Source organism: Pedobacter sp. GW460-11-11-14-TSB4 (genome assembly GCF_059423705.1).
The window spans coordinates 1-57671 of the sequence record NZ_JBWKYI010000024.1 but is presented as its reverse complement, the minus strand read 5'-3'; the positions used below and the strand labels follow the sequence as shown (position 1 = coordinate 57671).

At 40.6% G+C, this 57671-nt stretch carries 39 protein-coding genes and 1 tRNA gene (1 of these 40 running past the window's edge); 19 read left to right on the top strand and 21 right to left on the bottom strand.

The window, feature by feature from the left end; genetic code table 11:
- The 3 genes from AC07YT_RS19505 to AC07YT_RS19495 form a co-directional block, all read left to right on the top strand.
- A protein-coding gene (locus AC07YT_RS19505; RefSeq protein ID WP_086544923.1) for a mechanosensitive ion channel family protein crosses the window boundary here: on the top strand, positions 1–1656 show its 3' portion. The gene continues 693 nt to the left of window position 1, outside the view; 1656 of the gene's 2349 nt are visible here — the last part of the coding sequence; the start codon falls outside the window, past its left edge; the stop codon is at positions 1654–1656.
- Between the two features lie 229 nt (positions 1657–1885).
- Positions 1886–2998 (top strand): Fic family protein, encoded by a 1113-nt coding sequence (locus AC07YT_RS19500; RefSeq protein WP_086544922.1) that lies wholly within the window; start codon positions 1886–1888, stop codon positions 2996–2998.
- Positions 2999–3087: 89 nt separating this feature from the next.
- A complete protein-coding gene (locus AC07YT_RS19495; RefSeq protein ID WP_086544921.1) occupies positions 3088–3909 on the top strand; it encodes an MOSC domain-containing protein in 822 nt (273 codons plus the stop codon).
- 57 nt (positions 3910–3966) lie between these two features.
- Here the strand turns inward: AC07YT_RS19495 and AC07YT_RS19490 are convergent, their stop codons facing one another.
- Positions 3967–7074 carry a DUF5107 domain-containing protein gene (locus AC07YT_RS19490; RefSeq protein ID WP_086544920.1) on the bottom strand — a complete coding sequence of 1036 codons (3108 nt, stop codon included), beginning with the start codon at positions 7072–7074 and terminating at the stop codon, positions 3967–3969.
- Positions 7075–7610: 536 nt separating this feature from the next.
- Here AC07YT_RS19490 and AC07YT_RS19485 point away from each other — a divergent pair.
- Complete coding sequence (locus AC07YT_RS19485) at positions 7611–8057, top strand: hypothetical protein (protein ID WP_086544919.1); 447 nt, start codon at positions 7611–7613, stop codon at positions 8055–8057.
- Positions 8058–8209: 152 nt separating this feature from the next.
- On the opposite strand, the gene AC07YT_RS19480 is transcribed toward AC07YT_RS19485, so the two are convergent.
- The 7 genes from AC07YT_RS19480 to AC07YT_RS19450 form a co-directional block, all read right to left on the bottom strand.
- The gene (locus tag AC07YT_RS19480; RefSeq protein ID WP_086549229.1) at positions 8210–10060 is read right to left on the bottom strand and encodes a glycoside hydrolase family 2 protein; all 1851 of its coding nucleotides are present in this window, start codon (positions 10058–10060) and stop codon (positions 8210–8212) included.
- Between the two features lie 364 nt (positions 10061–10424).
- The gene (locus AC07YT_RS19475) at positions 10425–11504 is read right to left on the bottom strand and encodes a glycoside hydrolase family protein (RefSeq protein WP_145954192.1); all 1080 of its coding nucleotides are present in this window, start codon (positions 11502–11504) and stop codon (positions 10425–10427) included.
- A 19-nt stretch (positions 11505–11523) separates the two neighbouring features.
- A complete protein-coding gene (locus tag AC07YT_RS19470; protein WP_086549227.1) occupies positions 11524–12561 on the bottom strand; it encodes a glycoside hydrolase family 43 protein in 1038 nt (345 codons plus the stop codon).
- Positions 12562–12688: 127 nt separating this feature from the next.
- Positions 12689–13666, bottom strand: a complete 978-nt coding sequence (locus AC07YT_RS19465; protein ID WP_086544918.1) for a glycoside hydrolase family 43 protein — start codon at positions 13664–13666, stop codon at positions 12689–12691.
- 246 nt (positions 13667–13912) lie between these two features.
- Entirely contained in the window at positions 13913–14614 is a 702-nt protein-coding gene (locus AC07YT_RS19460; RefSeq protein WP_086544917.1) for a DUF3823 domain-containing protein, read from the bottom strand.
- 11 nt (positions 14615–14625) lie between these two features.
- Positions 14626–16530 (bottom strand): RagB/SusD family nutrient uptake outer membrane protein, encoded by a 1905-nt coding sequence (locus tag AC07YT_RS19455; RefSeq protein WP_086549226.1) that lies wholly within the window; start codon positions 16528–16530, stop codon positions 14626–14628.
- Between the two features lie 19 nt (positions 16531–16549).
- The gene (locus tag AC07YT_RS19450) at positions 16550–19753 is read right to left on the bottom strand and encodes a SusC/RagA family TonB-linked outer membrane protein (protein WP_494945482.1); all 3204 of its coding nucleotides are present in this window, start codon (positions 19751–19753) and stop codon (positions 16550–16552) included.
- 715 nt (positions 19754–20468) lie between these two features.
- On the opposite strand from AC07YT_RS19450, the gene AC07YT_RS19445 reads away from it, so the two are divergent.
- The 5 genes from AC07YT_RS19445 (at position 20469) to AC07YT_RS19425 (ending at position 25693) form a co-directional block, all read left to right on the top strand.
- On the top strand, positions 20469–23639 hold the full coding sequence (locus AC07YT_RS19445) for a sensor histidine kinase (RefSeq protein ID WP_145954191.1): 3171 nt from the start codon (positions 20469–20471) through the stop codon (positions 23637–23639).
- Entirely contained in the window at positions 23624–24448 is an 825-nt protein-coding gene (locus AC07YT_RS19440; RefSeq protein ID WP_086544915.1) for a response regulator transcription factor, read from the top strand. The genes AC07YT_RS19445 and AC07YT_RS19440 overlap by 16 nt, the downstream gene beginning before the upstream one ends.
- A 69-nt stretch (positions 24449–24517) precedes the next feature.
- Entirely contained in the window at positions 24518–24964 is a 447-nt protein-coding gene (locus tag AC07YT_RS19435) for a DoxX family protein (protein ID WP_086544914.1), read from the top strand.
- 172 nt (positions 24965–25136) lie between these two features.
- Positions 25137–25221: transfer RNA gene (locus AC07YT_RS19430), tRNA-Ser, on the top strand.
- A gap of 265 nt (positions 25222–25486) precedes the next feature.
- Positions 25487–25693 carry a hypothetical protein gene (locus tag AC07YT_RS19425; protein WP_086544913.1) on the top strand — a complete coding sequence of 69 codons (207 nt, stop codon included), beginning with the start codon at positions 25487–25489 and terminating at the stop codon, positions 25691–25693.
- 338 nt (positions 25694–26031) lie between these two features.
- Here the strand turns inward: AC07YT_RS19425 and AC07YT_RS19420 are convergent, their stop codons facing one another.
- The 3 genes from AC07YT_RS19420 to AC07YT_RS19410 are packed head-to-tail and all read right to left on the bottom strand — an operon-like array spanning position 26032 to position 30076.
- The gene (locus AC07YT_RS19420) at positions 26032–26400 is read right to left on the bottom strand and encodes a hypothetical protein (RefSeq protein ID WP_086544912.1); all 369 of its coding nucleotides are present in this window, start codon (positions 26398–26400) and stop codon (positions 26032–26034) included.
- A 54-nt stretch (positions 26401–26454) separates the two neighbouring features.
- The gene (locus AC07YT_RS19415; protein ID WP_086544911.1) at positions 26455–27696 is read right to left on the bottom strand and encodes an MFS transporter; all 1242 of its coding nucleotides are present in this window, start codon (positions 27694–27696) and stop codon (positions 26455–26457) included.
- A gap of 4 nt (positions 27697–27700) precedes the next feature.
- Positions 27701–30076 carry a hypothetical protein gene (locus AC07YT_RS19410; protein WP_086544910.1) on the bottom strand — a complete coding sequence of 792 codons (2376 nt, stop codon included), beginning with the start codon at positions 30074–30076 and terminating at the stop codon, positions 27701–27703.
- Positions 30077–30253: 177 nt separating this feature from the next.
- Between AC07YT_RS19410 and AC07YT_RS19405 the strand changes: the two genes are divergently transcribed.
- From AC07YT_RS19405 to AC07YT_RS19360, 10 genes are all read left to right on the top strand, one after another.
- Complete coding sequence (locus tag AC07YT_RS19405) at positions 30254–31570, top strand: hypothetical protein (RefSeq protein ID WP_086544909.1); 1317 nt, start codon at positions 30254–30256, stop codon at positions 31568–31570.
- Between the two features lie 369 nt (positions 31571–31939).
- Entirely contained in the window at positions 31940–33157 is a 1218-nt protein-coding gene (locus tag AC07YT_RS19400) for an alpha-L-fucosidase (protein WP_494945481.1), read from the top strand.
- A gap of 29 nt (positions 33158–33186) precedes the next feature.
- Positions 33187–36309, top strand: coding sequence for a SusC/RagA family TonB-linked outer membrane protein (locus tag AC07YT_RS19395; RefSeq protein WP_086544908.1), 3123 nt, complete (start codon positions 33187–33189; stop codon positions 36307–36309).
- 18 nt (positions 36310–36327) lie between these two features.
- Positions 36328–38025: a RagB/SusD family nutrient uptake outer membrane protein gene (locus AC07YT_RS19390; protein ID WP_086544907.1), complete on the top strand. Its 1698-nt coding sequence runs from the start codon at positions 36328–36330 to the stop codon at positions 38023–38025.
- A 21-nt stretch (positions 38026–38046) separates the two neighbouring features.
- Positions 38047–41085, top strand: a complete 3039-nt coding sequence (locus AC07YT_RS19385; protein ID WP_086544906.1) for a SusC/RagA family TonB-linked outer membrane protein — start codon at positions 38047–38049, stop codon at positions 41083–41085.
- A gap of 22 nt (positions 41086–41107) precedes the next feature.
- Positions 41108–42811, top strand: coding sequence for a RagB/SusD family nutrient uptake outer membrane protein (locus AC07YT_RS19380; RefSeq protein ID WP_086544905.1), 1704 nt, complete (start codon positions 41108–41110; stop codon positions 42809–42811).
- Between the two features lie 33 nt (positions 42812–42844).
- Positions 42845–44443 (top strand): discoidin domain-containing protein, encoded by a 1599-nt coding sequence (locus AC07YT_RS19375; protein WP_086544904.1) that lies wholly within the window; start codon positions 42845–42847, stop codon positions 44441–44443.
- A 715-nt stretch (positions 44444–45158) separates the two neighbouring features.
- Positions 45159–45293 (top strand): hypothetical protein, encoded by a 135-nt coding sequence (locus AC07YT_RS19370; protein ID WP_494945480.1) that lies wholly within the window; start codon positions 45159–45161, stop codon positions 45291–45293.
- A gap of 588 nt (positions 45294–45881) precedes the next feature.
- On the top strand, positions 45882–46274 hold the full coding sequence (locus AC07YT_RS19365; protein WP_145954190.1) for a hypothetical protein: 393 nt from the start codon (positions 45882–45884) through the stop codon (positions 46272–46274).
- A gap of 7 nt (positions 46275–46281) precedes the next feature.
- The gene (locus tag AC07YT_RS19360; protein WP_145954189.1) at positions 46282–46863 is read left to right on the top strand and encodes a UCP032817 domain-containing protein; all 582 of its coding nucleotides are present in this window, start codon (positions 46282–46284) and stop codon (positions 46861–46863) included.
- A 42-nt stretch (positions 46864–46905) separates the two neighbouring features.
- On the opposite strand, the gene AC07YT_RS19355 is transcribed toward AC07YT_RS19360, so the two are convergent.
- From AC07YT_RS19355 to AC07YT_RS19310, 10 genes are all read right to left on the bottom strand, one after another.
- The gene (locus tag AC07YT_RS19355; RefSeq protein WP_086544901.1) at positions 46906–47607 is read right to left on the bottom strand and encodes a sulfite exporter TauE/SafE family protein; all 702 of its coding nucleotides are present in this window, start codon (positions 47605–47607) and stop codon (positions 46906–46908) included.
- Positions 47604–48077: a FixH family protein gene (locus tag AC07YT_RS19350; protein ID WP_086544900.1), complete on the bottom strand. Its 474-nt coding sequence runs from the start codon at positions 48075–48077 to the stop codon at positions 47604–47606. The genes AC07YT_RS19355 and AC07YT_RS19350 overlap by 4 nt, the downstream gene beginning before the upstream one ends.
- Positions 48078–48116: 39 nt before the next feature.
- Positions 48117–49496, bottom strand: a complete 1380-nt coding sequence (gene ccoG, locus AC07YT_RS19345) for a cytochrome c oxidase accessory protein CcoG (protein WP_086544899.1) — start codon at positions 49494–49496, stop codon at positions 48117–48119.
- Positions 49480–50448 carry a cbb3-type cytochrome c oxidase N-terminal domain-containing protein gene (locus tag AC07YT_RS19340; RefSeq protein WP_494945479.1) on the bottom strand — a complete coding sequence of 323 codons (969 nt, stop codon included), beginning with the start codon at positions 50446–50448 and terminating at the stop codon, positions 49480–49482. The genes ccoG and AC07YT_RS19340 overlap by 17 nt, the downstream gene beginning before the upstream one ends.
- A complete protein-coding gene (locus tag AC07YT_RS19335) occupies positions 50435–50617 on the bottom strand; it encodes a hypothetical protein (RefSeq protein ID WP_086544898.1) in 183 nt (60 codons plus the stop codon). The genes AC07YT_RS19340 and AC07YT_RS19335 overlap by 14 nt, the downstream gene beginning before the upstream one ends.
- Positions 50618–50620: 3 nt before the next feature.
- Entirely contained in the window at positions 50621–52762 is a 2142-nt protein-coding gene (gene ccoN / locus AC07YT_RS19330) for a cytochrome-c oxidase, cbb3-type subunit I (RefSeq protein WP_086544897.1), read from the bottom strand.
- Between the two features lie 73 nt (positions 52763–52835).
- Positions 52836–53015, bottom strand: a complete 180-nt coding sequence (ccoS, locus tag AC07YT_RS19325; RefSeq protein WP_086544896.1) for a cbb3-type cytochrome oxidase assembly protein CcoS — start codon at positions 53013–53015, stop codon at positions 52836–52838.
- The gene (locus AC07YT_RS19320) at positions 53012–55396 is read right to left on the bottom strand and encodes a heavy metal translocating P-type ATPase (RefSeq protein WP_086544895.1); all 2385 of its coding nucleotides are present in this window, start codon (positions 55394–55396) and stop codon (positions 53012–53014) included. Before AC07YT_RS19320 ends, ccoS begins: the two co-directional genes overlap by 4 nt.
- Positions 55397–55407: 11 nt before the next feature.
- The gene (hemN, locus tag AC07YT_RS19315; RefSeq protein WP_086544894.1) at positions 55408–56754 is read right to left on the bottom strand and encodes an oxygen-independent coproporphyrinogen III oxidase; all 1347 of its coding nucleotides are present in this window, start codon (positions 56752–56754) and stop codon (positions 55408–55410) included.
- Positions 56754–57182: a Rossmann-fold NAD(P)-binding domain-containing protein gene (locus AC07YT_RS19310; protein ID WP_086544893.1), complete on the bottom strand. Its 429-nt coding sequence runs from the start codon at positions 57180–57182 to the stop codon at positions 56754–56756. The genes hemN and AC07YT_RS19310 overlap by 1 nt, the downstream gene beginning before the upstream one ends.
- Positions 57183–57671 lie beyond the last annotated feature (489 nt).

Genomic DNA, 57671 nt, shown 5'->3' with positions numbered 1-57671 from the left:
GAATCGGTAAACAAACGGGCCAATAAAAGCATGGGCTTTCGCAGGTTTATCAAAGGAGAGCAGGAAATATCAGGCTATTATTTTGTATATACCCGAAGCAGCCGGCTCTTATTGCTGTTCACCTGTACCATATTTTTCTTTTGGGTATTCTTCAATTTCAGAAGTGTAAAACAGCGTGGCCGTTTAGAAACCCTTGATGGTTTTTCGCTGATCAGTCCGCAGCCTTACCTCATCACCTTTATTATGCTCTTTGCACTGGCGCCAATCTTTGATCTGCGGGCGCCTGCACTTTACATAGAAGCGGTGGAGATTATACTGGCTATTTTGCTCACGGTATTTTTCCGCAAAAAGCTAAGCGCAAAGTTATTTTACTATTGGTGCATATTTGTGGTACTCCTTCTTGCCCCGGTTTTTTTACGCCTTTTGGGTATGCCACCAAGATACCAGCGCTGGCTCCTGCTGTTCCTCACGACCAGTTCGGTGGCCTATGGCATTATGGTATGGAAAATGCTCGATGAGCAAACCAAACGATATAAAATGATCCTGACCACGGGTTTTATTTATGTTGTCTTTGCCATCATAGCTACCTTTTGTAATCTATTTGGCCGCTTTACCCTCACGCAGATTTTTTATTCTGCCGGGGTAAGCTCGCTTTTAAACGCCATATCGTTAACCATCCTGGCCAAAGTATTGGTAGAAGCCTTTTTGCTACAGATGAAAAGCAGCAGGATCAGAAAGGGATTTCCGGAATATTTCGACTGGCAGCCAGTAATTGCCGGACTTAAAAGGCTCACGGGTATTGGCGCTACCCTAATCTGGTTTGTCATCTTTACTACCAACCTGAATATTTTTAACGGGCTGTATGAATCGGTAATGGAAATCCTGACTGAGAAAAGAACGATAGGCAGTTTCTCTTTTACTTTTGGTGGCATTGTATTGTTTTTGGGTATTATCTGGATTGCCAACTTTTTGCAGAAATACATTGCTTATTTCTTTGGCGATACCGGCGATGATAGCTTTGATGATAACAAAGGAGAGCGATCTAAATTACTGGTTACCCGTTTGGTGTTATTAATTGGCGGCTTTTTAATCGCCGTTGCAGCCTCCGGACTGCCAATCGATAAAATAACGGTGATCCTGGGTGCATTAGGTGTGGGAATTGGTTTGGGTTTACAGAATATCGTAAGCAATTTTGTATCGGGCATTATCCTTATTTTTGATAAGACGATCCGAATAGGTGACATTGTAGAACTGAGCAATAAAAAAGGAAGGGTAAAGGAAATCGGCGTACGCGCCAGTACCCTACTTAGCGACGAAGGCGCCGAAATTATTATTCCTAACGGCTCCATTTTATCGAACAACATCATCAACTGGACACTGAGTAATAACCAGATGCGGGTAGATATTTCTTTATCAATTGCCAAACCCTTTAATTCAACTGAAGTGGTAAACCTGATCAGAGAAATTATTGTAGAGAACAGCAATGTTTTTATCAGCAAAGAACCGATCATTATGATCAGCCCGATAAGTAAGCTCAACAGCAATATCAACATTTATTTCTGGTGTAAGGATATTTCTAAAGCTGATCTCACAAGAAGCATGATCAATGCGCAGATATTTGAGGTGTTTGAGCAGAACAACATCGACATTTTATAATCCAAATATTATAGACTAAAAGAATTATAAAGTCAGTAATCTACACCAAATGGCATAATATGTTCATTATTTTTAAAAAAATGAACATATTATGCTTTTCTGTTCAAAATATTACATATTTTTGTGATATGTTCAATATTTCGTAAAATATGAACACATGCCTAAAGTCTGTCCATTAATAATTAATATTATACACATACGCTTAAGGATATAATAAAAATGAACATTTATGGTATATGATAGAACACGTCCTTTCAATGATCTCCCACTCTTACCTCCTTTAGAAAGTATTGAGGAGGATATAGATATTTTAAAAAAATTAGTAACAGCTTCAAGAGCATTGGCTACAACAAATAGCAGCCTTTATCGCCTGCCCAATCCAACAATGTTAGTCAACACTATTGCACTACAGGAGGCACAAACCTCAACCGCGATTGAAAATATATTCACCACAGAAGATGAATTATATAAGGCCGTTTCAGATACGCTTAGAGAAGATAACATTAAGCCCGCAACGAAAGAGGTATTAAGGTACCGGGAGGCACTTTGGGAAGGGTATAAACTGATTGTAATAAACGGAAAAATAGATAAGGATTGTATCATCAGTACATTCAGACAGATTAAAAATACAACGGCAGGTTTCAGGCCCCAACAAAGTTTAACAGTGATCAGAAGAGGGCAAAGTCAATTTAGATCAGGCGAGATTGTATATACCCCACCTAGAGGAGAGGGCATAATTGAAGCAAAAATGGACAATTTGATTGAATATCTAAACGATGATAATAAGTACCCATCAGACCCACTGATAAAAATGTGCATCGCCCACTATCAATTTGAAGCAATACATCCATTCACCGATGGAAATGGAAGAACTGGAAGAATTCTAAACCTTTTATATTTAGTCAACAAAGATTTATTACAACAACCTATATTATATCTGTCCAAATACATTATCCTAAACAAAGATGATTATTACTATCACCTAGGGGTAGTTACCCAGAGAGGTTCATGGAAACCCTGGCTCCTATATATGCTTGATGCTGTAGAAAAAACTGCTGTATTAACTAACCAGTTGATCATAAGTATTCTGAATCAGATGGAAGCTACCCTATCTTATGGAAAATCCAAGATCAAATGGTATAATAAAGAAATTAATGAAGCTATTTTCAGCCAGCCCTATATTAGACCTAAATTTATTGGAGATCTGCTTGGTGTTAGCTCAAGAACGACACTTACTAAATACTTCAGAGAACTTGAAGATGCAAAAATAGTGAGTGCAGCTAAAGATGGTAGAGAAGTATTTTATATTAATGATGATCTTATTCAAATTTTGAAGGGATAAAAGACACTTTAGGCCGTACTGAAGAACAATGACTTTTCATTTGTCCAAACCAGTAGGATAAATCAAAAAAGTGTATTTATCTTTAAAGCATGAACAAGTTTATCCTTTCTGAAATCAATATTTATCCCATCAAATCGCTGGGTGGAATACGCCTTGAAAAAGCGCAACTCGAAGAAAGGGGCCTGCAATATGATAGAAGATGGATGCTTGTTGACGAGGAAGGTATCTTTATTACCCAAAGGAAACACTTTGAACTGGCACTATTGCAGGTAAATATTAGCGATGGTAAATTAACAGTTTCCCATAAAAAATTACCTGAGCAAAGTATATTCTTTTCTTTGGATGAAGATACCGGGGAGCAAATTTCAGTTGTAATCTGGAACGATACCGCTACAGCACTTGAAGTAAATAAAACGGTAAGCGACTGGTTTTCTGATTTCCTGAACTTTAAGGTTAGACTGGTAAAAATGCCTTTAACTGAAAAACGATGGGTAGACCGTGATTATGCTTTGAATGATGAAATAGTGAGTTTTGCCGATGGTTATCCCTGTTTGCTTATCGGTCAGTCTTCGCTTGATGGCCTTAACAACAAGCTAGACCAACCCATTCTGATGGACCGTTTCCGTCCAAATTTTGTTTTTACGGGTGGCGAGCCTCATGTGGAGGACGGTTTTCAAAGTTTTCATATTGGCGAGGTACTGTTTTCTGCGGTAAAACCTTGTGCAAGATGTGTATTAATCACGATCGATCAGCAAACCGGCGAAAAAGGCCAGGAACCATTGAGAACGCTGGCCGGTTACCGTACAGCAGGCAAAAAAATCATGTTCGGACAAAACCTGCTTCATCATCATTTAGGTACAATACGTGTTGGTGATGAATTAAAAGTTAAAGATTGGAAGGAAGCGCATTAACACGCTTCCCTATTCCATAAGCAAATGCAGACCTATTTCATTTGCATTGTGGTAACTTTATTTAAACGGTTTTAGCTTTTCCAGTAAGCGTATTCCCGCATCATCTATGTCGGTTTTCGGCAATTGTTCATTTTCGAATACCTGCAAACACCAATTTATTATTTTATTGTCGGGATATTGTTTAACCTGCCCCTTCAGCCATTTGCTGGCTTCTGCTCTTTTTCCAAGTTTTTCAAGTGCCCAGGCCGTTGCCAGATGATTGGAAGCGATAAAATTATTCACGGTATTCTCAATTTTAGATTTGAACTGAATAATCTTTTGTAAAGAGGCTTTTGCGGCTGCTCGTTTTCCCATTTGTTTATAGCACAGATAACTCATCCAATCTTCTAAACGTTCATCCAGATTTTCCGGATAGGGTTTACCCACCCCTAAGTTCAACGGCCACTTCTTTGCCTCATCAATGAAAGTAATTGCGGTGTTATAATCGTGATGTTGTATCCTTTCAATGGCTTGCATCAGCTCTGCCTCCCGATATAGTTCGCGCCCGATTGTAGCCCCCTCGAACGGCAGGATATTGATTTTTGATAAAAGTTCAGTGCATTTTCGGTAATCCTTATTAAGCAACAGCGCTTTTGCATACAACATACCGATGATATAATTGTCCTGGTGTGCATTGTAATAAGGTTCAATTACCGTCAGCGCATTCTGCTTATGGCTAATGTAATAATCGCCCAATAGTTTAATGTAACGCCAGTCATTTTTATCTAATGCAATTGCCTTTTTAAGATCAGCAAGATCTGAGTTCCCCATTAGCATTGCGGCACGGGCGGCATAAAAAGCTGCAAAGTCTGGCTGATCGCCACATGCGGTAAACAACTTTTTGCTTTCAGTGATGTTATTCCGGTCTTTATATAAAAGGGCAAGGTAATATTTTGGTTTCCAGCTTTTGCTGTTTTGTGTTGCCCATAACAATACTTCGAGGTCTTCTGATCGGAACGGAAATACAAATGCGGGAGAGGTAGCATCGGCCTGTTCTAATAGTAGAGAGGAAGACAATCCTTTTTTATACTGCAAAAATGCCAGCCAATAATTTACCAAAGCATTTGTAGGCGCCAGGTTCAATACTTTTTCACATTCCTCATAACACCCGCTTTTGTAATAACTAACAGCCAATTCTAAAAAGGTTTCGGTTGGCTGCTCATCGCGGATCATTGAAGTGAATGCTGTTTTGTTTTCTGCTGAAGGCTTTGCCAGATATTTTTCGAAACGTGCGAAATGATTAAGTGGATCAAATGACAAAATCGTATCCAATACCGGTTTAGCATTTTTATCTTGATAGCGAAGGGCAATAGCCTGTACTTGTAGTGCAGCAATATCAAAACGGTTATAATCAATCGCTTTGCCTGCATACTCCATTGCCTTGTTCCAGTTTTTTTCTACCAGATATAATTTACCTAAACCATTATAAGCTGCACTTCTGTACTCAATGGACAAACTTGCAATATCAAAACCGTCTTTAGCATCAATTACATTGCCCATTTCTGCATTGATGATGCCATAATAATAATTAGCTGCACCATCATTCGTATCCATACTTAATGCTTTTTTTATCACTTTTAAAGCTTCGGCATACTGCATATTGCGGTACATTAATTCGGCCATTTTAACCAATGCGGGTAAAAAATTAGGTTCTTTAGCTAACGATGATTTTAATTTTTCTGCTGCAGCGGCGTACATTTTCTGATCCATCAGCGCCTTACCCTGCAAATAAAGGCCATAGCCCGAATTCCAGTTAAAATCTTTGGGCGATTCAAGCGGGCGGCTCAGGTTATAGGCATCCGGTTTAGACTCGTAAATCAGCTTATTATCGCCTAAAGTAACAACCAGATCTCCAGGATTCACATCCATTTTTATAGAATCAGTAAAAGTTTTGGATGGGGCGATTGCTATTTTTTTATCATAAATATTTTTCCCTCCCTGCGTCACCTTTAGTGTTTCTGAAATCTGCTGTACAGCACTCAAATAAATTTTAAACCAGCCATTTTCATGTTTCACATTCAATGCGCCATACTCATTGGCTTTTACAAAACCTTTCGTTTTTAAAACAGGATACCAGTATTCTGTCCATAAATCAGCCGCGCCAGGTGAAAAACTTTTATGTTTGAATGGCGTAAAGGTACTCTTATCAGCAGTTTGATTGAATAATCTTCCGGATTGGATTTCGGAGTATTGACCATCTGTATCGGTCAACAGCTTTTCCCATATCATGCCCTGATCTGAGAGTCCCCAGATCCATATCTTTTTACCTGCCTTATCATCGTGACCAGAATATCTTGCAATTCCGAAATCGTCATCATGCCAGTAAGCCCCAAAAAAATCAGTGTATTTGCCAAATACATGGTAAGATTTATACCCACCAAAATTATTGTTATCATAAAAAGAAATGTCTTTACCATTCTCCTTATTTATCGGCCAGTCGCTGTGCTCGCCTTCATGCCCCAGATAATGGGTGCCCGGATAAATGTATTCTAAATTTCCACTCACCTTTATCCCCGTGTTCATCCAATGGTAATAGGGCTGCTCAACAGGTGTTGAATTAAACCAGAAACATTTGGTGGTAAAATATGATTTATCCCGGGGCAGATTAATTTCCATTGTCCAGTTTGTCCGGGTTAGCAGATCCAGTACCCCAATAAAACAGCTTACACTGCCGTCGTCATTTTTTCTGGTCAAATAGTTTACCGGCGTTACCGTGTTAGGTGTATGCCCCATAATGCCATAGTTCGGCTCAATTCCACCACTGGTCCAGGGGCCGCGCATGGCTATATCCCTAAATTTCACCACATGGTTATCGTAAACGAAAGATTTTCCTGTCGATTTTTCAATGGCCGACCATATCTTTCCTCCTATCTCTGGTAAGATGGTCAGTTTTAAATAGGCATTTTCCAGCTCAATAACTTTCCATTCTTTTTGTACGGGTTTATCGGTAAATCCATCGTAGCGGAAATAAGGATAAATGTGGGTAAACGAAGGAATTGGATTAGGATCAGAAAAGGGATAAGTTTTAAATGCCTTCTTATATTCGCGGATACGGGCAGCCTCCTGACCAAAAGCATTGACTGTAACGACACAGATTAAAAATGCGAAGCATAAATATTTTTTCATTGTAACCTTTATGTGATGAAATAACCTGAACCACTATTGAAACATTTCCTGGCTAGCATATAACTAGATCGACTATTTCAAATCGTTAATTCTGACTTGTTTTAAGCCTTTTTAGTTGAACTTAACTAAGATAGAATTTCCTGTTCATTTTATCGTATCAGCAATGAACCGTAGGGATGGTTTTTAGTAATGATAATCTGTAAGGCCAATAGCCAAAATTTAGTCCTTTGAAGTAAGAATATAGCAGCGCATACCTGGAACATCCATATGTGTATTTTGATAATCGCTTGATTAAAGAAAAGAATTCTTCCAAATTGCCATTTTAATAAAAAGTGTAATTTATTTTAGCAATATTTATTTTTTGATTCTATTTACTGTAATCAAGATTAATAAGCATTTGAAAACAAGATTTTGAAAAAATTAAAAGATAATAAGCGCTCTTTTCCTGATTCATCAGAATCTTTAACAGTACGCTACAAAGATGCACAACCCTCAATACTTGACGGAATCGATTTTAAGCAACTTAAAACTACCAAATGAAAAAGATCATCATTATAGCTATTATTTGTATTGGTCTTGCGATGATATCATGGCCTTTCGGCATAGCCATTTATAATAAATCAAACCAAAACTTGAAGACTGCCGAAATAAGATCCCTGCTAATTGGAAGATGGAAATTTTCACACGGAAATTTTAATGGTTCGCAGAAACATAAAGAAATCGATTTGATGCAAGGACAAATATTCGATTTTTCAAGTATTTCGTATCGCACAAATAAAAGCAAGTGGTATTGCTTACCAAACGCTTATTTAATAAACCAAAGTCAGGTTGGTGGTCAGTTTTTTTATTCGTTTGTAGGTGCACAATCGAATCGAAATAGTTTTCGAATACTTTTATTAAATGATAAAGAACTATCAGGAGGTTGGGTTTCACAGCCAGATGAAATGCCAAAACCTGTTTTTTATTTTAAAAAGATGAATTAAATTTTTATCGTTTAACTTATCTGAATTAAGATTTATCTCTAATATTTATAGTCAGAGGAGTTATTTAGTAGGGCCTATTACATATAAGACCGCAGAAAGTTAATGCTGCGGTCTTTTTATTAGCGCTAAATACAAATTGCATTTATAGGAATCTACTTTTTAATTGGAATCCTAATATTGTACAATTTATCATGTAATGCTTTCATCTGTGTTTCCGAAAACTTAATGTCTTTTCGATCATAGGTCATTAATCCATTGGTTTCTACTTCCACATCGGTCGTTTGCGTGTACACGCCGGCAGAAAGTCCTAAGGGGATTAATTCTTCCAAACGTTTCATAAACTGGGCGTATTTGTTAAACAGATCGGTTTTGTTTTTAAAACTCTGATAACCCCAGTTGTTTTTCTGTTGCCAAACATGGCCATCAATAGGCAGGCCAAGTCCGCCAAACTCACCAAGCACAAGCACATAATCTTTCCCAAAATAATCAGGGCTCGGCATAGCCGGATGTGGATAATTATGCAGATCGATAATATCGCCTACCGGATGAAAATTACCTCCACTAGCCGTATTTACAAGCCTTGAAGGATCTTTCTCTTTCGTCCATTTGGCAATTTCTACCGTCTTAAACTGGCCCCAGGCCTCGTTAAAAGGTGTCCATACGACGATTGAAGGCACATTGTAAAGCGCATCGATAATCGCATTCCACTCTTTTTTATAATAGCCTTCAGATTCTGCACTTCTGTTTTGATCTGAGCCATGGTCTAAAATACCCGGACGGTTCTCCCAGCCATTACCCAAATCGCCACTTGGCATATCCTGCCAAACCAGCATACCCGCTTTATCGCAATGGTAGTACCAACGTGCGGGCTCTACCTTAATGTGTTTTCTGATCATATTAAAACCCATTTCTTTGGTTTTATCGACATCAAATTTTAAGGCTGCATCCGTTGGTGCAGTGTAAAGACCATCTGGCCACCAGCCCTGATCTAGCGGACCGTACTGAAAAACAAATTCATTGTTTAACAGCATACGCTGAATACCATTCTCATCTTTGCCCATTGAGGTTTTGCGCATGGCAAAATAACTTTTCACCTCATCTACCTTTTTATTTTTAGCAATCAGTTCAACTTTTAAATCGTATAAAAACGGATTTTTAGGGCTCCAAAGTTTAGGGTTCGCAATTTTTAAATTGATTGCACCGTTACCATCAGCAATCTGCTCAGCGACTTTCGTAGTGCCATCCCATGCCGAAACCTTAACCTGATCGCCAGTACCAGCGCCTGTTAAAAATGGGGTAACCGCTACCGTTTGCTGATCGATATCTGGTGTTATTTTAAGGTGATCGATGTGTACTTTATTTACCGCTTCAATCCAAACGGTTTGCCAGATACCGGTTACCGGGGTATACCAGATGCCTTCAGGCTTTTTCACCTGCTTTCCTCTTGGCTGAGGGCCTTCATCTGTAGGGTCCCAGACCTCTACAGTTAAAGTCTGGTTTCCACTCTTGTTCAGAAACGGCGTAATATTGAAACTGAAAGGATCGAAACCGCCTTCATGTTTACCTACCACTTTACCGTTGATGCTCACGGTACTTCTCCAGTCAACCGCGCCAAAATGAAGCAAAATTTCTTTACCCTTCATATTGGCCGGTACGGTAAAGCTGGTTTTGTACCAGAGCAGGCTATCCTTACCAACGGTTTTGCCCACACCCGAAAGTGAAGATTCTACCGCGAAAGGAACCAGAATTTTACCCTGATTGATTGCCGGTTGTTGCGATTTTCCGGAAATGGCATAATCCCAAAGTCCGTTTAAGTTTTTCCAGTTACCAGCACGCTCGAACTGTGGGCGTGGATATTCTGGCAAAACATTTTTAGGATTAACTTCCTGTGCCCATGGTGAAGAGATTTTCCCTTTTACCATCGACCACGATTTGTCCTGTTGCGCGGAAAGGGATAACGAGAGCCCCAGCAGCGAGATAAGGATGGATACTTTTTTGTTCATTGGTTTAAATTTGTGTGTTAAGGTTGGGTTTGGCAATGTTTTTAATTTAAGCAAAGAATAGTTTCATCCTGAGGGCTTATTTGTTTCATAAAAGTCAATATGAATGACAGCAATTAATTTACGCTTAAAATCCCCATAGTTACCGTCATTTCGAGCGAAGTGCAACGCAGTCGAGAAATCTGTCTAGATAGATCTCTCCATTTCGCTGTGCTACAGTCGAGATGACGACTATTCTATTGGGGTTTATCAATGATAGCCTCTGGAAAGACAAATATTTCAATTTTCAACTAAGGGTCTTCGACTCCGCTCAGACTGACAATAATTTTTATGAATCCATTCTTCGGATCTTCCTACTGAAAAAAATTTATTTGTTATTGAGTTTTTTAATCAGGTTTACCTCATCCAGGCGGTATGGGGTGCCATCGGGCTGAAAGATTTCGTGGAACCACTCAATCGGATCAGATCCATCGGCAAGCGGGGTATCCCAGGCATATTTGGTATTGGTTTTACCCGCAGCAAATCCCCAGTTAATGGCGCCAACATTTTCATTTTTTAGCATAGGCAAAATGTTTGAAAAGCGGCTGTTGCGTGATCGGGCCATATATTCGGTACAGATCAGTGGCCGGCCGCTGGCTTTTAACAGATCAATGGTTCTTTGGTGCCAGTCTGGTGCCTCATAGTTATGGTAGGTTACAATATCTGAGTTGGCCAGCTGTATTTCGTTAAGCTTTTCGAAACCCCAGCTCCACAATCCGATAGAAATCGGCTGATCGGGATTGACTGCTCTTGCCCAGCTGATGGTTTTGGTTAACAAGGGAATGGTAGCCTCTAACTTTCCACTATTTCCGGGTTCATTGTACAAATCCCAAAGTAAAATTCTTTTATCGTGTGCAAAATGGCTAAGTACATCCTTTACATATTTTTCGAGTTCAGGGAAATTGGCTTCTTCTTTAAAAGCAGGATCACCGGGATCTTGCAACCAGCCCGAATTGTGAACACCTGTTTTAGGTGCCGGCTGTTTACCAATGGCTGAAGTTTTATTCCAGCAATCGTCGAAAAAGACAAACATCGGTTTAATACCATGTTTTTGGGTAATGGTTAAAAACTGATCCATTCTCTTTTTAAAACCCTCAGGATCCTGACTCCAGGCCTTACTGAACAAGAATACACGCAGCGTGTTAAAACCAATTCCTTCGGCCCAGCCCAGTTCTTTATCAATCAGATCGGGTGAAAAAGTATCGGCCTGCCACATTTCCAGCTGATTGATGGCATTGGAAGGAATGTAGTTTGCACCTGTTAACCATTTATGTTCCTTGTACCAGGCATTGGCTTTTTCTACTGACCAAACTTTTGCAGGCTCAGTACTTTTTTTTGTTTTTTGCGCGAAACCCAGGCTGATGTTCAAACTCAGTACAGCAAGAAGCGCATAGTTTTTTAAATTCATATCGGTATTTATCTGATTATTATTTATTTCGGTTTGATGGTGAGGTGATGCTCAGTCCTGCTTTTACCGGAGTTCCAAAATTTGGTGTACCATCGGTATTCCAGTTGAATTTTTGGGCACGGGGTGAGCGGAAACCTCCGCAACCCTGACCCGGTTTATCGTTGGCATGATATAGGATCCAGTCTTCTTTTCCGTCTGGCGATTTAAAAAATGAGTTATGACCCAGCGCGTAGATGCTGTCTTTTGGCGACTGCTGGAAAACAGGCTGATCAGATTTTGCCCAGGAAGCAGGATCGAGCAGATTGCTTTTAGCCGACGCGGAAAGCATACCCAGGGCATAAAAATCTGTCCAACAGCCACTGGCTGAATAAATGACAAATATTTTATCTCCATGCGGCAAAAACTGAGGCCCTTCGTTTACATCCACATGGGCTCCTCCACCCAAATCCCCTATTTTTTCCCAGTTAAATTTTGGTGTAGAAATCTTCACTCTTTTTCCTTCTACCGTCCATGGATTTTTAAGCCTGGCGATGAAAATTTCCTGTTTGCCGTTTTCATCACCCTCCCATCCAGACCAGATCATATATAACTGGCCTTTAAAATCGATTACATCCCCATCAATGGCCCATTTATCAGTTGGATCGGCAATTTTACCTTTAAATACCCACTCGCCTTTCATGGGGTCGGCTGAAGCATTTTCTAAAACATACATGCGGTGGTTTTCATTTCTTCCATCATCGGCAGCGAAGTAAGCGTACCATTTGCCTCTTAAAAACATGACTTCCGGTGCCCAGATTTCTTTACTATACATGGTGCCTGCAGGTGCATGCCAGATGGTTTTCCGCTCTGCATCTTTTAAGCCATCTAAGGTTTTGGTTTTCCAAAGATCTACCCGGTTGCCAGTGGTATGGGTATAATAGTAATAACCATCTTTATAATAACTATAAGGATCGGCCCCGGATGGCAATAAAGGGTTGGTAAATGTTTGTGCAGGCAAGCCCACTGCCCATAACAGGCATAAAGTACTCAGCAAATATCTTATTTTCAAAGCGTTCATTTTTAAAGCTTTACATCTTTTATGTTTTTCGATTAGTGGCATTCGCCAATCCTTAAAAAAAGCAATTTCTTCTCTTAAACCGATTCATTTTCATCTCAATATTTCTACAAATGCAATCAATTTAACCCTAGAATGTTTTTGCAACACTTTGCCTTAAAAACCGAAAACTTTCAGCGTCGATTTGCATATGGTAGCGATCATTTTTATCTTTTACAAAAGCCGCTTTGACAACAGCGGTTGCCCTCGGCGATACCTTGTGGTTCGTGTAATGGGTATGAAATACATACTGCAGCTGACCACTTTTATCCGTAAAAAAATCTCCGTGACCGGTTCCGTTTAGCTGTAAGGTCTTTTTGCTGATGATCGGATTGCCTGTATATTTTAACCAAGGTCCTGTAGCTGAGCCTGAAGTAGCATAACCCACGGCATAATCCGGATTCCTGAAATCATTTGCGGAGTAAAAAAGATAATAAAGATTGTTCTTTTTTAGAACCGTTGGGCCTTCGGTTACCGGCCAATCGGTTTTTGCCGTATTTTCCCAGGGCTCAGTTCCTGATAAACAAAATTTTGTTGTTTCAGGGATTACATCTGAAAAATCATGCTTCAGTTCTGCTACAAAAATCCGGTTACCCTGATCAAGCTTTACATGATAGAGGTAGTTTTTTCCATCGGTATCGGTAAATACAAATGGATCGATCTGTTTCCCTATACCTGATATTGCTTTTAATTCTTTCTGAACAAAAGGACCTGTTGGGCTATTACTATGGGCAATAGCAATCTGTTCATCAGCGGTATAAGCCATGAAATAGGTTTTACCCTTTTTAAATACCTGTGGTGCCCAAAACCCTTTAGTTCCAAAGGCATCGCCCTTTTTTAAGGCAAATCCCTTATTTTTTCCGGCCGGTTTAGTCCAGTTTTTAAGATCGCGGGAAGCATAAACCATAAAGCCTTCATCGCCGCTGGTACCATATAAATAGTATATACCCTTGTCTAAAAAAATAGTTGGATCGGCCAGGTAAATGGTATCGTTTAATTGCTTGGCAAATGCGTTTTTACCAATAGAAAATACGAAGCAGTATAAAAAAAAGGCAAAAAGATATTTCATTTAATCATGATTAATTAAAGGTAAGATATTGATATCAATAATATTTCGATTGATCGTCATTCCCAACCTGCGCGGGAATGACGAAACTTTAAAGTATAAATATCAACTTAAGAGATCGTCATTTCGAGCGGAGTGCAACGTAGCCGAGAACCACGTAGTGCTCAGCGAAGCTAAATCTATTAGATCTCTCCATTTCGCTGCGCTACAGTCGAGATGACGATTTTTTTTTGTGGATACTGTCATTAACTAAAAATTTATTTTAGTAACAGGCGTAAAAATAAGGTCGTCTACTCCTGCAATTTTAACCCCTATTCTGGCAAAAACATAATTTTGTGCCGGTACAATCGTAGGGATATTTACACTCATATTTAAGTTATTCAGGTCGGCAATTGCCGTTCCGGTGAGTTGTTGTATTGCCAAGTTATTGCCTCCGTCTACAAACTGTGTTTTATTGATATACAGCGATACACTTTCTATATCCTTTGCATTGGCATCGGTGATGATTTTTTCCAGTTTGCAGAATCCATTCACTTTGCCGGAAGCGGCAGTTAAGCTAGCACCGCGGATCATGTAATAAGGCATGACTTCAATATCCATTACCTTGTTCCCGCTAATGTTTACCGCCAGGGTATCCTGTTTACCTGCGGCATTCTTTTTCCATAAAAACGGACCCTGGTTGGGTGAGAAAACTAGTTTATAGTTCCCATCGAATAATTTAGCTGAATAATTACCATCCTGACTTACATTTACGTTAAGTGCGGAGTAGTTACCAAAGCCTGACTGCCAAAGTTCGAAGTTTACCTGGCCGTACTGAACATTAATGGCTTCGCCCTTGTATACGATCCTGCCTGTGAAATCGGCTGCAGGTGCCTCGTAATTATCCTTTTTACAAGAGGAAAAAAACATGGCTATAATTGCCCCTATGATGAAATAAAATCTATTTTTCATGTTATATATGATTATTGATTAGGGTTTCTGATAATTTTCGGATTGCCGTTAAGTACATCCTGCCCGATAGATGAGTAGTAATTACCGATGCGGAAGCGGTGTGCCGCGGTAACACGGCTGGGTTTAATGACCTTAAAAATATACTTCAGGTGATTGGCATTACCCGGGTTGTAGTATTTATATGGCCACAAGCCAAACACCTGTGTACTGGTGCGCGTTGCGCTTCCAATATTGGCTGCATTGATAAAATCGGCGGCCGACATGTTGTTGCCGTTCCATACCTTGTCGGCCAGCCTCCAGCGTTTCATATCCCAAAGCTGATGTCCTTCAAAAGCAAATTCTACTTTTCGTTCGTGTACGATACGGTCGAAAGTAATATTTGCCGGACTTAATGCAACGGTTAATCCTGCACGGTCTCTTACCGGTTTGATATAATTGGCTGCTGTAGCGGCATCACCCAGTTCAAAAGCGGCTTCGGCAGCATTTAACAATACTTCTGCATAACGGTAGCGGATCCACCATACATCGCTCCGGGTCCCAATCTGGCCCGAACCTGTAGCAGGATCTAAATATTTACGCACGTAAAAGCCTGATTGCGCACTGAATTCTAAACCATCAACAGGGCCATCTCTTCCCACCACCTGTACCGATGCCGGATTATCTGGCAGTACCTCTTTTTTGCTCTGCCCGAAATTATCTCCGGTAATGATGGTACCATTGGCTAATTGGTAGCCCGCCCAGATGTCTACCGTTTTCCCTTTAAACTGTGTTCCAGGGAGAATTACCGTTCCGGCTAAACGCGCATCGCGGTCAGCAAAAATATCTGTGATGTTAGTATAATAAACCGGATTTCCACTGCCATCAACCGAAGCCAAAGAGGCATAGGTATTATCCAGTTTTTCGAAAGACTGAACCAGATTTAATGATGGGTTTAATCTTCCACCTTGTGCTTCTTCGGCAGAAGAACGCGGCTGGTTATCGATGGTAAAACCATGAACCTTATTGGTTTTCAATTTAAAATCTTTAGCAAAGATCACCTCCGGATTACTGCCTTTATCGGTAAAAAGGGCCGCAAAATTATCGGATAGGTTTGGGTTCTTTTTGTAAAGTGAATATTTACCGCCATCGATAATTTCTTTTGCCGCATTTAAGGCTTTGGTAAAATAACCATTAGCCATTGCCGCAGGAATGCCAACCTCTCCACCCGGAAGGCTTAATTGAGCATTGCTGTATTTGGCAATCGAACCAGCGTATAAAGCAGCTCTGGATTCCATGGCCAGCGCCGCAGCTTTTGTAGCCCTGCTCTGGATGGTCGCATTATCAGGAAGTATGGTTTTAATGGCTTCCAATTCTGAAATCACAAAATCATAAATTTCTGATTCCTTAGCCCTTGGATATTGCAGGTAACTTGGATCGCCGCTATAATCGTAGGCCAGGGGAACTGTAATCAAAGGAACACCGCCCATTCTTTTTACCATCTCGAAGTATACACCAGCCCTGATAAAACGCGCTTCGGCTAAAAAACGGTCGCGGTCTTCAGCTTTTAAAGCGGTCGCTTCCTGCCCGCGTTTAATAAACAGGTTCAGGTCATTTATGAGCCTGTAAACGCCCATATCCCAGTATCTCCAGGCATCATATCCGTATTCCAAATTCTGGTGGCGACCATAGTCACCACTTGCTGAAGCAAAACCCTCATCAAAATCGGCAAAAAGCCACCACGATTCGATGCGCTGAAAATCAGGGTAACGATCGTACAGATCACCAACTACGGTAAGCACCAGATTGGGGTCTTTCCATACCGCATCAATGGGTAAGGTACTGGTGGGTTGTTTATCTAAAAACTCAGAATCTTTTTTACATGACTGCGCAAAACTTAAACATGCAATGGCAGCAAATGTGTATATATATTTTTTCATTTGATTAGTCGTTTTCATGTTATAGCGATAATTTAAGACCGATGTTAAAAAACTTATTCTGTGGATATTGCAATCCATTATCGTCTGCAATTTCAGGATCTACACCATAATCTTTCAGGTTATCGATCGAGAAGAGGTTGTATCCGTTTACATATACCCTTGCATTCTGGATCTTGATTTTTTCTGCCCATCTTTTTGGCAGGGTATAACCAATCTCAAGTGTACGCGCCCTCAGGTACCTCACGTTGTGCAACCAGAAAGTCGAATTTCTGGTGTTGTTACTATGATCGCGGTCATTAAAACGGATTGCAGGATATTTACCAGCCACCCAGGGACTGTTCAGGTCATAGAGATTAGTACGATGCCAGCTGTCGTCAGCAAAATTCTGCAGCAAAGCCCCTCCATTCTGGAATGCCCAGCGCTGTTCCCAGTTCTGGTTCCAGGAATACATGGCACCGCCAGAAAAATCGGCCGTAAAATCGAAGTTTTTATAAGAACCGCCAATGGTAAATCCAAAACCTACATTTGGTTGCCCTGCTGTGGTATATCCTATTGGTCTCTCATCTAAAGGATCAATAATTCCATCGCCATTCTGATCTTTGTAAATTAAATCGCCCGGCAATAAAGAACGGTTGCCTTTTCCATCAATATTCACATTGTAGTTATTGATCTCATCGATACTCTGGAATTGACCGGTTACTTCATAGCCCCAAAAAATATCGGCATATCTATCGGTACCATTACTTCTGTAATTTTCCCATGAGTTGCCAAAACGTGGTTTATATCTTTCTAAAAGTTTCTTTCTGCTAATGGAAATGTTTCCACCAACATTGTAATTAAACTCACCGATTTTATCTCTGTAGTTTAAAGAGAATTCACCTCCAAACTGTGCATCGCTCTCCAGGTTTTCAACATTTAAAGGATATCCTAGTTCTATTGGAACAATGACGTCGTTTTTAATGGCCGGTAAACCAGAACGTTTTCTATAAAAATAATCTGCAGTTCCGGAAAGTTTACTGCCGAACATCGTAAAATCCAGACCGATGTCGGTAATTTTGCTTTTAAACCAGCTCAGGTTATTGATAATAGGACCTTTATCCCTTGAAGTGGTAATGTTTTTTCCATCCAATATCACACTGCCCTGGTTGTAGTTATAACCTGGGATATAGGCAAAAGGATCGATACCCACATCATCATCCCCAAGCTGTCCGTAAGAAGCACGGAGTTTCAAATCGTTTAAGATATTGCTTTCACCCAAAAGCGATTTCATAAATTTCTCTTGCGTAATTCTCCAACCAATTGATGCTGAAGGGAAATAACCTACACGTCTATCTGGCGCAAACTTCCATGAAGCATCTCTACGACCGGAAAGCTCCAGGTAATATTTATTGTCGTAATTGTAGTTTAACCTGCCCACATAACCAATACGGGCCTGCTCTTCCTGTATATCAGCAAAATCCTGCCCATCCATATCGGCAAACTGCAGCACAGGCAAAATATTAGTCTGTGGTACCGCATGTTGAAAGGTATAGGTTCTAAAACGGTCTAAACGCTCGGCCACCAATACAGCGCCTACCGTATGTTTGCCAAAAGTGCGGTTATAATTCGCCTGTAGCTGATAGGTATTGGTATATACTTTTTCGTTTCTGCGCTCTCTGTAAGGATTTGAACTGCCTACTTTTTCTTCGTAAATGCCTGTTTCCGGATGATAGGTATATACATTATAAGTGTACTCATGTCCATTGATTACGTTATCGGCAATGTAATAGGAATATAAACCTTTTATTTCCAAACCTTTTATTGGCGTTTCATAAGAGGCCGATAAATTGGTTTGCAAAACTCTCCAGTCTGATTTCCAGTAACCGCTTAGAGCTTTGCTCTGTACAGCAAACTGCTCGGTATTGTGACCGATATCGTTCGGGTAATTTGGATTGCCATTGGCGTAAGCCTGTTCAGTAGGTCTGTTTCTCAACAAAGCAAAACGGGCGGCCCAGTAATCATCTCCACCCGGTACGCCTGGCTGGTCGCGGCTTTCGATACGCCCGTTGATGAGCATACCCACCTTAAAACGGTCGGTTATTTTAGCCTCGATATTACTTTGGATATTGGTCCGGTTAAAATCGAATTCTCTTGCTTTTCCATATACACCTTTCTGATCTAAACGGGTAGCCGAAAAGTAATAGTTTACCCGGTCACTTCCACCCGAAGCACTTAAGTTTACTGAAGTTTGTGGTGCGTTTGGCGCAATAATAATATCTTTCCAGTTCTGACTCTGGTAACCATATTCTGTACCTGCTTTCCATTTATCCAGTTCGGCCTGGGTAATACTGGTTGATCCGTTCTGATTCATTTCTGCAGTAGCCTGCCCTACTTTCCACTGGTAAGCATCAGTCGTTTCCGGAAAACGTACCCAGTTCTGCCAGCCAGTATAAGCATCAACACTAAAGGTATTTCGTGTACTATTTTTTCCCCTTTTGGTGGTTACCAAAATTACACCATTTGATGCCCTGCTACCGTAAATCGCAGCCGATGCATCTTTAAGCACACTGATACTTTCGATATCGTTAGGTGAAATATTATTAAACTGGCCGGCATCTTGCTGAATACCGTCGATAACATAAAGTGGATTACCCATGTTACGGATCTGGATATTGGCGCTCGAACCCGGCCTTCCGTCAGGCATCCTGAAAGATACACCAGGTAACTTTCCTGCCAAACCTGTGCTCACGGTAGAACCGCCATGCACTTTTTCAAGGTCTTTGCTGCTGATTGATGAAATAGCACCTGTAATGGCCTCCTTTTTCTGTGTATTGTAGCCCACCACAATAACTTCCGTCAGGTCATTATTAGATGGCTTAAGCTGAACGCTGATTTGCGTACGGCCAGCCAATGCAACTTCCTGATTAACATAACCCACGTAAATAAAGATCAGTGTGGCATTTTTATCGGCTACCTGAATCCTGAATTTTCCATTGCCATCAGTAGTTACGCCCGTGCTGGTACCTTTAACTTTAATACTGGCGCCAACAACCGTTTCGCCCTTTTCATCAGTTACTGTTCCGGTAACGGCTGTCTGCTCCTGAGCCCTGAGCTGAAAGGAAAGTAAAATTAAGGTGATGGAAGTAAAAATAACGGAGAGGACTTTGCGTTTCAAAAACATTTTTTGAAGCAGGTACCCATCCAGGCGGACAAAGCCGCCATAAGAGAATAAACTTCTTTTCATATTAGGTTAGGGATTTGGTTAGTTATAGAAGTAAATGGATTTAGTTCTATTTAATTCTTATCCAAAGATTCGGTTTTTAGCTTTTCAGAGGGATACGCATTTGTATCAATCTTTCTTCATTTTGTCTCGATTTGTATTACAGCTGTTACTTTAAGGTGGTCGTCAACGCTGAGTATCGTCATCTCGACCGTAGTGGAGAGATCTTTTAATATAGTCCAAAGATTTCTCCATTCCACTGTGTTCCAGTCGAAATGACGACCTTTCTATGAAATCGACCTTTCGAGGAAGCCCTGCTATCTCTTCTCCCGACTTTTTACGTCGGGATCGTTCTATCAGGTTTATTTAACAAAGGCCAGTAGCAATATTGAAATCAGACTTACAGATTTGTACACGGTTTTTTTGCGTTAGGGATTGTAAGGGTTCAGTACCGATCCTTCATCGGTACCGGAGCGAAGCGCAGCCCTGAAAAGCCCGACCCTTTCCCGTATTTCACGGGATTGGGGAACGCCCATATCAGTTAACAGTTCGCAGTTTTCAGGTCTATAAAAATGGATAGCGTTCAAATCAGTCTGCAGTGGGCAGTTTGCAGTTTAGAAAAAGTATTCTTTACCCATACAACGATCTGTCTCAATCTTTCTACTAATCTGCTCAAATTCAATTTAGCCTGAAAGCAAAGCATTTCTTTAATATATTTGATGCAGCTGACCAAGATATCTTGAAAAAACTCTTCGCCCTTTTATTCCTATTGTTTACGGTACACCTGCTTTGGGCGCAACCCTATTATTTCAGGCATTATCAGGTAGAAAACGGGCTTTCTAACAATACAGCGTTTTGCAGTGTACAGGATGGAAAGGGCTTTATGTGGTTTGGCACAAAAGATGGCTTAAACCGTTTAGACGGTTATTCTTTTAAAACCTACCGACACGATCCGGATCAGGCTGGCAGTTTAGGCAACGATTTAATTTATGCGCTGCACCATGATCAGGAACAAAGCCTTTGGGTAGGCACAAATAATGGCGTATACCAATACAATGCTGCAAAAGAAAGCTTCGCCATCATCAAAGAAACCAAAGGCATGCGGATTATCGATCTGGCCAGCGATCAGCGTGGAAATTTATGGATCTTATCTTCATTCAAAATATACCTATATCAAAAGCGTACCAGGAAAATACAGGCTTTTACCCATAATGCACCTTTCGATGCCTCGCTGGTAACGGTTTTAAAGGATGGTAGTGTATGGATCAGTACCGGAAAAGGAACGCTCGAAAAATACAATCCCAGGGAAAATAATTTTCAACAGTTTAATATCAATGGAAAAAATGCCAAAACCGAATATGGCTGGGTATCGAGAATTGCTGAAACCGAAAATGGCAATTTATTGGTCGGCACCACCAATCAAGGGGTTAAACTCTTTAATCCGGTTACCTTAGCCTCAAAAAATATACTCAGCTTAAATGACGACCAAACGCCAATTTTTGTACGGGACATCAAAAAAACAGGAGCTCATGAGTTTTGGATTGCCACAGAATCGGGCATATACATTTATAATGATGAAAACGAAACGATTATCCACATCAAAAAGCAATATAACAATGATTATTCTTTAAGTGATAATGCCGTTTATACCATTTGCCTTGACCGTGAAGGCGGGGTTTGGACAGGCACCTATTTTGGAGGGGTGAATTATTATTCGAGTCGCACATCTTTGTTCACTAAATACTTTCCGCAAAAAGGCACCAATTCGATTAGCGGAAGTGATGTAAGGGAAATTACCAGAGATGCTAACGGGAATTTCTGGATCGGTACGGAAGATGCCGGACTGAATAAACTCGACATCAAAACAGGGTTATTTAAACACTTTTTACCGGACGGAAAACCCGGGAGCATTGCTTATTCCAACATCCACGGTTTATTGGTTGACTGCGACAAACTCTGGGTTGGCACTTTCGAACATGGGTTGGATGTTTTAGACCTGAAAACAGAAAAGGTAATTAAACATTATCAGGCAGGTGCCGGAAATGCTTTACGCACCAATTTTATTGTTACTTTTTGTAAAACTCGGTCGGGCGAAATTTTAGTTGGAACCATTAACGGGATTTATCGTTACAACCGCAAACGCGACGATTTTGAACCCATTGCCGGCCTCCCCTTTATTTTTTACGATTCGGTTATTGAAGATAGCAAGGGCAATATCTGGGCAGGCAGCTTTAACGATGGTTTATTTCAGTTTAACTTATCCAAACCCGGTTATGTGAACTATCGGAATAATCCAACAGTTATTAAAAGTTTAAGCCATAACACTGTAAATAGTATTTTTGAAGATCGCAAACAACAAATTTGGGTAACCACCGATGGTGGCGGACTTTGCAGGTTTGATCAGAAAACACAGCAGTTTAAGCGTTACGGCATCAAGAATGGTTTTCCAAGCAATTACCTGTTCCGTATTGAAGAAGATGCGGCAAATAAGTTCTGGATAAGCAGCACCAGGGGACTTATCCATTTCGATCCCACCACTGGTTTGAGCAAAACCTATTCTAAAGCCAACGGATTGCTTACCGATCAGTTCAACTACAGTTCTGCCTATCAGGACGAAACTGGCCGAACCTATTTTGGGAGCGTAAAAGGGCTGGTGAGCTTTAATCCGGCCAATTTAAAGGCAACGACCTATGAAACCCCGGTATTTTTAACCGGATTTCAGATTAACAGTTCTGAAATAGGTTTAAACGGGACTGATTCTGTTGCCAACAAATCGATTGTTTATGCCGATACCATCGAATTGAACTATAACCAATCGTCTTTTAGTATCGATTTTGCCGCCTTAAGTTACCTGTCGCCCGAAATGACAGAGTATGCTTATAAAATGACCGGGCTTTATAAAAACTGGGAATATTTAAAAACCAACCGGAAGGTTTATTTCACCAAACTTGCCCCGGGGAATTATATTTTTGAAGTGAAAGCATTGGTTGAAGGAAGCAGTACCTGGAGCACCAAAAATGCCAAACTCCTGATTAAAATACATCCTCCTTTTTACCTCAGCCCGTTGGCTTACCTGCTTTATCTGATCGCTGCCGGCGGAATTATTTTCTTCCTGGTGCGAAGGTACCACCGAAAAATTGCGCTAAAAAACAGCAGGCGGATGGAAGTTTTTGAGCATGAAAAACAAAAAGAAGTTTATCAGGCTAAAATTGAATTTTTCACTAATGTTGCGCACGAAATCAGAACGCCACTCACCCTGATTATCGGTCCGATGGAGAAACTGATTAAGCAGGCCGATGCCGTACCTGCGATAGAAAAGAATTTACGGATTATGGGGCGAAATACCGATCGGTTGCTCAAACTGACCAATCAGTTATTGGATTTCAGAAAAACCGAAACCAGCGAATTTTCATTAAACTTTGTAAAAGCCGATATTTCTGAAATCCTGAAAGATGTATTTCTTCAGTTTCAACCCGCTGCCGAACAGCACGACATTAAGTATAACCTGCATTTACCCGAAAAAAAGCTCCATGCTTATATCGATGTAGAGGCGTTTTACAAAATGATCAGCAATTTGATCGACAATGCCATTAAATATGGAAAAACCACGGTACAAATTAACTTATCCTTACAGGAAGGTGATCAGTTTGCGGTGATGGTAAAAAACGATGGGCATAGAATCCCTATTGAAATTAAGGATAAAATATTCGAGCCTTTTTTCAGGGGCAAAGAAACAGAAATAAAGGCAGGAACCGGAATAGGTTTATCGATTTCAAAATCGCTTGCGCAGTTGCATAGAGGAGAGCTTTATTTAGATTTTAATGACCGTGATTTTAATATATTTGTATTAGAACTGCCTATCCATCAACTTATAGAATTTAACCTGAACGGAAAATGGAAGAAATTGTAGGCACATATACCATAAAAGATACTGAAGATATGGAAAGGTCTGTAGTGTTATTGGTTGATGATAACGAAGATATCCTGGATTTCATTTCAGATGATCTGGAAGAAAAATACCAGGTGTTACAGGCCAGAAATGGATTAGAAGCATTAGCCATATTACAGCGTGAAATTGTTCAGCTCATCATCAGTGATGTAATGATGCCCGAAATGGACGGGTTCGAATTTTGCGCAAAAGTAAAATCCACCTTAGAATTCAGCCACATCCCCGTGATCCTGCTTACTGCAAAAAATTCATTGCAATCTAAAATTGAAGGTTTAGAGCTGGGTGCCGATGCTTATGTGGAAAAACCCTTTTCGCCAGAATTTCTGCAGGTACAGATTTCCAGTCTGATTAAAAACAGGAATAAGATTAAGGAATATTTCTCCAGCTCTCCCCTCCTTCACCTTAAAAGCATTGCTTATTCTAAGGCCGATGAATTGTTTTTAGAAAAATTACAGGATACCATTAACAAAAACATCAGCAATCAGGACCTTGATGTAGAACATCTGGCTGAGAAGATGAACATGAGCCGGCCAACCTTATACCGGAAAATCAAATCTATTTCTAACCTGAGTCCGAATGAACTGATTAATTTGGCCAGGTTAAAAAAAGCTGCCGAACTTCTAAATGAAGGGGTACTAAAAATTTATGAAATCTCCGAGATGGTAGGTTACAGCTCTCAATCGCACTTTGGAAGAAACTTTGCCAAGCAGTTCGGCATGTCGCCTACCGACTATGTAAACAGTAAAACCGCCGATAAAAAAAAGCCTTAAAATCAAAGAGTTAAGCATTGTTATTTTCTTTATTTTTCCGTAAATTGTCATAACCAAAATATAGAAGTTATGAACATGCTTAAGAAAATCCAGCACTGGGGCGATCACCATCACCCAAAATGGTTAGACTATTTTAGAATCTTATTAGGCCTTATTTTAATCTGGAAGGGCATTGATTTTTACATCAATATGCAAGCCTTTAGTAATTTAATGAGGGGCGCTTTCTTAGGCACAGCGGTGAGCATAAGTTTGCTGGCTCACCTGATTATCATGCTACATATTATCGGGGGTTTAGCCATTACACTGGGCACCCATACCCGCATATTTTGCCTGGTTAATTTACCCATACTCATCGGGGCGGTATTCTTTGTGAATATTTCCGGTGGTATTTTTAAACCCTATTCAGAATTTTGGTTTTCGGTCTCGGTATTAATCGGACTCGTTTGTTTTGCAATTGAGGGAAATGGCGTTTTATCGGTAGATCGGGAAAAAATTTACCCTAAACAGGCGCTTTAGCTTAAAGCTGAAGTCCAAAATTTCGCTTAAAAAGGCCAATATTGGCCCTTTATTTATTTTTTTGAACGTTTTTACGCGAGCTAACTAAATGATTAGCAACGCTTAAAATATTTATGCAAATATTTGATTCGAAATCATTTGCAGATTTGCGCCAAGTTCGTACTTTTGCAGCGGAGAGCTGGCAGAGTGGTCGAATGCGGCAGTCTTGAAAACTGTTGACTGTAACAGGTCCGGGGGTTCGAATCCCTCGCTCTCCGCCGAAAAAATTGAAGCCTGAAATAGAGATATTTCAGGCTTTTTTAGTTTCCGGTATACTCAAATATGCATGAATTTGCATGGTTCAGATGAGTGATTCGGTGAGTAATTGAAAAGCCATCTACATGCAGATTTATGCTGATGCAAATAGATCCGAAATCACTGCAGAAAGATCATGTGAACTAAGAAATGGATCATTTTTGCAGGTAGAGTAAACGGAAAAAGGAAGATCTAAAGTCGTTAAATGACTATTTGACAGACCTTCAAATGAAAATTTTTGAGATCAATAGGCAATTGACCCTTCGGAAAGAAACAATTACAGCTGGCTTCATACGTGGTAAGTTTCTAGGAAAAGAAGAAAAACAGATTTTGGATACAGACATGTCTTCTGCCGGCTTTGCTCGTATATATTTACCGATCAGCATTATTATCTACCGAAATAACTTTAAATACGTCAGCGGAAGAGAAGATTAGGTTCGTAATGTTCATAAACTTCTAACGAACATTCACCTTCAATCCTTGTAATTACTACCAAAAGTGGGGAAGAACCACTTTTGCCGAAATACGCAAGTTCGACTCCCTTTTGCTCCAACATTTTGGTCGACTAATCTGTACAAATTCATCGTATATTTATATTTTCGGCTTTCAGTCGATTTAAAAGGCACACCTACCCATTCTGAAACATAGTACCCATCTCATTTTGGTTCCATATACACTCTTCTCCTATTTGATGTTGTTAAAAGACTACCGACTACCCTCAACCCTTATCACATACTATCCGGCGTTGGCGATAACTAAAATTATCGCTGTTGCTAAAATTCCCTCAGGGTACTGTATCCGGCATTTCTTAAAATGCTGTTGAGCAACACTAGGGTACTGTTACCCAAGTTTCGAACAGGTTTTAACTGTTTTATGGTATATTCCTCTGTAAAAAAAATCACTGGAACATCTTCTGCAGATGGGTAGGGTATTTTACGATAGGAGGTTTCAAGCTCTAAAAAATACTTCACTGCATGAAATAACCGATTACTCGCATTCTGCGCTAAAAGTTCTAAAATCCCTTTTCCTGCTGCATTGCTATCAGTAATTTTCACTTTTACTATTTCCTTTTCCAATTGGAGGTGAAAAAGCTTCACTTTTTTGAGTGCCTCCAGATATTCCTCATGGCTAATCATATCCATTGCAGATTATTCTCTCTAATTTCTTTGAATTTAAAAGGCTGCTGGTATTTGGATTTATTCTGGCTCAGTAAAGTCGAGATCTTTATCATGTGTTTCAGGTATGGTCAGAATGCAATAAAACCCTATCCCAAAACAGATCAATCCCAATATAGCAGCAGCATGCAGCTCAAGTACCTCAGGTTTGAGATAGGCATAAAAAGTCGTCATTAGCACTACAGTACCACGTACCATATTTGGAATTGTGGTAGCTGCTGTAGCGCGTACATTGGTGCCAAATTGTTCTGCGCCAATGGTTACAAACATGGCCCAGTAGCCAATTCCAAAGCCTAACCATAGACACATCAGATACAACGCTTTGGCACTTTCAATCCCCGCATACAGATAAATTACAGTGCCTGCCAGGGTAAAAAGCATCATGATAGCTACAGCTTTTTTACGCGATGAAAGGTAATAACTGATTACTCCGCTCAATAAATCGCCTACAGCTAAGCCGATATAACACCACATTACGGCCAGGCCAGGTTTTACGGCCTCGGTAATACCTAAAGCTAAAGCAAACTCATTGCTAAAGGTTGCCAGAATACCAATCACGTACCAGGTCGGAAGTCCAATCCCTATACATTTAGCATAAAGTTTTAAACGTCTTTTATTGGTAAAAAACGATAAGAAGTCGCCCTTTTTCAGGTGGCTTTTTTCTGCCATATGCTTAAACATCCCCGACTCAAAAACCCCTATCCTTAAAAACAATAATAATACCCCCAGTCCGCCCCCAGTAAAGTAGGCATACCTCCAGCTAAAAAGTTCTACGGTAAAATAGGCAGCTACGGCACCCAGAAGCCCCACACCTGCCACCACCGAAGTACCAATAGCCCTTAATTTTTTCGGTAAACTTTCTGACACCAATGTAATGCCTGCGCCGAGTTCGCCAGCCAAACCAATCCCCGCCACAAAACGAAGTGCTTTATACAAGGTCACATCCTGAACAAAACCACAGGCAAAATTGGCTATCGAATAAGTAATAATAGAACCGAATAAAACAGAAAGTCTTCCCTTCTTATCACCTAAAATACCCCACAGGATACCGCCTAACAGCAAACCGCTCATTTGCCAGTTTAAAATACTGGCGCCTTCTATGGATCTTTGTGCCTCATTCAAACCCAGGTCGGTTAAACTGGGTATCCTTACAATTCCAAAGAGTAAGAGATCATAGATATCTACAAAATAACCCAGTGCGGCAACAATCACGGCAGCACTAAACAAGTACTGCCATGTTTTTTTATTCTCGTTAATGCTCATTTCGCTACAGATAGGTAAACATTACAGTCGATTGGCAATCCTGATCAGCTATAGCCCTTACCCAATGCGCGCTAAAGCCTTTTGGAAATTCATAATTAATGCTTTGGCCGGCTTTTATAGCAAAGGTTTTATATTGATGAAAACCTGTTAAGTCGAAGTCGATCTCTAAAGTGATGTTCACGTCCTTATCAGAAGTAATCGATACCTTTTTCTGGTCATAACCAGTCATCAAATACGGTAAAGATGCTTCATTGGCCTTTACTGCAGTATTTTTCCAAACACCGCCCTCACCTACAGGTTTACCCATCTTCCATAAATCATCAATACCGCCATACCATAAGCCATTGGTGCCCGTGCCAAAATAATTACCATCGGCTTTAGCATCTTTTTTTGTACCACTCAATACCAATAAACCTCTCCAGGTACAAAAATCAATTATCTTTTTATGGTGGGTAGTAACCGGGCGAACAGCAATAAATCCAGATTCACGTCCAACTTCATAAAAAGTACCCTGAATATTTAACATAAAGCGCTCTGATTCCGTTTCACGTTTATCGCGTGAAGCAAATGTTTCGTAAGCAGCAGCATTTTTAGGTATACGGAACGTACCTGTTTTATCCTTTATAATTACCGATGCTTCATCAATGGTATAGTTTTTCTTTAAGGTTAATAATTTTTCCACCTGAGCGGTACTATCTGGCGCATTGGCGACAAACGCTAGTTTCTCATCAACTTCACTGTATTTTTTGCCGTTTGAAATATTTAATACCTGCAGGTTCTTATTATATCCAGAAGGACGGATCAGGTTTTCGTTAACAGCGGTTTGATCGTTAATCCCGGCAATACTGCTAAACATTGAGGGCTGGCTTTGTTGTGCTTTGCTTGTAAGATGAAAAAATGCTGAAGCTGTACAATCTTTATTGGTTTTAAAACGTACCCAATTGGCGTTAAAACCCGCCGGAAATATGGCATACTGATAACCATTTGCCGGAACAGCAATGGTTTTGAAATCTTCCCATTTGTTGTTACCCAATTTATCAATCTGGATGGTAAAATTGACAGCTTGAGCTGATTTCTGTGTGAGATGGAGCACTTTCTCTTCAAAACCTTTGGTAAAAAAAGGATCGGATGCAACTCCTGCTTTAACCTGATCGTTCTCCCAGGGGCCGCCCCAACCTGTCGCGGCACCCCATGTTTTTAAATCATTCCATTGCCCAAACCAAAGGTTGGATTGAGCACGCCCAGCCATTGGGTTTTCCAAAACGGTAGTCTCATCTGTGGAAATGACGATTTGGTTATTCCAACTGCAGAAATCAGGTATGTAGCGCAAATGACTATTTACAGGCGCAATGCCACCACTATTGTTTCTCGAAAAGGTTTTTGGAAAATCATACATCATACCATGCATATCCATAATCATTTTACCATTGCCAACTTCTCTTATGCGCGGCCATTCGGTATACCAGCCTCCTCTATGGTCGTAGGTATGCGCTGCTTTTGGCAGGCGGTAAGTATACCACTGGCCGTTATCTAATAATTTTAACATTACCGAACGTTTATCCCAGCCCATCGTCCACAGCGGACTTTTATCATTTGGCGATCCATAGATGCCACCAGGACCTGTTACGTCGGTAAACTGGCGGCGTTCAATAATTTTCCATGCCTTTCCATCCCAACTGGCCAACACACCTTTTTCTTCTGCGTTCTGGGGTAAATCGCCTGCCTCAAGATTTTCTTTTTTCAGCTTAAAAACAGCATCTTCCCCATTATTGGCTACCACCAATTGTTTTTGAGCTGTGTAGGCACCTTTACCATGCCATCCGGGTACTGGCTTATTAAAAAGTTTTTTTACCGCAAGTGTATGCACGTTAGTTTCATAGAGCATGCCTTCCATATCGTAAAAGTAAACCATGTTTCCCGGATCTGTTAAATGGCGTGCTGTTGCCGTCATTCTACCCGGCATCACTGAAAATGGAATTACCCTAACCTTGCCCTTGTTATCTATAAAATAATTACTGGTGATAAGCTGATTAGATTCTTTATGGATCATCCGGTTTGCGGGTGTCCCGCCAATGCTTTCCGGATGAATGGTTACATTTAGCTTATCATCAATACTATATAATTTGTCTGAGCTCCCTTTTGGATCGTGCGGTGAGTAAGTGACCATCCATAACTGTCCTGCCCAGGGTGTAATGGCACCAATACCATTTTCGAAACCATCATCTCTGGTTTTTTTGCTACCCGATGTCCATCCTTCGTTAAAAGTGGCTAAATGTGGGTAAATACCACTCACTTGTAGTGGTTTAGGGTTCTGCGCCTTAATATGAGCTGATACAAACAATGTTACCGCAAATAGCAGGGATGTTTTTTTGATCTTCATTAATTGTTATTGGTTTGTTGATAAAGTTTTATTTGATTAGTTTCTCAATCATTTTGAAATATTGAGCAATTATGTAAATTTAGCAGGTGCCGCTTCTAAAGTTGATTAAGGAACTATGCAATTCTGAACCAATGTTATGTACAAGATATCTTACTCAAAAACAAACTGTTATATTGTATGAAAAATGATTCTGTACAAGGGGAGAATTCAGTCTTTTTTCAGCAGTTGGATATCTGTTGTAAAAAAGTAGCGGTTAAGGTCGGCAAGAAGGATATTTCGGAGTGGAAAAATAGCGATTTCATCAAACTAAGTGAGCTATTACACGATCAAACCAAGGTTACTTTAAGCGATCATACCCTAAAAAGAATCTTTGGAAAACTAAAAACCTCTACCCGTTATTTCCCTCAAAAAGCAACAAGAGATGCGCTGGCTCAATTTATAGGTTACCGCGATTGGCATGAATTTGAATTATTAAATCCCTTACAGATCGAAAAAATAGATTCGGTCCAAAAGCAGCCAATGGCGGAACCAGAAACCGAGCCCGTAACTAAATCACCTGCAACAAAGATGGCTTATTTATTTGGGACATTATTTCTGCTTATTCTATCGCTTGGTTTTGGCTTTTATTTTTTCTATCCAAACTTTAATAAAATTGAACAGATTAAACTCATCTGTATAAATCCCGAAGGTGGAACACCACATTCGGCCATATTCAATTTAGCTATAAAGGGAAAAGGAACTGATATCCCCTCAGATTTTACCATAGATTTTGGAGACAGAAAGCGCAAAAAAAATATCGCGCCCAATCAGGCAGTCAATCATTATTATGAGTTGCCAGGACGCTTTTATCCCACCCTTCATGCTAAGGATGTAGTAGTGGATACTGCAGTAGTTTATCTTAAAACAAAAGGTTGGTCAATATTAACGAGCCTACCTGCAGATACGTCAAGATTTTATTCCGTTTACTCCAAAATTAATGGTCAAAATGGTGTTTTTAGAGCAACTGCGGCAGAGATTTCAGCAGCAGGAATCGATACCAATAAAACATTTTATGTATCATATATTAATATTAAGCCAACAACTATCAATGCAGATAATCTGAAGCTCAAAGTAAATGTAAAAACCTCGGCAAACAGACCTGGAGTAAGGTGTTCACAGTTTAATATATACCTATATGGAGAAGTGGATAGACATTTCATCGATGTGATTAAACCCGAATGCGTAGCCTGGGCCAGCTATCAATTTTCAGAAATTCAAAAAGATGGAGAAATAAGTGACCTAAGGGCACTAGGTCACGATCTTACCGCTGGAGCAAATGTTACATTAAACATTGCAGACAAAAAAGTAAAGCTATATATCAATAAACAATTGGTTTTTCAAACCCAGTATAAAAAACCAATTGGGAAGCTAATGGGTGTAAAAATCTTATTTGCTGGCCTCGGTCAGTTTCAAAACCTGGAGCTAAAGGATCTTAAAACAGGTCAAAGCTTTTAAAGCAAGCGATTAAAAGTTGCATCTTTCTTTCCCCATAATGACCTGCAAAGAAACCAGCAGTTTATAAAAATTTTAATTTTCAGCACAGAAAATAGTTTTTACACGATCTCATCTTTTTAGGCATCCCTGTAAAAGCGGCTATGGCTATGCCAAAGGCTTGTACATAAGCAACCAGAATAAACACATAAACAACTAGCTAACAGCTATTTAAGTTATACATTCTTTTGCAATTATTTTGCAATGTGAAAATGCAACATATCGCCTCCCTATTGCGATAAATTTACATTAACCGAGCAACTGATCCCATCCTTAACCCTGTAAGCAATGCCATTTTACTTACAGGATACTAACCACGATTAAATATAAACTATGAGATATAAATTATTATCAGTGCTATGCTTAATGATTATTGGAAGCGGTGCAATTGCCCAACAGGCGGTGCCTAATTACCTCCAATCGTATAAGCAACTGTATCGTAAAGATCCGCACGCAGCAGCCTTAAAGTGGTTTGACGATGCCCGATTTGGCCTTTTCATTCATTGGGGACCATCTACTTTTTACAAAAAAGGAGAATGGAATATGTTTTACAGCAAAATCCCTATTGCCGAGTATAAAGAACAGGCGATGAAATTTACCGGAGAGAAATTTAATGCAGATAGTATTGTCGCATTGGCCAAAACAGCCCAAATGAAATATATCACCTATGTGGTACAACATCATGATGGTTTTGCGATGTACGATAGCAAGGCAAATCCATTTAACAGTATGAATGCCAATGCACACCGCGATTATTTAAAAGAGCTTGTTGTGGCCTGTAAAAGATCAGGTTTGGGCTTGTTTATCTACTATTCGTTGGGCATTAACTGGACGCATCCCTTCTATTTGAGCAAAAAATATTATAACGAAGCACGCCCCGCTTACCAAACAGAGCAACCAGAGATCAGGTTTAAAGATAAATCCGACTTTGTTTATTACTGGAATACCGTTAAAGCCCAAATCTTTGAGCTTTCTACACAATATGGAGACATCGCTGGTTTCTGGTTCGATCCAATCGGAGGTGCCTACACCAATCCGGAACTATTTCAGGTACAGGATATTTATGACATGATCAAAAGATTGCAGCCGCAGGCATTGGTCTCTTACAAAACTGGTTTTAATGGTAATGAAGATTTTATTTCCTGCGAGCATGAAGTAAAATCGTTAACCACCCTGATGCGTCAGGTACAAGGAGAAAAAACTGCACAAATGGCTGAAAAAGCCTGGCAAAGCAACCGCACTAAAAAAGCAGAAATGTGTACCACCATGCAAAATAAAGGTTGGGGCTACGATGAAAATTCAACGCATAAATCAGCAGCTGATGTTTGGAAACTCTTAGAAAACACGGCTAAAAACAACGCAAACTTACTACTTAACATTGGCCCCTATCCAGATGGCGCCATTGTACCCGTGGATAAAAAAGCTTTAACTGAAGTCGGACTAAAAATAAGAAAAGAAGGTTTCCCAACACTGAACACCAAAACCTACATGCAATTTAGAGATGAAGGGGATAAAAAAATTACCGAAAGAGATCTAGAAACCATAAAGTAAAACAATACCAACCAAACAATTTTAAACAAATGAATAAATTTTTTACCAAATGCTTAACTGGCTTGGTAACTGTGCAGATGGTGTCATCCGGGCTTCAGGCTTACGGAAATACACATTTTGTACCAGTTACAGCAAGCACGGCCAATATTCCTGGAGAAAGATCTCTCAAACCGATCAAGGGAAAAATTATTGATGAAAAAGGACTGGCCCTCCCCGGGGCAACCATTACTGTAAAAGGCACCAAAAAAGCCGCCGGCACTGACAATAACGGCCAGTTCAGCATTGAAGCCAATCCGGGAGATGTACTGGTGATTACTTTTACCGGTTATACCACCCGTGAGGTGACCGTTTCATCGTCCGATAACATTAATGTGGTGCTGAAAGAAAACAATAGTGATCTCGAAGAAGTCGTGGTTGTAGGTTTTGGTCAGCAGAAAAAAATCAGTGTTACCGCAGCTATATCTACTGTTTCGTCAAAAGAACTTAAACAATCACCTGTTGCCAACCTTAATAATGCACTGGTGGGCAGGTTACCAGGTTTAATTGGGCAACAGACTTCCGGCGACCCGGGAAGAGATGCAGCAACGTTATTAATTCGGGGACAGGGAACTTATAACAATGCATCACCGCTGGTTTTGGTGGATGGTGTGGAACGTACTTTTAGTACCATCGACCCAAATGAGGTAGAAAATATCAGTATCCTCAAAGATGCTTCTGCAACAGCCGTTTATGGTGTAAGGGGAGCAAACGGGGTAATTCTTGTTACCACGCGACGTGGTGCCCTTGGTAAAACCACGGTGAGTATAACAGCAAATAATGCACTACAACAGCCTACCCGCCTGCCAAATTACCTTGATGCCTACAATTACTCGCTGCTCTTAAATGAGGCTTATGCAAATGAAGGTAAAGGGCTCTTTTACGCTTATTCTCAGGCAGACTTAGATGGTTTTAAAAACCATACTGACCCATATCTCTACCCGGATGTAGACTACATGAAAGAGTTTTTAAAACCGGTTGCACAGCAATATAACTTTAATGCCAACGTATCGGGAGGTACTAGGATTGCAAAGTATTTCGTTTCGGGCAGCTATTTTTCACAAGATGGACTTTATAAACATACGGGTACGAATGAAAATGCTTTTAACGGAGATTTGAATTATAGTCGTTACAACTTCAGGTCGAACGTAGATCTGGATGTTACGCCAAACCTGCGCATATCTACAAACCTGGCCGCAAGAGCAGAAACGCGAAACGGTCCGGCTACTTCAACATCTACGCTATTTAGTTCGCTGGTTGCTTTTCCGCCAAATAGTGCACCGCTTACCAATCCTGATGGCACTTATGGTTATAATTTTAGGCAGGCAAATGTATTGGCACAGTTTCAATCTGGCTTTTCAAAAGAATACAACAACAAACTCGAAGGTACTGTGGTATTGGATTATAAACTTGGATCACTATTAAAGGGCCTGAGCTTTAAAACCAATGTTTCCTTTACCAATGAATATACGCATACCATCACCCGTTCTTATGCAGATTACCTAAAATATAAAATCCTGGGTAAAAATACTGATGGCACTTATATTTATAGTGAGGCTGCCGGCTCATACAACCCAACATTGGGTTTTTCGCAGACATTTGATCCTGCCGTTGCCAGAACCACTTACTTAGAGGCTTCATTAAATTACAACAACACTTTTGGTAAAAGCACGGTAACGGGTCTGATATTGGGTAATAGAAGCCGCAAAATCAGGAATAATGCCGCATATGACTGGCCGTTTTCTTACCAGGGTATCGTGAGTAGGGTTACTTATAATTATGATGATAAGTATTTTATAGAAGGAAATTTAGGCTATAATGGTTCAGAAAACTTTCCTACCAATAAAAAGTATGGTTTCTTTCCATCTATTTCGGGCGGCTGGGTAGCCTCGAATGAAGGTTTTTTAAAGCCTGCCAAATGGATCAGTTTATTAAAAATCAGAGGCTCTTATGGCCAGGTGGGCAATGACAAATATGGAAGTGAGACCAATACAACTGATCGTTTTCTCTTTATTCAAAACTCTTATGCAACTGGTACCGGTTACTCATTTGGCCTCACGAACAATAGTGCAGTTACCGGTTATGTAGAAGGCGCTTTTGGTAACCCAACTGTCACCTGGGAGAAGGCAAACAAAGCCAACATAGGTCTGGAGAGTGCATTCCTAAAAAATAAAATCACGCTAAACGTTGATCTCTTCTACGATAAGCGCAGTAATATTTTAAGCAGATACGGCAATATTCCAACCACTTTTGGACAAACCTCTCCTGTAGTAAATCTTGGTATTGTTGAGAATAAGGGTTACGAGATCGAACTGGGGCACAATAACAGGATAAACGATTTTAGTTATACAATTAAAGCAAACCTGAACTATGCCCGCAATAAAATTATTTTTAGGGATGAAGCAGGCACAAAATATCCCTGGATGCGCCGTACGGGGCAATCAATAGGTCAGCAATGGGGTTACCAGACTGCAGGATTTTTCAATAACCAGGCAGAAATTGATAACTGGGCAAAATCATCCTTCGATCCAGGTCCACTTGGCAAATTACAACCAGGCGATTTTAAATACATCGATCAAAATGCTGACGGTATAATCGATATTTACGATCAGGTGCCTATAGGTAATCCCCTAATCCCCGTTTTCACCTTTGGAGGTACCCTATCACTAAGTTATAAGAACTTTGATTTTAGCCTGCTCCTGCAGGGTGCAGAAAAAACTTCAATGATCAGAACCTTGGAAGCTGGTTACGAATTTTTTAACAAGGGCAAAGTAATGGATCTCCACTTAGGAAGATGGACCCCTGAAACGGCAGCTACAGCAACTTACCCGAGATTATCATCTTCGCCTAACCAAAGTCAGCATAATTATGTCGATAACGACTTTTTCTTAATTGATGCCAGTTATTTACGCCTTAAATCGGCAGAACTGGGCTTTACACTCCCAACTTCATGGATTCAGAAAATAGGACTAACTAATGCCAGGTTATATGCCAACTGCTTTAATTTATACACCTGGGACAAGGTAAATTACTTAGACCCTGAAAATAGGGACGTTAGGGCCTGGTATTATCCGCAACAGCGCATTTTTAACTTCGGCGCAACAGTTTCTTTTTAACCCCAAAGATCAAGAAAAATGAAAAAAGCATATCTATATATTCTGGCAGCTATTGTTATAGCGAACGTAGTAAGCTGTAAAAAAGACTTTTTATCATCCCCACCAGTAAGCGTGGTTGATGCAAAGGCCATATTTGGCAATCCGTTACAAACTGCTGGCTTTCTGGCCAATATCTATTCAGAACTATCCGGCAGCCCAGACCAGTTTGGAGCTGGTACTGGTTTTACCAACATGTGCGATGAAGCAGAAGCAGGTTATGCTTACTATGCATCAAATGCCAGTAACGTAGGCTCTTTTAACGGCAGTAACAATCCCGATAATGCCTCGCTTAACGATAATTACCGGAAAATTCGCAAATGCAATGTAATGCTTGCCAATAAAGACCTGATGACCTTTACCCCTGCGCTGAAAGACCAGTATATTGCAGAAGCCCGTTTTTTAAGGGCATTCTTTTATACCGAACTTTTAAAACGCTTTGGCGGCATGCCCATAATCACCTCTCCAATAGATTATGAGCAGATCAAGGATTTTGATGCCCAGGCCGAACTAAAAAAAGGCATCAAACGCAATACTTATGCAGAATGCGTAGATTTTATTGTGAAACAGCTCGATTCCGCAGCGACTGTGCTTCCCTGGTCGCCACCTTCCGATCTTGAAAGAGGGCGGGTTACTGCAGCGGCATGTGCTGCACTTAAAGCAAGGGTTTTATTGGTTGCTGCAAGTCCGTTATTCAATGGCTCAGGCAACGAGTTAACGGGCTACCCAACAGCAGATCCTGCCCGATGGCAGCTGGCCTTAGATGCTGCGCGCAGCTTTTTCACCAAAAATACAGCAGGTGCCAATTGGTATTCACTTTACGCCGGTGGATTCGACAAGCTCTTCACCGAGTCGAGAGATCCAAATAACAGGGAAATTATCTGGTATAAACAAAGCTCGGGCGTAACAACAGGAAATTTCGATCCTACTTATTTTAATCCGCCAAACCGGCTGGGTGGCTTTACAGGCTACGATGTATCCCTTAACCTGGTAGATAAATTCGAAATGAAATCAGGTTTGGCCATCAATGATGCGGGTTCAGGTTATAACGAACAGCAATGGTGGTTAAACCGCGATCCACGCCTTGCCTTTAGTGTGCTAAGGAACGGTGATTTGTGGAGAGGAAATACCATGGAATTCTGGGCAAGAGATGTTTCAAACAAAAATCTACCAGGATTGGATTGGGGAAGCCAGAACCAGACCGGGATGACAATAAAAAAATTCCAAAGGCCAGACAATGGAACCATTGTAACCAAATATCATTACATCAGGCTAGCCGATGTATACCTGATGCTTGCCGAAGCTGCAAATGAAGTTGGTGGACCCACCGCTGAGGTTTATACTGCCATTAATACGGTTAGAAACCGGGCTACCGTATTGATGCCTCCCCTTCCGGCAGGTTTATCAAAAGACCAGATGAGGTTGCGTATACAGAACGAACGCGCAGTAGAACTGGCCTTTGAAAACCAGCGTTATTTTGACGTGAGGCGATGGAAGATTGCAGAACAAACCGATAACGGCCCATTTCAGGGTTTTGTGATTGAGAAAAATGGCAGCACCATTACCCACAACCGTTATACGCTCGAAGTTAGAAAGTTTCAACCAAGGATGTACCTCTACCCAATACCAGATGTAGAAATTTTTAAGGGGGCAAACATTGTCCAAAATCCAGGTTATTAATTGCTAACGCTAACAATTTTTATGATGAATAATTTCTATAACAAGATAAAAAAACAGGCTTTATTATTTGTAATTGCCCTGTTTTCTATGACTTTTTGCGCGCTGGCGCAGGAAGTAACAAAAGGCACCGTTACCGACCGATCGGGAAAACCTGTTGCGGGTGCACGGGTAGATGCAGGAACATCAAAATACCCCATTATCACAGATAGTAAAGGTGCTTTTTCGATAGGCGACAAAAATGCAGATACCATTTACATCAGCAAGCCAGGTTACCAAACTTATAAACAGGCCGTTAAAGCGATAAAAGATTATAATGCCATTGTTCTCCAAGCTGAACAACATTTCGATGAAACGCTTACCCTGCCCTGGAATTCCAGCGTACAGAAGAAATATTATCCCGGCGCAATAAGCACCACAACTGGTGCAGCCATGTCGAGGTACCATAACCTCAACAATTCCAATTCTCTTGCAGGCAGTATGGCCGGGTTAATTACTGTACAAGGAAGTGATGAGCCAGGTTACGACGGTTCCTCACTTTATATCAGAGGAACCAATACTTATAATTTTGGTAGTATCACTACCTATGTAGACAATGTACCATTAACTTTTAGCCAGCTAGATCCGCTCGAAATTGATCAGTTATCCATTTTAAAAGACGCCAGTGCTAATGGCACCTACGGTATCGCAGGAGCAAACAAATCGTTAATTGTAACGACCAAAAGAGGTGTGGCTTACCAGAACAAGATTAATTTTTATTCACAGTTTGGCTTTATTAAACCTAATGCGCCACAAAATTATTTAGGTGCTAAAGATTATATGAATTTGTATAATGAAGCTGCTGCAAATGATGGTCTGCCTGCAAGGTTTACCACCGACCAAATTGCGGCTTACGATAACCCCAACAGAGATATGGATAGATATCCTGATGTAAACTGGTATGGAGAGCTGATTAAAACTGAAGCGGTTCAGCAAAAATATAACCTTACCTTTTCAGGCGGTACCAATGCCGTGCGCTATTTTGTATTATTAGGTTATGCCAAACAAGACGGGCTTTTCAAATATGGTGATTATAATGAAGAAGTATATCAATTCAATAGCAATAACTCATTCGACAGGTATAATTTCAGAACAAATATCGATTTTGCCATCACCCCTAGTCTTACCGCCTCAGTAGATCTGGGCGGACGGGTAGAAAACCAAAGGTCGCCCGGTGCCGGAACATCAGGTACAAATGGTATCTGGTTAAATCTTTCCCGCTACCCTTCAGGCCTTTTTCCAATGATTTACAGCAATGGAAACATCGGTGGTAACAGCCAGTATGCTCGTAACCCGTATGGCATTATTACCCGCACAGGCTATACCAATATTGCTACACGCAACCTGCTGGGTACTACGCGCATAACCCAAAATCTCAATAAAGTAATAGAAGGACTGAGTTTAACCGGTGCTTTTTCATATTATAACAACTATAACAACATCGAAGGCAGAACTATGGATTTTGCCACATACGAACTTCAGCCGAACGGCACTTATCAGAAATTCGGTAACGATGTTGCCCTTGCCGTAAGAGCGAGAACGGCTACGCAGAACAGGTTGAACATCTTTTGGGCCAAGGCCGATTACCAGCACTCATTCGGCACTAAACACGAACTTGATGCAAGTGTGGGCTTTAACCAAAGTGTAAATACACCATCGGGTGATGATTATCCCTATGCTACACAAGGCTTTTTTGGCAGGGCTTTTTACAATTACGATAAAAAGTATGTGGCCGAACTAAATATTGGTTATAATGGGAGTGAAAACCTGCCAAAGGGAAAACGTTATGGTTTCTTCCCATCACTGGCCTTGGGCTGGATCATCAGTAACGAGGCTTTCGCAAAAAGCGACTATGTCGATCTGCTCAAACTTCGTGCATCATATGGCATACTTGGCAATACCGATTTTGGAATCGGCGGAGATGCCAGGGCAAGGTACCTTTACCTCAGCAATTACGAAACCGGAGGCAGTTATGTCTTTGGTAATAATCCTGCAAGCGCCGGAGGAAGAAGAGAAGGCCAGCTGGGCAATGAGAACATTACCTGGGAAACCAATAAAATGGCCAACATTGGAGCTGATTTCGAAATACTTAAGCATTCTGTTGGTGGTAGCGTTGATGCTTTCATGGAAAGAAGAAAAGACATTCTCGCCTTCCCCTCATCAATTTCAAGCCTCGGCGGATTTACCACCAAACCCTTTAATGTAGGTATTATGGAAAACAAGGGTATAGAGTGGGATGTGTATTATAAGCAGAAAATCGGTGATTTATCTTTTGCCTTGCATGCTTTAGGCTCTTTTGTAAAAAATAAGGTCATCAACCAGGAAGAACAAATTCAGCCATACGATTACCTGTACCGTACGGGAAATGCTTTAGGAACACCTTTTGGCTTAACCTCAATCGGTTTCTTTAAAGATCAGAACGACATCAACAATAGTCCTAAACAGAATTTTAGTACTGTAAAACCTGGTGATATTAAGTACAAAGATGAGAACAACGACGGCGTGGTTGATGTTTACGACCAGGTTAAACTGGGCAACCCAAACCTTCCGCAATTATATTATGGGGCAAGTTTAGATTTAGCCTTTAAAGGTTTCGACCTAAAGGTACTGTTTCAGGGTGCTGGCAGCAGAAACGTAAGCATACTCAATTCTGCCACGCAGGGATTCAGCGATGGCAATAAACCTACCGACTTTATATTGGGCAGGTGGACACCAGCTACTGCAGAAACTGCTACTTCTCCCCGGCTATCATTAGGTACCAACGCCAATAACTATCAGGCATCTTCCTTTTGGTTAAGAAATGGCCGTTACCTGAGGTTAAAGAACCTGGAACTGGGTTATTCACTTCCACAAAACCTGGTAAGCAAGGTCAAACTGGCTCATGCACGCTTTTTCGTCAACAGTTTTAACCTGTATACCTGGAGCGATCTTCCATCTGACCTTGATCCAGAATTTTTAGGCGCAGGGCTGGGAAGCTATCCACGAACCAAATCGTTCAATTTTGGACTTAACGTAGAATTTTAACCCTCATAAATAATTAGATTTTATGAAAACGACAATAAACCTGATCTGCATAAGCCTAACCTTCGGCTTGCTTTTCACCATAACATCCTGCAAAAAAAGTGTGCTCGACAGGCCTCTGGATATTGAGGTTCAGGACACACTGGTTTTTGGCTACATCAATTACGCGACAGATTTTGTAACCGATATTTATGCAACTTTACCTGGTGGGTACACCGATTTTGCTTCAACATTTAATGAAGCCGCTACAGACGATGCGCGTCATGGTAACCCGGGTAATGGCAGCTACCGTTTCACCAACGATAGCTGGGGTATTACCGTAAATTCAGATGATAAATATGCCAGCTGTTATGCCGGCATTCGCAAATGCAACCTTTTTTTGAGCAAAATTGATCTGGTAAAACTTAAAGACCATACCACTGATGTTAAAATAAACGGTTATACCGCAACAGAACAAAAAGACAGGCTGATTGGTGAAGTACTTTACCTGAGGGCTTATTTTTATGCAGAACTGCTAAAACGTTACGGCGGTGTGCCCTTGGTTACACAGGTACTGGGCGTTAACGATGACCTGGACTTAGCTAGAAATACCTACGATCAGGTCGTTAAACAGATTGTAGATGACTGCGATGCAGCTGCGCTTAAACTACCTACGTCTTATTTAATTGCAGGTCCAAGAAGTATATCAGTATCAAACTATTACGGCAGAGCAACGAAATGGGCTGCACAGGCACTTAAATCAAGAACATTGTTATATGCAGCTAGCGCGATTAATAACCCTAACAATGATGCGGCTAAGTGGATAGCAGCCTACACCGCTGCAAAGCCCTTTTTTGATGTTACACCTGTAACGCCAACCATGACACTGAACCCTGGTATAGCTGGCTACGAAGCCTTATTTAGGGGCAATACTGCAAGCCTTACCGAAATCATCTGGTCCAGACCCGCAACAAATTCAAATAGCCTCGAAACAGCTAATTTCCCTATTGGAATAGACGGGAGTACAGGTGGCATTAACCCTTCACAAGCGCTTGTTGATGCCTATGAGATGAAAACCAGTGGTAAACCCATTAGCGACCCCACAAGCGGCTACAACCCTGCCAACCCCTATAACGACAGAGATCCAAGGTTGGCAGCTAGCATCTTTTACAATGGTGCACTTTTTAAAACGGGCAGATCCATCGAAACCTTTGATGGTGGATTAGATGGACCGCAGAAAGTATATGGTTCATTAACCGGATACTATATGAAAAAACACCTGGATGTTAACCTGAACCTTACCCAAGCGCAGGCAAGTCAGCACAACTTTATCTATTTCAGGCTGGCAGAAATGCTGTTGAACTACGCTGAGGCCAGAAATGAAGCAGATGGGCCAGTTGCAGATGTTTACACAGCGATCAACAGAATACGCACAAGGGCTACCATGCCTAACTTACCTGCCGGCTTAACCAAAGCGCAAATGCGTGATCGGATCAGAAATGAACGCCGTGTAGAACTTGCTTTCGAAGGCCACCGATACTGGGATGCAAGAAGGTGGAATATTGCCAAAGATGCATTCAATGGTCCATTTACGGGAATGAAAATCGTGAAAACAGGAAGTACTTTCACCTATACTCCTTATAAAATTGAAGACCGGATTTTTAAGGAGTTTATGAACCTATACCCCATACAGCAGCGTGAAATTTTAGCCAATCCGAAATTAGTGCAGAACCCTGGTTGGTCAAAATAACATTGAACCACAACTTAAGACAACCTAAAAAACATGAAAAAAAACACATTACTAGTTTTGCTATTGGCAGCCCTCATCAGCTCCTCCTGTAAAAAGATGGCGGAAACGCAAAGCAGTTCTTCAAATGGGCAGGTTACCAAACTAGTGGCTGATCCCGTTTTTACGAGCGATCACGACAAGAACCTAACCGTAGTATATTTTATACCTAATGATAACGACACCATTCCAGGTTGGAAAACAAGATTGGGCGCCATCCTGTTGCGTGCACAGCAGTTTTATGGTGAGCAGATGCAGGCTCGTGGGTACGGTTTTAAAACATTTGGTCTTCTAAGGGATACCGCGGCCAAGCAGGTAAAAATTATCGTTATAAATGGTAGTCAGCCTAAAGCGAATTACCCTTACGAGGGTGGATCAACAGCTGTTGCTGCCGAAGTTAATGCCTACAAGGCCACTCATCCCGCTGATTTTACGAGTGACCATGTACTGGTGATTATGCCAGCAGCCAGTTATGATGCGAATGGCGAACCTGGTGGTGTACCCTTTTATGGGACAGGTCGGTGGGATTACGCTTTGGATTACCCAGACTTTGATCTCCAATACCTAGGACAAAATACCACGCTGGGCAACAGAGCCACAAAGTGGATCGGTGGTATGTTCCACGAAATGGGCCATGGCTTAAACCTCCCGCACAATAAAGAACTGGTATCTCAGAAGAACGACCCTAATTTTGGGACTACGCTCATGGGAGGCGGAAATTATACCTACGGAAAGTCGCCAACATTTCTAAGCCCGGCAGATTGTGCTATCTTAAATGTGAACCAGGTTTTTCAAACCAGTAGTTCAATTACATACTACACCGCTGTAAGCGCAACAATCAAAAGAATTTATTCATCTTACAATGTAACGAGTGGCAATATTATCGTTTCGGGAAAATTCCAATCCAATACACCTGTAACCAATATCGTGTATTACCTGGATCCTAACGTGAACAATGAAGGTGTAGGTACAAATAAAGATTATAATGCCAATACCTGGAAGAGTGATGTAATTGGCACTGATAGTTTTTATGTTCAGGTTCCAATTGCCGAGATGCAGGTAAAAGGAACGACCCCTTATGAACTTAAAGTTAAATTAGTGCACCAGAACGGTACAGTATTTCAAACCATATATCCTTTCGATTTTGTAAATAATGTGCCGGTTATCGATATTACTAGCGATATGGACAAAACAGGCTGGAGCGTAATTGGTCAAAGCTCTCAGGAGGGTTCATATCCTGCCACGAACCTGATTGATGAGAACCAATCAACTTACTGGAGATCCAGGCATACAAGTTCTCCTGCATCCTTACCGCATACTTTTAGGGTGGATATGGGAAGTGTAAAAACATTGAACGGCTTTACACTCAGCCAGCGCGTAGATGGTTTAAAAACCGTAAAAAATATCGAAGTGCAGTTAAGTAATAACCCTACAACGAATTTTGTCACTGTTGGCACTTTTGAAGTTCCCAACAATAACCGCAAAACAAAATTTCCCTTTAGCGCCCCACAAACGGCCAGATATTTTAGGTTAGTGGTCACTTCAAACTGGGACGGTACAAACGACTCCGGAATTGGAGAGGTGGGAATGTTTTAACATACGAAACCATTAAAAAACAATATCAGCCTTCATATATTGAATTTTAGTTAATTCATCAATTGATGAATTAACTAAAATTCAATATGCTGCTATCTATCATTAAAGGTATATTTTTATTGGTATCGATCCTTGCCTGTATCTGACAGGACAGACTATCGGTGAGGGACGATTGGGCTTTAAGCCGTTGCTAATCGGGATGCGGCCCTTAATTTTTGTAGTATATTGAAGCTTTTTAATTGGAAGCACATCGATAGGAATAAATTGTCCAAACATGCATGAAATAACAATTTGCCACTATCGAAAAAATTACAAGGATTCGAAGGCCTTGTAATAGCTTAGGCTTTGACTTTCCTGGCACTACTCCAGTAACATAAAACGCCATTAATCATTTTAAATTTATCTCTTATATAGAGTCCTCGCGACAGCAATTAATAGATGCTTAATTAGTCTTGATTTGATATTTATTTTGTGCTGATTCCGATTCCCATGCTTCCAAATATGCTGATTGACTTCTCACAAGTTCTACTTTAATTTTATTAAATATTACTCCAAGCCATAATAAGAATCACTTACACTTATATATCTAAGAAAATGTGCATTGAATGAGGCCAAAGCTTATTTCGAATTTAATTTGAAACCGATGACATTGAAGATATCTATTGATATAAAAATACAATAGTTTTTTAACAGCCAAAACTCTTGTCCAAATAACTTGGATAGAGAAATCAATGGTATGATTGAAGCCTTGGAATTATTTAATATTAAGGAAGGGATTATAGTCACTATTTCACAAAAAGATCAATTCCAAAAGAATGGAAAGATCATTAATGTAATTCCCGCCCATTAATACTTATTGAAATAGCACTAATCGACTCAGAGTGTTATATTTTCAGTAAATACGCTTCAAAATCGAGAAAATACCACTAAGGTATCTTTATGGACGCCTTCCTCCCGCTAAATGGTACTAAGTCCTTACAAAACCAGCAAATCGTATGATTACGGGCCTTTTTTTTTGCTTTTGGAATCCTAAAAAAGGTTGACCAAATCTTAGCAAAATGGTCAATAATATTTAAAAAAAATGCAACGTTCACCCCGGAGTTACAGTGAAAGTTTCAAACGATTAATTGTAGAGGAATAAGAGAACAGTCATTTGAATAAAGACCAGTTGCAATTTAAATACGATATCCGCGGGAATCAGTGTATTTAGAATTGGTTGTGAAAAAAAGACCCAGGGCTTGCCTTTAAGAAAATTAGCCTGCACAAAAGTCGTCTGGAGTGAACCAAACTATCTTAAACATATTTTTCCTTATCTTCACCATATTTACAGCTACTAATGTGTTTTATGACGAAAGATGAAATGGTTTTACACCAAAAATCGCACGATTATGGCGGGTATTCCTGTATGGCATCTTTGCTACTGTTTACATTTTTTGTCATGATAATCATTTCCTATTTTTCGGACGAGAATGGGGCCTTGCATATTGCGCTTTACGCCATGGGGGTGCTCCTATTGGTATTATTGGGCATAAGACTAATCGCTTATAAGTCTAAACATGAAGCAAAAAACATGCGGTTAAAGGTATCTGAAGAGGGGCTCCAATATTATAAGCATGTCACCTTGATCGAATGGAGATCAATAACAGATATTCAGATTATTAACCGGGAGCTCTCAGTTTCTATTGGTACATCGCCAGCGTTAGACTTTAAACTGAATTTATTGGATACAGATCTGGGGTACGATTTTGACGACTTCTGCCAGTTACTGAATAAGTATTACTACCCCAAAAGTATCTATACCTATGAAACCTGGTCTTCCTGCGGCTGTTAAATAAATCATGATGAAACCTATATTCACCACTGTAGTACCGGATGAGGAACATCAAAATTATACACAAAATCCACTGTGGCAACGACTTGATGCTTATTCGCCGGATAATGATGATTTCGCGATCCCATTCTCCAGGAAACTGGCGGTTACCGAAGGCTGGACAAGGCGGTTTACCTTATTGGCAATTGAAGAATATAAGCGTTTTGTGTACCTCTGCTGCATATTACGCAACGGGGCATCACCTTCTGTTGTGGTAGATAAGGTATGGCACATGCACTTGCTTTATACGGTGGAATATTGGAAAAAATTTTGCCCTTTGGTTTTGGAGCGGGAATTACACCATTACCCAAATGTAGGCGGTATAGTGGAATATAATAAACATCAGGATTGGTACCTGGAAACACTGAAACTTTATATCTTGATTTTTAAAGAAAATCCACCTCCCGATTTTTGGCGGATACCTGCGGACATTTCCCCCTACCTATTGCCTCAACCTAAAGATAAAAGGACTTATCATACGATGTTGATGTCGAAGAAACAGATATTAACGAAAATTACCAGCGTACTGCGTAAATTCCGCTTAACCTAATGTTTTGTTTATTGTAGTCTTTTAGGTTTTATTAGGATTATTTTATCTGCAGTCTATGGCATGGCCATAGGCACTGGTAGTCTTAGGAGATATAAAAGGGATACCCAAATCGGCCGACCGCAATATAAGTAAGGCACCCATAAAAAACATAAACCAGGGGATAAGTTTGTTGGTATTAAAGTGAATGTATTTCTTCAGAAAAATTCCTCCAAGAGAAATCATGAGCATAAGTGGTACGGTACCCAAACCAAAAAGAAACATAAAAGTAGCACCAGATTTAATGCTACCCGTATTTAAAGCAGTTGCAAGTGCCAGATACACCATTCCGCATGGGATGATGCCATTCAGCATCCCCGCAAACAGCGCCCAACATGGCATGCCGAATACTTTACCCATAAGCCTGGCAAGTGGTTGTAATAGCTTTAACTGTATTTTTGAAAACCTACAGGTGTATGCCTGACTGAACTGAAGGGCAGTGAATAGGATAAGTACAAAACCGATTAACAAACTCAGTGTTTTCTGATCGCTAAATATGCGGATACTGTTTCCTAAGATGCCTACTAAAAGCCCTAAAATGGTATATATCGCAATGCGGCCAAATTGATAGAGCAAAAGCTGAAACCCGCTTCGAAAGAAATTCTGTTTCGCGAATGGCATACCCAACATAATCGGACCGCACATTACAGCGCAGTGCAGGCTTCCGAAAAGGCCCATCAAAAATGCCAGTGGCAAAAAATTGGTCATAGCGTGATGTTGTCTTTAAACAGATAATCTTTGCCTGAAGCGCGCCATTGAAGGTTTAAAAACCACATTCCTCTGGCCATTTTAGTTTTATCGACCAGAATGAGATTCGCCGTTCCCGAGGTGTTTCCTTTTAGTTTAACATCATCATCACTATTAACAGGGCGCATTAAAATGAGGTGGTAAGTAGCACTATCTTTAATTTCGATAATAATCTGAGTTGCTGTAACGGTAATTTTGGGTCTGGCATTATCCTCTATAACACGCTGTTTGGCATCGTATTCTGAATTATAATGGATACCCTTTTCATAGTAATTTTCTTCGATCAGGGCGTCACGTCCGTGTATATGAAACATATAAACCACCATACACACAATAAACATCATGAATGTAAGCATACCCAATACTATTTTTGTTCCCCAGTTCATATCTCTTTTTTTAATTTTGAATGCATGAATTTTGAATGACTTCATGTTAACGGCAATTCCACATGCCAATCATCTCTCATTCAATCACTCCATTCCTTCCGGCTGCGCGAAAAAACTTGTATTTGCCGTACTTAAAACTTCGCCATTTACCACAATTTCAAAAACCGCATCGGTTTTATATTTTTTGATGGATTTATTCTTTCTGATTAAAAAGAATGTGAGATGTGCTGAACCTTCTTTTGGCAAAACATCAGCTTTTTGGATAAAATTAATTTCGTCTCCCTTATCTTTCGATCTGAAAGTAAATTTTACAGCCTTATTGGTTTTGTTAATCAACTCTGCATTATACAAATTACTCGTTCTGTCTGTTCCCCTGCTCTGGTATAAGGTGCCACTTGCTCTTAAAACGGTAGTCTGGATATCTTCTCTTTTATAAATCAATGAAGAAAAAACCATCATTACAACAAACAGTACCGCAGCATAACCGTATGATTTTAAGCCAATTTTATAAGGTTTACGCGCATTAATAAAATCCTGATTAAAAAAACCAATCAGATTTTTGGGTTTGTTGAGTTTAAGCATCACCTCGTTACACGAATCGATACAGGCGGTACAGTTTACACATTCAAGCTGTGTACCTTCACGGATATCGATACCTGTGGGGCAAACCTGTACGCAAAGCCCACAATCAACACAATCACCCATGTTTAAAGCCAACTCCTGTTTCTGCATACGACCACGCGGTTCTCCCCGGGTAAAATCGTAGGCAACAACCAAACTCTGATTGTCTAACAGCACGCCTTGCAGCCTTCCATACGGACAGATTACCGTACACACCACTTCGCGCACATAGGTAAAAACGCCATAGAATATAAATGTAAACAGCCAGATGGATACGAAGCCAGAAATATGGTCTGATACCGGCTCCGTTATAATTTTAAGGAGTACATCCGAACTGATCATGTATGCCAAAAAGGTATTCGCAATGGCAAAAGAAATCACCAGAAAAATAAAATGTTTACTTCCTTTTTTGAATATTTTCTCTGCATTCCAATCGGCCTGGTCTAGTTTTTTTTGTTTATTGGCATCGCCTTCAATCCAATATTCAATCCTGCGGAATACCATTTCCATAAAGATCGTTTGCGGGCAAGCCCATCCGCACCATAACCTGCCCAACACGACTGTAAAACACACGATGAACATGATGAAAATCAGCATGGCAAGGGCGAAAAGATAAAAGTCCTGCGGGGTAAAGATTAATCCGAAGAATACAAATTTTCGCTCAATAAAATTAAGCAGTACCAACTGCTCGCCGTTAAGTTTTAAAAACGGACAGGAGAATAAAAACAACAGCAACACATAACTTACCCATTTCCGGTAAGTATACAACCTGCCCGATGGTTTTTTAGGATAGATAAAATTTCTGCCCTTGCCTTTATTTTCTTTTTTATTTTTTAATAACATCGGCTTTGTTCACACTGTCTTTCGGCGCTTTCATTTCATTGTCTTTTAAATCTTTTGCTTCGTATTTCTCGCCTTGAGGCGCTTTGGCTCCTGCAGGGTTTGTTCCTTTTAGCGATAGGATAAAATTGGTAACGGCACTGATCTGTTTTGGGTTCAGGTTTTTCTCCCAGCTAATCATTCCTTTCTCAGGAACCCCATATTTTATGGTTTTGAATACATTGTTTACACCGCCTCCATGCAACCAATACTCATCAGTTAAATTCGGCCCGATGAGGCCCTGGCCTTTATCGCCATGACAAACCACACAATTGGTATTAAAAATAGTTTTACCGTCTTCCAATACAGTTGCTGTATTATCAAACTTTACTGAGTTTTCATCAATAGTATTGGCCGATTTTTCGAGATAAGCCGCTTTCTCTACCTGCGCTTTGGCCATTTCGTTTTCATATTCTTTGTCCTGCAAATCTCCATATCCACCGATGTGGTAATAAAAAAGATAAGCTGCTGCGAAAATCATGGTCCCGTAGAAAAGAAAGTTAAACCATGCGGGAACAGGATTATTCAGTTCTTTAATACCATCGTAAGCATGATCAATTACCAGATCCTTTTCTTCTTCAATGGGCCTTAAACTTAAAATTTTGGTCCAGATGGAAGGTTTAACCGGTTGTTGTTTTAACCAGGTATCGTAATCTAAGACTGGTTCTTTTATCGGTTCGGTGTATGGTGTAGGATTTAACTGTTCCTGATACATGACCTTAAATGCATTTAGCAGCGTTACAGAAACGAAAAGCAGCACAATTGCGAAAACCAGGAGGATGATAATCAGTATTTCCGACTGGTTTAACCCCAACCCTGCCTGAGCAGGTGTTATGGTTTCTGCAGTTTTCTCATCCGCAGCAAGGGCAGTAACTGATATGAACAGGAACAATAACAATAGTTTAATCTTCTTCATGTGCATTAGGTTGGTTATCTTGAATAGGAAGCTGGCTCATCACTTCGATATGTTTTTTATTTAGTTTGAGCAGGTAAATACCCACAATTACAAAAAACACCATGAACATGAGCAATGAGGTGATGAGGTACAGTTCACCACCGGCTAAATCTTTGATCTGGTTGAACATCTTTTATTGATTTGAAGGAATGTTTTCTTTATTAGCTTTGATATCAGTACCCAAACGTTGCAGGTAAGCAATAATGGCGACTATTTCTCTGTCGCTTTTAACCTTGATGTTGTTTTGTTTTAGCTCGAGTGCAATCTTTTCGGCCTGAACTTTTAAATCATCATTAGCACGTTTATCATAGCCTTCCGGATAAGGAACGCCCAACGTTTGCATGGCCCTGATCTTGCTGGCTGTGGTTGTGATATCCAGTTTCTGTTCGATGAGCCATGGGTATGGAGGCATAATGCTTCCTGGTGACATGGATGCAGGATCGACCAGGTGATTGTAATGCCAGGCATCTGAATATTTTCCCCCTATGCGGTGAAGATCCGGGCCTGTTCTTTTACTTCCCCATAAAAATGGGTGATCATAAACAAACTCTCCGGCTTTGCTATATTCGCCATATCGCTCAGTTTCTGAACGGAAAGGCCTTACCGTTTGCGAATGGCAGTTTACACAGCCTTCTCTGATGTATAAATCTCTGCCCTGAAGCTCTAGCGCCGAATATGATTTTACGCTGGCAATGGTGGGCACGTTAGATTGAATCGTAAAAGTAGGCATCATTTCAACCATGCCCCCAATGAGGATAATAATCAACGATAACACCATAAATTTCATCGGTTTGCGTTCCAAAACCCTGTGCCAGGCTTTATCAGCTGGAGAAGTTTCAACAATGATTTTGGTTAAAGGCATGGCCTCGGCCGGTTCGTTGGCCAGCAGTTTAGCTCTTAACATGGTTTTCGCCAAGTTATAAGTCATGGCAATTACCCCTATTAAATATAGTGCCCCGCCGATTGAACGTAAAACATGCATTGGTATAATCTGTAGTGTCGTGGCTAAGAAATTCGGATACTTTAATAAACCCTCGGGCGTAAATTCTTTCCACATCAAACCCTGGGTAAAACCAGCCCAATACATGGGTACAGCATAAAAAAGTATACCTAAAGTGCCTATCCAGAAATGGAAACCCGCTAATTTTTTAGAGTATAATTCTGTTTTGTAAATACGCGGGATTAACCAATACAGTACACCGAATGTTAAAAATCCGTTCCAACCCAAAGCGCCAACATGCACGTGCGCCACAATCCAGTCGGTAAAGTGGGCTACACCGTTTATCTGTTTTAAGGATAATAACGGGCCTTCGAAAGTGGCCATGCCATAAGCGGTAAGGGCAACCACCATAAATTTTAAGGTTACATCTTCTCTTACCTTATCCCAGGCACCACGCAAGGTTAATAAACCATTAATCATACCGCCCCAGCTTGGGGCAATCAGCATGATCGAAAAGGCAACACCTAATGACTGTGCCCATCCAGGTAGTGAAGTGTATAATAAATGATGAGGGCCTGCCCAGATGTAAATAAAAATGAGCGACCAAAAATGCAGGATACTTAACTTATAGGAGTAAACGGGTCTTCCGGCCATCTTTGGCAAGAAATAATACATCATGCCCAGATAAGGCGTAGTTAGAAAAAATGCCACCGCGTTATGTCCATACCACCATTGTACCAGTGCATCCTGAACACCAGCATACACATAATAGCTTTTCATAAAAGAAATGGGCAACTCGAAAGAGTTTACAATATGCAATACCGCAATGGTAACGAAAGTGGCAATGTAAAACCAGATGGCCACATATAAATGGCGTTCTCTTCTTTTAAAAATCGTTCCAAACATGTTTACCCCAAAAACTACCCATATAATGGTGATAGCAATATCAATCGGCCATTCGAGTTCAGCATATTCATGTGAGGTGGTAAAGCCCAGCGGAAGTGTGATTACCGCGGATAAAATAATGAGCTGCCAGCCCCAAAAGTGGATTTTGCTTAGCGCATCGCTAAACATCCGTGCTTTTAACAAACGCTGAAGGGAATAATAAACGCCCATAAAAATAGCATTGCCCACAAAGGCGAAGATGACAGCATTGGTGTGCAGCGGCCTGATCCGGCCAAATGTGGTATACTGACTGCCCATGTTCATTGCAGGTTTAAACAGTTGCATTGCAACAAGCAAACCAACTGTCATCCCTATAATTCCCCACACCAGGGTGGCAATACCAAAGTTCCGGACAATCTTGTTATCGTAAGTAAATTTTTCTAACTGCATAATAGAAGCTGAATTTTTGTATGTTTTGTACACCAAAGGTATTTGGCAGTGGGCTGACAAAGTATGATAGCAATTAGCTGGAAAAGTGATCTTCTTCACTTTTTTCGGCTTCAATCTCATCATCGAAGAGCATACGGATACCTGGGGTATGTACATCATCGTTCTGACCAGTTTTGTAGGCCCAAAAGAACGCAGCAAGAAAAATGAGTGCCATTAAAACGCTGCAGCCCACTAAAAAGTAAAGGATGCTCATATCAATTTATTTTTGCGGGCAAACCATCGGGTTGCCAGGGTGGTAAAGGAGATAATGGTAACCGTACTAATCGGCATCAGCACTGCGGCCACCAAAGGATAAAGGGTTCCCTGCACGGCAAAATAAATACCAATGCAGTTATACGCAATGGCTATAGCGAAACTTGTTTTAATGATCTTCAGCCCGTCCTTACTTAACTGGATAAAGTCAGGCAGAAAATTTAGGGCATCACCTTTCAAAATGGCATCGCAGCCGGGCGTAAAATTATTGATGTTATCGGTTATCGCGATTCCAAAATTACTTTGTTTTAAGGCACCGGCATCGTTTAAGCCATCACCCAGCATCATTACTTTATTTCCTTGCTGTTGAAGTTGTAGAACGGCATCCAGTTTTTGATGCGGGCTCTGACGGAACCTGATACTTGTATTTTTTGTAAAAATGGTATCTAGCATCCACCGGTCTTTATCGGTATCACCAGATAAAACCTTTAACTTAAATTTCGAAAGTTTTAAAATCAATCCAGCCAAACCTGAACGCCACAGCTGTTTGATGTCAAAACATCCTTTATAAACATGGTCGATCACCACATGCACTCCACTTTCACTTGCAGACTCTACCGCAATCGGTAACATAGACAGGTGCCCGGCATAAATACTGTGGTTGTTTATTAAGGCGGTCAAACCTTTTCCAACCACCTCTTTATAATCGCTGAGCGAATAAAACCGGTCAACATTTAAGGCTTTTAAAATATGCCGGCTTAGGGGATGGATAGAGTTTCGCAGCAATGAGGCTACCATACTTTTTTCCTCGCCTGTTAGAGATCCGTTGAAACCAATTTCGGCATTTTCGTTACTCGTTAGCGTACCTGTTTTATCGAAAATAAGGGTATCACATTTGGCAAGTTCTTCAACTGCATCTGTATTTTTTACATAAAATCCCTTTTTATCAAAAACCGATAAAATGGCAGATAAGGTAAATGGGGTACTTAAAGCCAGTACGCATGGACAGGCCACAATAATCACTGCTGTAAATGCCGACCATGCTTTGTGGCTATCGTTTTGGAACAACCAATATGTGGTAGCTGTAAATGCGGTCAGGAAAACACCCAGGCTGAAGTATTTCGCTACAGTATCGTTAAAATTCTGTTTTTCGGTATTGTTTTTATAATTATCGTTGTTCCATAAACCAGTTAAATAACTCTGTGAAACAGGTTTGATTACCTCGAGTTCTATGGCCTCACAGGTTTGTCTGCCCCCTGCATAAATGATCTCACCCAAAACTTTGTGTACGGGTTCCGATTCGCCTGTAACAAAACTCATGTCCATCCAGGCCTCACCTTTCATCAGAATGGCATCAGCCGGAACCAGTTCGCCGTTCCTGATCCATAACCTGTCGCCAATCTTGATTTCGTTTATCGATACCGGCTTTTCTTTGCCATTTAACAAGCTAGTTACTGCAATTGGAAAGTAGGAGCGGTAATCACGATCAAATGAAATGTGATGATAGGTGCGCTGTTTGAGCCATTTCCCCATTAAAAGCAAAAATACCAACCCAGTTAGGGTATCGGCAAAACCAGGACCTGTGCTTAAAACAACCTCAAAAGCTGTGCGTAGGAAAAGTACTGCAATAATCAACGCTAAAGGGGTATCGAGATTAATATGCCTGTGTTTAAGACTTGTGATGGCCGAGGTAAAATAATCGCGGCCACAATAAAATGCCGCAGGAATAGAGAAAGCAAGGTTTAGCCAGCCAAACAGCGATTGAAACTGCCTCTCAAAACCAGATAAACCAAAATATTCCGGAAAACTGAAGAGCATTACATTGCCCATTAAAAATCCGGCAACGGCTATTTTTAATACCAAAGCTTTATCTACCGAACTGCTGTGTTCCTTTACTACATCCTGCAGACTGATTAAAGGTTCATAACCAATCTGGTTTAAAGTTTCTACGAGCTGCCTCAAAGAGATTTCGGTGTGATTGAAACTTATGGTAACCTGTTTTTTAAGAAAATCGATCCTTGAGCTAAATATAGCGGAGTTGATTTTATAGAGGTGTTCTAACAACCAGATACACGAACTGCAGTGGATGGCCGGGATATAGAGGGTAATAATACTCGAACGCTCCTGTTTATAATCCAGCAGCTGCTCAATAATTTTAGGTTCGTCGAGGTATTCTAAATGACTTTCATTTTTAAATTGCCTGCCCGGGTTGTTATTGTACACATAATAATTGCATAAATTATTGTCAGAAAGGATCTTGAAAACAGCCATACATCCGGCACAGCAAAAATCTTTATCTGCTGTATGGTATTTTACCTTGGGCAGATCTTCGCCACAATGGTAGCAAAGGGCCTGTGTTGCGGTTTTATTTTGATCTTCCATTATTGCCTTACTTAAATTGATGAACTGAACAACTGGGTTTTGGGCTGTTTAAGCCATAGCTTCTCGTCGAAAGCCATACACACGTTTCTTAAAAACGATCGCCCTTTGGTGGTAATCCTGATTTCTTTTTCGGTTACCCAGATCAGTTTATCGCGTAATAAGGGCAACAACCTGTCATAAACAAGTTCGGGGATACCTTCTTTGTACACGGTATTTTCCTTACACATGATATTAAGGATATGTTTTCTTATTTCAAGATCTTCCGCTGTAAGGAAATGTCCTTTTTCTACCGGTAGTACACCTTGTTCAATTTTATCAAGATAATCTTCTACCTTTTTCGGGTTTTGTGCAAAAGCCGTCCAGCTATCGCTGATGGAGGACACCCCAAGGCCAATCAATAAATGGGTATGGCTGTTAGTGTAACCCATAAAATTGCGGTGCAGTTTCTGTTCGGTCATTGCCTTAAACAAAGAATCGCTTTTCAGTGCAAAATGATCCATGCCTACGTCTTTATAACCCGCTTCATCGAGCAAGTGCCTGCCCAACTGGTAGAGCGCAAATTTTTCGTCGCCCAGAGGAAGATCTTCTTCGGTATAATGTCTTTGGCCGGGTTTTAACCAGGGCACATGAGCATAACTGTAAAAAGCAATCCGATCGGGTTGCATAGCAATAACCTCTTGCATGGTATCTGATAAGCCTGAGATGGTTTGCCCCGGAAGACCGTAGATCAGGTCAAAATTAACGGAGCGATAACCAATTTCCCTGGCTTTTATGGTAACCTGTGCAACCTCTTCAGGCGTTTGAAACCGGTTAATTAAAAACTGAACTTTAGGATCAAAATCCTGTATACCCAGGCTTAACCTTTTAAAGCCGAGTTTGAATAAGGTTTCAAGATGTTCGGGAGTAGTATTTGCAGGATGCGCTTCGAAAGAAAATTCTATATCCAGAGCCAATGCTGAGTTTAGGGTAATTCCGCTAATGAGTATTTCGAGGTTGGTCGGACTAAAAAAAGTAGGTGTTCCGCCGCCAAGGTGTAGCTCTTTTAATTTGGGCTTGCAACCTAAGGCTTTAACATACATTTCCCACTCGGCAAGTACGGCCATGATGTAGGGCAGCTCTACTGAATGGTTTTTAGTAATGCGCGTATTGCAGCCACAATAGGTACATAAACTTTCGCAAAACGGCAGATGGATGTATAAACTTATTCCTTCTTCCTGATGTATTGCATAGGTTTTTGCTACGGTTGTTAACCAGTTTTGCTTATTAAAACTTTCATTATCCCAGTAGGGAACAGTTGGATAACTGGTATACCTGGGGGCCGCAACATTATATTTTTTAAGCAATGCCGAAGTTTCCATTATTTTAGCATTTTAAGGGTAGAACATTCGTTTTGGCAGCAACATGCCTTACCTACACATTTGCCTGCAGCCCATTGATCGAGGTTTTTAATGACCTGCTCCATGCGGAGTTTAGCTTCTGCATCTCCAGCGGCCAGGGGAACATTTGCTACCTTTAAACCGGCCGAACCGGCGGCTTTTAAATCAAGATGATCGGTTTCGGATGATGAAGTGGCTATATATTTTATGCCCAAAGCTTTTAGGCCTGTAATCATGGCTTCACTCAGCTCATCATTATTAAAGACCAATAAGGCCTCTTTTCCTGCTGCAAATGAAAGTGTATCGGCGGTTAAACTGTTGGCAATTATGGTAATGTCGTGTTTTTTATAATTGGCCAGTACCAACCATTCCTTTTCATCGGGTTTGATGTTATAAGCTATAGCTTTCATATACAGAGTTTATCTACACAAAACTATAGTGGAAGTAAGCGGCAACAGATGAGGATGCTTAGAGAAAAAAATGATTTTTGTTACATTTCTGAATTTGGAGTTGGGCGTCTGGGATCGATTAACTGATTGATTAGTCCACAGTCTGAAGTCTTTAGTCCATAGTCGATTAATCCATGAACAACCTGGCTATCAACTACCAGTTTTCAGTTCTCAGTTTGCAATTAACAATTAACCGATTAAACCTTGGGTTCGGAGCTTGGGCTTGTGCGTTTGGAGTCGACTAATTTATCAACTACCAGTTAACGGTTCTCAGTTTGCAATTTACAGTTAAACAATTAACCGATTAACCCCTGGGCAATCAACCATTTATCAACAACCTGACTATCAAATACCAGTTAACAGTTCTCAGTTTGCAATTTACAGTTAACCAATTTAAACTATTAACCCCTGGGCAATCAACCATTTATCAACAACCTGACTATCAAATAC

Excerpts from the sequence above, each read along its gene's own strand:
- AC07YT_RS19420 (WP_086544912.1), bottom strand. The coding sequence starts at position 26,400 with ATGGATATGATTAGCCATGAGGAATATCTGGAGGCACTCAAAAAAGTG.
- AC07YT_RS19460 (WP_086544917.1), bottom strand. The coding sequence starts at position 14,614 with ATGAAAAATAGATTTTATTTCATCATAGGGGCAATTATAGCCATGTTT.
- AC07YT_RS19385 (WP_086544906.1), top strand. The coding sequence starts at position 38,047 with ATGATGAATAATTTCTATAACAAGATAAAAAAACAGGCTTTATTATTT.
- AC07YT_RS19495 (WP_086544921.1), top strand. The coding sequence starts at position 3,088 with ATGAACAAGTTTATCCTTTCTGAAATCAATATTTATCCCATCAAATCG.
- AC07YT_RS19365 (WP_145954190.1), top strand. The coding sequence starts at position 45,882 with ATGATAATCATTTCCTATTTTTCGGACGAGAATGGGGCCTTGCATATT.
- AC07YT_RS19435 (WP_086544914.1), top strand. The coding sequence starts at position 24,518 with ATGAACATGCTTAAGAAAATCCAGCACTGGGGCGATCACCATCACCCA.
- AC07YT_RS19415 (WP_086544911.1), bottom strand. The coding sequence starts at position 27,696 with ATGAGCATTAACGAGAATAAAAAAACATGGCAGTACTTGTTTAGTGCT.
- AC07YT_RS19350 (WP_086544900.1), bottom strand. The coding sequence starts at position 48,077 with ATGAAGTCATTCAAAATTCATGCATTCAAAATTAAAAAAAGAGATATG.
- AC07YT_RS19335 (WP_086544898.1), bottom strand. The coding sequence starts at position 50,617 with ATGTTCAACCAGATCAAAGATTTAGCCGGTGGTGAACTGTACCTCATC.
- AC07YT_RS19500 (WP_086544922.1), top strand. The coding sequence starts at position 1,886 with ATGGTATATGATAGAACACGTCCTTTCAATGATCTCCCACTCTTACCT.
- AC07YT_RS19310 (WP_086544893.1), bottom strand. The coding sequence starts at position 57,182 with ATGAAAGCTATAGCTTATAACATCAAACCCGATGAAAAGGAATGGTTG.
- AC07YT_RS19465 (WP_086544918.1), bottom strand. The coding sequence starts at position 13,666 with ATGAAATATCTTTTTGCCTTTTTTTTATACTGCTTCGTATTTTCTATT.
- AC07YT_RS19355 (WP_086544901.1), bottom strand. The coding sequence starts at position 47,607 with ATGACCAATTTTTTGCCACTGGCATTTTTGATGGGCCTTTTCGGAAGC.
- hemN (WP_086544894.1), bottom strand. The coding sequence starts at position 56,754 with ATGGAAACTTCGGCATTGCTTAAAAAATATAATGTTGCGGCCCCCAGG.
- AC07YT_RS19400 (WP_494945481.1), top strand. The coding sequence starts at position 31,940 with ATGAGATATAAATTATTATCAGTGCTATGCTTAATGATTATTGGAAGC.
- AC07YT_RS19395 (WP_086544908.1), top strand. The coding sequence starts at position 33,187 with ATGAATAAATTTTTTACCAAATGCTTAACTGGCTTGGTAACTGTGCAG.
- AC07YT_RS19320 (WP_086544895.1), bottom strand. The coding sequence starts at position 55,396 with ATGGAAGATCAAAATAAAACCGCAACACAGGCCCTTTGCTACCATTGT.
- AC07YT_RS19490 (WP_086544920.1), bottom strand. The coding sequence starts at position 7,074 with ATGAAAAAATATTTATGCTTCGCATTTTTAATCTGTGTCGTTACAGTC.
- AC07YT_RS19380 (WP_086544905.1), top strand. The coding sequence starts at position 41,108 with ATGAAAACGACAATAAACCTGATCTGCATAAGCCTAACCTTCGGCTTG.
- AC07YT_RS19340 (WP_494945479.1), bottom strand. The coding sequence starts at position 50,448 with ATGAAGAAGATTAAACTATTGTTATTGTTCCTGTTCATATCAGTTACT.
- AC07YT_RS19405 (WP_086544909.1), top strand. The coding sequence starts at position 30,254 with ATGAAAAATGATTCTGTACAAGGGGAGAATTCAGTCTTTTTTCAGCAG.
- AC07YT_RS19450 (WP_494945482.1), bottom strand. The coding sequence starts at position 19,753 with ATGAAAAGAAGTTTATTCTCTTATGGCGGCTTTGTCCGCCTGGATGGG.
- ccoN (WP_086544897.1), bottom strand. The coding sequence starts at position 52,762 with ATGCAGTTAGAAAAATTTACTTACGATAACAAGATTGTCCGGAACTTT.
- ccoS (WP_086544896.1), bottom strand. The coding sequence starts at position 53,015 with ATGAGCATCCTTTACTTTTTAGTGGGCTGCAGCGTTTTAATGGCACTC.
- AC07YT_RS19480 (WP_086549229.1), bottom strand. The coding sequence starts at position 10,060 with ATGAACAAAAAAGTATCCATCCTTATCTCGCTGCTGGGGCTCTCGTTA.
- AC07YT_RS19455 (WP_086549226.1), bottom strand. The coding sequence starts at position 16,530 with ATGAAAAAATATATATACACATTTGCTGCCATTGCATGTTTAAGTTTT.
- AC07YT_RS19485 (WP_086544919.1), top strand. The coding sequence starts at position 7,611 with ATGAAAAAGATCATCATTATAGCTATTATTTGTATTGGTCTTGCGATG.
- ccoG (WP_086544899.1), bottom strand. The coding sequence starts at position 49,496 with ATGTTATTAAAAAATAAAAAAGAAAATAAAGGCAAGGGCAGAAATTTT.
- AC07YT_RS19440 (WP_086544915.1), top strand. The coding sequence starts at position 23,624 with ATGGAAGAAATTGTAGGCACATATACCATAAAAGATACTGAAGATATG.
- AC07YT_RS19425 (WP_086544913.1), top strand. The coding sequence starts at position 25,487 with ATGAAAATTTTTGAGATCAATAGGCAATTGACCCTTCGGAAAGAAACA.
- AC07YT_RS19410 (WP_086544910.1), bottom strand. The coding sequence starts at position 30,076 with ATGAAGATCAAAAAAACATCCCTGCTATTTGCGGTAACATTGTTTGTA.
- AC07YT_RS19390 (WP_086544907.1), top strand. The coding sequence starts at position 36,328 with ATGAAAAAAGCATATCTATATATTCTGGCAGCTATTGTTATAGCGAAC.
- AC07YT_RS19375 (WP_086544904.1), top strand. The coding sequence starts at position 42,845 with ATGAAAAAAAACACATTACTAGTTTTGCTATTGGCAGCCCTCATCAGC.
- AC07YT_RS19470 (WP_086549227.1), bottom strand. The coding sequence starts at position 12,561 with ATGAACGCTTTGAAAATAAGATATTTGCTGAGTACTTTATGCCTGTTA.
- AC07YT_RS19360 (WP_145954189.1), top strand. The coding sequence starts at position 46,282 with ATGATGAAACCTATATTCACCACTGTAGTACCGGATGAGGAACATCAA.
- AC07YT_RS19475 (WP_145954192.1), bottom strand. The coding sequence starts at position 11,504 with ATGAATTTAAAAAACTATGCGCTTCTTGCTGTACTGAGTTTGAACATC.